At 69.0% G+C, this 57,671-nt stretch carries 40 protein-coding genes (1 of these 40 only partly in view); 29 read left to right on the top strand and 11 right to left on the bottom strand.

Annotated elements, in window-relative coordinates:
- Positions 1-138 precede the first annotated feature (138 nt).
- Positions 139-624 carry a YiiD C-terminal domain-containing protein gene (locus A5789_RS31285; RefSeq protein WP_064905159.1) on the top strand — a complete coding sequence of 162 codons (486 nt, stop codon included), beginning with the start codon at positions 139-141 and terminating at the stop codon, positions 622-624.
- 248 nt (positions 625-872) lie between these two features.
- Positions 873-2,507 carry an acyl-CoA synthetase gene (locus A5789_RS31280; protein ID WP_064905161.1) on the top strand — a complete coding sequence of 545 codons (1,635 nt, stop codon included), beginning with the start codon at positions 873-875 and terminating at the stop codon, positions 2,505-2,507.
- 44 nt (positions 2,508-2,551) lie between these two features.
- On the opposite strand, the gene A5789_RS31275 is transcribed toward A5789_RS31280, so the two are convergent.
- Positions 2,552-2,944: an SCO5389 family protein gene (locus A5789_RS31275; protein ID WP_064905163.1), complete on the bottom strand. Its 393-nt coding sequence runs from the start codon at positions 2,942-2,944 to the stop codon at positions 2,552-2,554.
- Positions 2,945-3,001: 57 nt separating this feature from the next.
- Positions 3,002-4,045 carry a nitronate monooxygenase gene (locus tag A5789_RS31270; protein ID WP_193615456.1) on the bottom strand — a complete coding sequence of 348 codons (1,044 nt, stop codon included), beginning with the start codon at positions 4,043-4,045 and terminating at the stop codon, positions 3,002-3,004.
- A gap of 202 nt (positions 4,046-4,247) precedes the next feature.
- On the opposite strand from A5789_RS31270, the gene A5789_RS31265 reads away from it, so the two are divergent.
- From A5789_RS31265 to A5789_RS31240, 6 genes are all read left to right on the top strand, one after another.
- Positions 4,248-5,117: a M23 family metallopeptidase gene (locus tag A5789_RS31265; protein WP_064905166.1), complete on the top strand. Its 870-nt coding sequence runs from the start codon at positions 4,248-4,250 to the stop codon at positions 5,115-5,117.
- Positions 5,118-5,170: 53 nt separating this feature from the next.
- Entirely contained in the window at positions 5,171-6,148 is a 978-nt protein-coding gene (locus tag A5789_RS31260; protein WP_063017860.1) for a LuxR C-terminal-related transcriptional regulator, read from the top strand.
- 215 nt (positions 6,149-6,363) lie between these two features.
- Positions 6,364-13,725, top strand: a complete 7,362-nt coding sequence (locus A5789_RS31255; RefSeq protein ID WP_064905168.1) for a non-ribosomal peptide synthetase — start codon at positions 6,364-6,366, stop codon at positions 13,723-13,725.
- Positions 13,726-13,776: 51 nt separating this feature from the next.
- A complete protein-coding gene (locus A5789_RS31250; protein ID WP_369817548.1) occupies positions 13,777-30,738 on the top strand; it encodes an amino acid adenylation domain-containing protein in 16,962 nt (5,653 codons plus the stop codon).
- Positions 30,739-30,934: 196 nt separating this feature from the next.
- Positions 30,935-31,963 (top strand): alpha/beta hydrolase family protein, encoded by a 1,029-nt coding sequence (locus A5789_RS31245; protein ID WP_063017856.1) that lies wholly within the window; start codon positions 30,935-30,937, stop codon positions 31,961-31,963.
- Between the two features lie 158 nt (positions 31,964-32,121).
- The gene (locus A5789_RS31240; RefSeq protein ID WP_219822886.1) at positions 32,122-33,324 is read left to right on the top strand and encodes an Nramp family divalent metal transporter; all 1,203 of its coding nucleotides are present in this window, start codon (positions 32,122-32,124) and stop codon (positions 33,322-33,324) included.
- Here A5789_RS31240 and A5789_RS31235 read toward each other — a convergent pair.
- Positions 33,305-34,189 carry a polysaccharide deacetylase family protein gene (locus tag A5789_RS31235; RefSeq protein WP_064905175.1) on the bottom strand — a complete coding sequence of 295 codons (885 nt, stop codon included), beginning with the start codon at positions 34,187-34,189 and terminating at the stop codon, positions 33,305-33,307. The two genes, A5789_RS31240 and A5789_RS31235, sit on opposite strands and share 20 nt — an antisense overlap.
- Before the next feature lie 65 nt (positions 34,190-34,254).
- On the opposite strand from A5789_RS31235, the gene A5789_RS31230 reads away from it, so the two are divergent.
- The 3 genes from A5789_RS31230 to A5789_RS31220 all read left to right on the top strand — a co-directional run bounded on the left by A5789_RS31230 (position 34,255) and on the right by A5789_RS31220 (position 35,312).
- A complete protein-coding gene (locus A5789_RS31230) occupies positions 34,255-34,635 on the top strand; it encodes a MerR family transcriptional regulator (RefSeq protein ID WP_063017850.1) in 381 nt (126 codons plus the stop codon).
- 78 nt (positions 34,636-34,713) lie between these two features.
- Positions 34,714-34,914, top strand: a complete 201-nt coding sequence (locus tag A5789_RS31225; protein WP_063010369.1) for a hypothetical protein — start codon at positions 34,714-34,716, stop codon at positions 34,912-34,914.
- A gap of 29 nt (positions 34,915-34,943) precedes the next feature.
- Positions 34,944-35,312, top strand: coding sequence for a type II toxin-antitoxin system death-on-curing family toxin (locus tag A5789_RS31220; RefSeq protein WP_227462709.1), 369 nt, complete (start codon positions 34,944-34,946; stop codon positions 35,310-35,312).
- A 20-nt stretch (positions 35,313-35,332) separates the two neighbouring features.
- Here A5789_RS31220 and A5789_RS31215 read toward each other — a convergent pair whose 3' ends face one another.
- The 3 genes from A5789_RS31215 to A5789_RS31205 are packed head-to-tail and all read right to left on the bottom strand — an operon-like array spanning position 35,333 to position 37,964.
- Complete coding sequence (locus tag A5789_RS31215; RefSeq protein ID WP_369817549.1) at positions 35,333-36,190, bottom strand: ABC transporter permease; 858 nt, start codon at positions 36,188-36,190, stop codon at positions 35,333-35,335.
- A 5-nt stretch (positions 36,191-36,195) separates the two neighbouring features.
- Positions 36,196-37,005, bottom strand: a complete 810-nt coding sequence (locus A5789_RS31210; RefSeq protein WP_064905179.1) for an ABC transporter permease — start codon at positions 37,003-37,005, stop codon at positions 36,196-36,198.
- Positions 37,002-37,964, bottom strand: coding sequence for a daunorubicin/doxorubicin resistance ABC transporter ATP-binding protein DrrA (locus A5789_RS31205; protein ID WP_063017848.1), 963 nt, complete (start codon positions 37,962-37,964; stop codon positions 37,002-37,004). Before A5789_RS31205 ends, A5789_RS31210 begins: the two co-directional genes overlap by 4 nt.
- Before the next feature lie 669 nt (positions 37,965-38,633).
- Between A5789_RS31205 and A5789_RS31200 the strand changes: the two genes are divergently transcribed.
- Entirely contained in the window at positions 38,634-40,097 is a 1,464-nt protein-coding gene (locus A5789_RS31200) for an aldehyde dehydrogenase family protein (RefSeq protein WP_082857374.1), read from the top strand.
- Between the two features lie 38 nt (positions 40,098-40,135).
- Here the strand turns inward: A5789_RS31200 and A5789_RS31195 are convergent, their stop codons facing one another.
- Complete coding sequence (locus A5789_RS31195; protein WP_064927415.1) at positions 40,136-41,395, bottom strand: TetR/AcrR family transcriptional regulator; 1,260 nt, start codon at positions 41,393-41,395, stop codon at positions 40,136-40,138.
- A gap of 145 nt (positions 41,396-41,540) precedes the next feature.
- On the opposite strand from A5789_RS31195, the gene A5789_RS31190 reads away from it, so the two are divergent.
- The gene (locus A5789_RS31190; protein WP_064905182.1) at positions 41,541-42,335 is read left to right on the top strand and encodes an enoyl-CoA hydratase; all 795 of its coding nucleotides are present in this window, start codon (positions 41,541-41,543) and stop codon (positions 42,333-42,335) included.
- A 146-nt stretch (positions 42,336-42,481) separates the two neighbouring features.
- Here A5789_RS31190 and A5789_RS31185 read toward each other — a convergent pair whose 3' ends face one another.
- Entirely contained in the window at positions 42,482-43,717 is a 1,236-nt protein-coding gene (locus tag A5789_RS31185) for a lycopene cyclase family protein (RefSeq protein WP_064905184.1), read from the bottom strand.
- A 227-nt stretch (positions 43,718-43,944) separates the two neighbouring features.
- Here A5789_RS31185 and A5789_RS31180 point away from each other — a divergent pair, with 227 nt between their 5' ends.
- From A5789_RS31180 to A5789_RS31170, 3 genes are all read left to right on the top strand, one after another.
- The gene (locus A5789_RS31180) at positions 43,945-44,946 is read left to right on the top strand and encodes an alpha/beta hydrolase family protein (protein ID WP_174555036.1); all 1,002 of its coding nucleotides are present in this window, start codon (positions 43,945-43,947) and stop codon (positions 44,944-44,946) included.
- A 3-nt stretch (positions 44,947-44,949) separates the two neighbouring features.
- Positions 44,950-45,891: a triacylglycerol lipase gene (locus tag A5789_RS31175; protein WP_082941085.1), complete on the top strand. Its 942-nt coding sequence runs from the start codon at positions 44,950-44,952 to the stop codon at positions 45,889-45,891.
- A gap of 75 nt (positions 45,892-45,966) precedes the next feature.
- Positions 45,967-46,899, top strand: a complete 933-nt coding sequence (locus tag A5789_RS31170; protein ID WP_064905186.1) for a triacylglycerol lipase — start codon at positions 45,967-45,969, stop codon at positions 46,897-46,899.
- A gap of 14 nt (positions 46,900-46,913) precedes the next feature.
- Here the strand turns inward: A5789_RS31170 and A5789_RS31165 are convergent, their stop codons facing one another.
- On the bottom strand, positions 46,914-47,390 hold the full coding sequence (locus A5789_RS31165) for a hotdog fold domain-containing protein (RefSeq protein ID WP_063018211.1): 477 nt from the start codon (positions 47,388-47,390) through the stop codon (positions 46,914-46,916).
- A gap of 465 nt (positions 47,391-47,855) precedes the next feature.
- Here A5789_RS31165 and rpsJ point away from each other — a divergent pair, with 465 nt between their 5' ends.
- From rpsJ to rpsQ, 11 genes are read left to right on the top strand one after another with little or no spacing between them, the layout of a single operon-like run.
- Positions 47,856-48,161 carry a 30S ribosomal protein S10 gene (rpsJ, locus tag A5789_RS31160; RefSeq protein ID WP_003938093.1) on the top strand — a complete coding sequence of 102 codons (306 nt, stop codon included), beginning with the start codon at positions 47,856-47,858 and terminating at the stop codon, positions 48,159-48,161.
- Between the two features lie 14 nt (positions 48,162-48,175).
- Entirely contained in the window at positions 48,176-48,841 is a 666-nt protein-coding gene (rplC, locus tag A5789_RS31155; RefSeq protein WP_030513358.1) for a 50S ribosomal protein L3, read from the top strand.
- Positions 48,838-49,509 carry a 50S ribosomal protein L4 gene (rplD, locus tag A5789_RS31150; protein WP_063018213.1) on the top strand — a complete coding sequence of 224 codons (672 nt, stop codon included), beginning with the start codon at positions 48,838-48,840 and terminating at the stop codon, positions 49,507-49,509. The genes rplC and rplD overlap by 4 nt, the downstream gene beginning before the upstream one ends.
- Positions 49,506-49,811: a 50S ribosomal protein L23 gene (gene rplW, locus A5789_RS31145; RefSeq protein ID WP_025347175.1), complete on the top strand. Its 306-nt coding sequence runs from the start codon at positions 49,506-49,508 to the stop codon at positions 49,809-49,811. The genes rplD and rplW overlap by 4 nt, the downstream gene beginning before the upstream one ends.
- Before the next feature lie 33 nt (positions 49,812-49,844).
- Complete coding sequence (gene rplB, locus A5789_RS31140; RefSeq protein ID WP_030513361.1) at positions 49,845-50,675, top strand: 50S ribosomal protein L2; 831 nt, start codon at positions 49,845-49,847, stop codon at positions 50,673-50,675.
- A 14-nt stretch (positions 50,676-50,689) separates the two neighbouring features.
- On the top strand, positions 50,690-50,971 hold the full coding sequence (gene rpsS, locus A5789_RS31135; RefSeq protein ID WP_030513362.1) for a 30S ribosomal protein S19: 282 nt from the start codon (positions 50,690-50,692) through the stop codon (positions 50,969-50,971).
- Positions 50,968-51,375 carry a 50S ribosomal protein L22 gene (gene rplV / locus A5789_RS31130; protein ID WP_025347178.1) on the top strand — a complete coding sequence of 136 codons (408 nt, stop codon included), beginning with the start codon at positions 50,968-50,970 and terminating at the stop codon, positions 51,373-51,375. The genes rpsS and rplV overlap by 4 nt, the downstream gene beginning before the upstream one ends.
- Positions 51,376-52,185 carry a 30S ribosomal protein S3 gene (gene rpsC, locus A5789_RS31125; RefSeq protein ID WP_063018215.1) on the top strand — a complete coding sequence of 270 codons (810 nt, stop codon included), beginning with the start codon at positions 51,376-51,378 and terminating at the stop codon, positions 52,183-52,185.
- 3 nt (positions 52,186-52,188) lie between these two features.
- On the top strand, positions 52,189-52,605 hold the full coding sequence (gene rplP / locus A5789_RS31120; protein WP_040704375.1) for a 50S ribosomal protein L16: 417 nt from the start codon (positions 52,189-52,191) through the stop codon (positions 52,603-52,605).
- Positions 52,605-52,844, top strand: a complete 240-nt coding sequence (gene rpmC / locus A5789_RS31115; RefSeq protein ID WP_025347181.1) for a 50S ribosomal protein L29 — start codon at positions 52,605-52,607, stop codon at positions 52,842-52,844. Before rplP ends, rpmC begins: the two co-directional genes overlap by 1 nt.
- Entirely contained in the window at positions 52,841-53,137 is a 297-nt protein-coding gene (gene rpsQ, locus A5789_RS31110; RefSeq protein ID WP_030513365.1) for a 30S ribosomal protein S17, read from the top strand. The genes rpmC and rpsQ overlap by 4 nt, the downstream gene beginning before the upstream one ends.
- Before the next feature lie 145 nt (positions 53,138-53,282).
- On the opposite strand, the gene A5789_RS31105 is transcribed toward rpsQ, so the two are convergent.
- Positions 53,283-55,055 carry a lipase family protein gene (locus A5789_RS31105; protein ID WP_064905188.1) on the bottom strand — a complete coding sequence of 591 codons (1,773 nt, stop codon included), beginning with the start codon at positions 55,053-55,055 and terminating at the stop codon, positions 53,283-53,285.
- Positions 55,056-55,191: 136 nt separating this feature from the next.
- On the opposite strand from A5789_RS31105, the gene A5789_RS31100 reads away from it, so the two are divergent.
- Entirely contained in the window at positions 55,192-55,863 is a 672-nt protein-coding gene (locus tag A5789_RS31100) for a YdcF family protein (protein ID WP_064905247.1), read from the top strand.
- A gap of 181 nt (positions 55,864-56,044) precedes the next feature.
- Complete coding sequence (locus A5789_RS31095; RefSeq protein WP_064905190.1) at positions 56,045-57,343, top strand: flavin-dependent oxidoreductase; 1,299 nt, start codon at positions 56,045-56,047, stop codon at positions 57,341-57,343.
- On the opposite strand, the gene A5789_RS31090 is transcribed toward A5789_RS31095, so the two are convergent.
- Positions 57,286-57,671, bottom strand: partial view of an acyltransferase gene (locus tag A5789_RS31090; RefSeq protein ID WP_193615457.1) — the final stretch only. 919 nt of this gene lie beyond the right edge of the window; the window shows 386 of its 1,305 coding nt (coding positions 920-1,305); its start codon lies beyond the right edge, outside the window; it ends in the stop codon at positions 57,286-57,288. The two genes, A5789_RS31095 and A5789_RS31090, sit on opposite strands and share 58 nt — an antisense overlap.

The following is a 57,671-nucleotide window of genomic DNA, read 5'->3' as shown; positions in this document are numbered from 1 at the left end:
GGCGTGAGCGGGGCCGGTTGTGCCCGCCCGTGCCGGTCGGCGGGGATCACCGAACCTGTTGGCGCTATGTCAACAAGGTGTCGTAGGCTGAGCACCGACGTCCGGTGGGCGTTCGATCACGTGCAGAAAGGGTTGGCGATGACCGAGACGAGCAGCGCCGAGACGAACAACGACACCCCCGCGTTCGCGGATGTCATGAACGGCGCGCTGGAGTTCACCATCCCGATCGCGCACAAGATGGGTGTCAAGGCACTCGAGGTGCGGCCCGGATTCGCGGCCACCACCGTGCCGATCGAGGGCAACGGCAACCACTTCGGCGTCATGTACGCCGGCGTGCTGTTCACCGTCGCGGAAATTCTCGGCGGTGCGATTCCGATCGCCACCTTCGACAACGCCAAGTACTACCCGCTGGTGAAGGACCTGCAGATCTTCTTCCGCAAGCCGGCGAAAACCGATGTACGCGCCGAGGCTTCGCTGTCGGAGGAGGAGATCGCGCGGGTGATCGCCGACGCCGAGGCCAACGGTAAGGCCGATTTCACCCTCGAGGCCACGGTGACCGACGCCGACGGCGTGGTCGTGGCCGAGACCCGCGGGCTCTACCAGTTGCGCGCACACGGAAAGTAGGAAGTCCGGCAGGAGCGACTCCCCCGCACGGCTGCGGTCGACCGATCGTGCGCGGCGGGGTTACGGTGAGGGCGCGTACCGTCGAAGGGGCGGTGTTGTATGCGCCCGACAGGGGAGCCCGCGTGGCCACGCAGCCGTAGCCTCCTCGCGGACCCCCGGCTCCACCGGGCGGGGACAGAGAGGTCCGGGGTCATGGGCGTGCACCGCCATCCGATGCGAGACAGTCGGCGCGGCAGGGGGATTCGAGCATGACGGTGAATCTGTTACGCACGGTGATCGCACGGGCGTGGTCCGAGCTGGATTATCTGCGGCTGGCAATCGGCAGTGGCGTGATCGGCATCGACTCGCCGTTGACGTTGCTGTCCGCGGGCGACGCGCTACTGCGTCACGGTGCCCTGCCCGCGCTGCTGCGGCTCGCCGCCGGCCGCTACGGCGATCGCGCCGCCGTGATCGACGACCTCGGCACGCTGAGCTATCGGGAACTCGACGACCGCTCCAACCGCCTGGCCAACGAATGGCGCAAGCGCGGATTGCGCACCGGCGAGGGCGTGGCGATTCTGGCCCGCAATCACCGCGGTCTGCTCGACGCGGTCTTCGCCGCGGCCAAGTGCGGGGCCCGGATCATCCTGCTGAACACCGACTTCGCCGGGCCACAACTACGCGATGTGCCCGCCCGGGAGGGGGCGGATCTGCTGGTGTACGACGAGGAGTACGAATCCATCCTCGGCGATCTGAGCCCCGAGCGAGGAGCGTATCGGGCCTGGTCGGAGACCGGGCACACCTCCAGCCTGGAATCGCTGATCACCGCCGGCTCGCCCGCCACGCCGCCGTTCTCGCGCTCCGGCGCCAAGATCATCCTGCTGACCAGCGGCACCACCGGCACACCCAAGGGCGCGCCGCGGTCGGAGCCGCGTTCGCTGGAACCGCTCGGCGCGATTCTCAGCAAGGTGCCGTTCCGGACCCGCGAGGTGACCGAATGCCCGGCGCCGCTGTTCCACACCCTCGGCTTCGCGATGTCGTTGCTGGCCATCGGTTTCGGCTCGACACTCGTGATCCGGCGGCGATTCGATCCGCAGCGAGTGATCGACAGCATGGCCGAACATCACGCGACCGCGCTGATCGTGGTGCCGGTGATGCTCGCGCGCATGGTCGAACTGGGGCCGGAGGCGGTGAGTGAGCGGGATCTGTCGGCGCTGCGCATCGTTTTCGTCGCCGGATCGCAGTTGGGCGCCGAGTTGTGCCGGCGGGTGACCGCCATCTTCGGGCCGGTCGTCTACAACCTGTACGGATCCACCGAGGTCGCTTACGCCACCGTCGCCACGCCGGAGGATCTGGCGGACGAACCTGGATGTGTGGGCTCACCCGTGGCGGGCGCGGTAGTCGAGATCCTCGACGGGCAGGGCGAGCCGGTGCCGCCGGGGACCACCGGGCGGATCTTCGTCCGCAACGCGATTCCCTTCGACGGCTATACCGGTGGCGGCGGCAAGGAGCAGATCCGCGGGCTGATGTCCACCGGCGATGTCGGTCATTTCGATTCCGCCGGAAGGCTTTTCATCGACGGCCGCGACGACGACATGATCGTCTCGGGCGGGGAGAACGTGTTCCCGGCCGAGGTCGAGGAATTGCTCGACGCGCATCCGGACGTGCGAGAGGCTGCGGTCATCGGCGTGCCCGACGACGAATACGGCGCCCGGCTGGTCGCTTTCGTCGTCCGCACCACCGAAACCCTCGGCGCGGAGGAGATCAAAGCGCATGTGAAGTCGAACCTGGCGCGTTACAAGGTGCCTCGCGAGGTGGTGTTCATCGACGAGCTGCCGCGCAACCCCACCGGAAAGGTCCTGAAGCGCCGGCTGCGGGAATGGGGAGCGGGCGGCGAAGCGTAACGCCGGTTCCGGCGCCGGACGCACCGGCGCCGGAACCGCACGGGTCAGCAGTTACGCAGTTCCGGGCTCTGATTGAGCAGTTGAGCGCGGGTGGAGATGAAGGTCGAGTAGGTGTCGCCGCCGACGGCGGACAGCGGGAAGGCCGCCACCCGATGGCAGTTCTGGAAGGCCAGCTTGATGCCGAAATGCCGCTCCAGGCTGCCGCGAATCGAATCCGACGCCATCGCGCGCAGCAGTTGGCCGCGGGCTGTCTCGTCCGGCGGGGGTACCTGGTTGTCCACGAATTCTGCTGTGCCGGAACGCAAGTCGGCGGCCACTCGGCTGACGACCTCGTAGGCGTACGGCAGGGAGGTGCGAACGCATTCGACGAATTCCTCGTCGCTGACCGGACCGCTTTCGGCGCGTTCGAGCAGTGCGGCTGGGACATCCAATGACATGACGCTCTCCTCGTGGGATGGCGGGTGATGTCCCACGAGTCTAAACGAAAAACGTTGTCAACAAGACGGGAATGGCCGCGAAAGTGCCGATTGCAGAGCGGCTTTCGCTTCTTCCGTGAGCTTGCGTACCAGGTCGGCGGCCGGAACGGCCTCCGCGAGGGTATGTGCCTGCCCGGCCCACAGATTCACCGCGTCCGGGTTGTCGGCGGCGCGGGCCTCGGCTCGCAACGGTCCGGTGGCGTAATGGATTTCGGGGTAGGCCGCAGGCGCGTCGGGGTTGTCGAGCATGAATTGATTGCGCAGGCCGCGGGCTCGGCGGCCGCTGAAGGCGCGGGTCAGCATGGTCGGGGTTTCGATCTCCAGCGCATCGCGGTGCAGTGCCGAGGTGCCCGCCTCCGGACAGCGGAGGAAGGCCGTGCCCAGCTGTGCGGCCGCGGCGCCGGCGGCGAGGACCGCGGCGATACCCGCGCCGGTGGCGATGCCGCCTGCCGCGACCACCGGCGCCTCGACCGCTGCGCGCACCAGCTGAACCAGTGTCAGGGTGGTGAGCGGATCGGCCACGTCCTCCTCGGGCCGGTCGGCGAAACCGCCCCGATGTCCGCCGCCCTCCGCGCCCTGGGCGACGAGGACGTCTGCACCCGTCTCGGCCGCGACCCGGGCCTCCGGCACCGAGGTCACCGTGACCCACACCTCGGATCCGGCGCGATGCAGGCGCTCGATCTCGGCCTCCGAGGGGCAGCCGAAGGTGCACGAGACCACCGCCACCGGCTCGGCGGTGAGCAGGTCGAGCTTCTCGTCCCAGGCGTCGGCGTCGAAACGTGCCTCGCCGAGCGGGAAGCGGCGGCTGAGCCGGTCGAGGTAGGCCGCGAAGTGTTCCGGCGGCGTGGGCGCGCCCGGAACGAACAGGTTCACGCCGAAGGGCGTCTCGGTGAGTTCGCGCAGCGTCGCGATGCGCGCGGCGGTATCGGCGGCACTCAGATATCCGGCGGCGAGGAATCCCAGGCCGCCCGCCTCGCCGACAGCGGCGGCGAGTTCCGGGGTGGACGGGCCGCCGGCCATCGGCGCCAGCACGATCGGGGTGCGCACGTTGTCGAGGATCACCTGTTCAGTCTGAACCCGGCCGTGGTCCTCGATAACGGCGCCCACGGCACCAAGATCAGCCTTCCACCTGCGAATTCCTCCGAGGAGGTTGCGAAAAGGTCACGACGGAGTACAGTTTCCGTCACAACAGATGCCGAATCGTTACCGAATGTGAGGTTTCGACCCGGCGCCGCCACCGAGTTGATCGACGCTAGGACGAGCCTTGCCGCAGCACCGTGAGACATCCAGTTCCGTATCCGTTCAGGACCTCCTCGGTGACATCTACGCCGGTGACGGCGCTGCCGAGCGTCCCACCCGCCACCGCGCCCAGCCGCGCACGGGCGACCGGATGAAGCTCGCCGCCAGCGCCGCCGTCGCGACCGGCGCGCTGATCGGCACCGCCACTCAGTTCGCGCACGCCGCGCCGCTGCTGCCCGGCGGCCACAACGACACTCCCGAGCCGGTCGCGCTGAAGTCGGCCTCCGAACCCGCGCACGAGGCCGAACAGCAGGCCGCGCCCGTCGCGGCCCCGGTCGCCGCCGAGACGCCGGCCGCGCCGCAGGCCCAGCCGGTGGCCGCGCCCGCGCCGTTCGGTCTGCAGAATCTGCCGCCGGAGGTCGCCGGTCCGCTCTCGCACGCCGAAGAGGTGCTGAAGGGTATTCAGCAGCAGCTCGCACCGGCCCAGGCCGTGCGACCGGTGGCCGGGGTCGTCAGTTCCGGCTTCGGATCCCGATGGGGCGCCATGCACTACGGTGTCGACTTCGCCGACGCGATCGGTACTCCTATTCATTCGGTGGAGAACGGCACGGTGATCGATGCCGGTCCCGCCTCGGGCTTCGGGCTGTGGGTCCGGGTGAAGCAGGACGACGGCACCACCGCGGTGTACGGCCACGTCAACGACATCCTCACCCACGTAGGCCAGCGGGTGAACGCCGGCGACGTGATCGCCACCGTCGGCAACCGTGGCAACTCCACCGGCCCGCACCTGCATCTGGAGATCTGGGATCCCAGCGACGTCAAGATCGATCCCGCTCCCTATCTGGCGAGCAAGGGCGTCGTCCTGTCCCAGCAGTCGTGGGGGGCGGGCGAATAGCGCCCGCGCTGTCGTCGGCCGCCCGGCTCGGCCGGCCGCGGGGGGTTGATGCATTGACTGGTTTGTACGAGCTGTTCGACTCCGGATCCGTGCACGGCCGCACCTATACCGCTCTGGTGCAGCATCCGCGGTCCAGCCTGTCGGAGCTGGCGCAATATCTGGAGTGTTCCCGCGAGTCCGTCGCGGCGGCCCTGGACGAACTCTGTGAGATGCAGGCCGTGGTCCGCATCGAAATCGGTGACTCCGTCCGCTGGGACGCGCATGCCCCCGAGGCCCTGTCGGAAGCCGAATCCCGCCGCCGCCAGGCCGAAACCGCGCGCATGCACGAGGCCGCGGCCCGGCTGGGCGAGACCTTCCGCTCGGTGCGCCGCACCACCCGCGGCGACGGCACCGTCGTGCCGATGTACGAGGCCCGCGAGGTGGTCGCCGAATTCGAGGATCTGCAGCGCGCCGCGCGCAGCCGGATCCGGATGATCGACCGGGGCCCGTATCTGTGCGAAGGCGAACGCGCCGCACGGCTGTTCGATCTGCGCTCGGCGCGGATGTCGGCGGGCGTTCGCTACCAGACGCTCTATCAGGACACCATCTATCAGGATCCCGATCGGCTGCGCTTCGCGCTGCAGGCCAATACCGCCGGGGCGCAGGCGCGCACGTTGCCCGATCCGCCCTTCAAGGTGATCATCGCCGACGACGACCGCGCGGCGCTGATGCTGCACCACGACGAACGCCGCGGCGATCCGATGGGGCTGCGCATCGCGGCCTGTCCGACGCTGGACGCGATCGTGCACACCTTCGAGGTGTTGTGGTCGCTGGCCGCGCCGATCTCGGTGAATCCGGACCAGCCGCTGGACGAACGCGACCGGGCCATTCTGACCCTCATGGGCCTGGGCGCGACGGACGACACCATCGCCCGGCGGCTGGGCATGTCCCGGCGCACGGTGGTGCGGCGGACCGCGAGCCTGCTGGAGCGACTGGGTGCCAGCACCCGGTTCCAGGCGGGCGTGCAGGCGATCCGCCGCGGCTGGCTGTGACAAGCTGGGGACCTACTGTGACCAGTGCCACGGAAGTCGACACGAAGCGCAACATCGAGGCACCCTGGCAGCGATGAGTACTAGGAGTACCGGCGGGTCACCAGTTCGATCCGGCGCACCACGCCGTGCTCGCCATCCTTATATGATTGCTCGGACCGCGCGAGGGGGTGTTCGACCGTGCGGACCTGCTGGACGCGAGAGGTGAAGACACTCGAATGGATACTGCCCGCCGTTCCGCTCGTGGAGGTCGTCGCCGCAGGTCGGGCAGCCCCCTTTTCGGCCAGCTGCTGACCGCTGCGGTCGAATCCGCCGCCGATGCGGTGGCGATCCGGTTCGCGCCGACCGATGATCCGGCCGACGCGCGGCAGCTGACCTATCGAGAGCTCGACGAGGGATCGTCGCGCCTGGCCCGGGAACTCATCTCCCGCGGCATCGGCGCCGGCGACGTGGTGGCTATCGGCATCGCCCGCTCGATCGAATCCGTCCTCGCGGTCTGGGCGGTCGCCAAGGCGGGCGCGGCCTACGTTCCGGTCGACCCGGCCTATCCGCCCGAGCGCATCGCGCATATCGTCGCCGACTCCGGCGCGGTACTCGGCCTGACCACCGGAGCCCATCGCCGGGCGCTGGGGACGGGTGTGTACTGGCTCGAACTCGACGATCCGGTCGTGTCGGAACGAATCGGCGCGCGCCCCGCCCATCCGATCTCCTACACCGACCGGGTCCGCCCGCTCACCGAGGATCACCCGGCCTACGTGATCTACACCTCGGGCTCCACCGGTCGTCCCAAGGGCGTCGTGGTGACCCATGCCGGACTCGGCGGTCTGGTCGCGGCCGAGCGCGAGCACTACGGCGTGACCGAGGATTCCCGAGTCCTGCACGTCTGTTCGCCGAACTTCGACGTCTCCGTTCTGGAACTGCTGTTGGCCTTCTCGTCGGGTGCGACCCTGGTGGTCTCGCCGCCGGAGGTGTTCGGCGGTTTCGAGCTGGCCGATCTGCTGCGCCGCGAACAGGTTTCGCACATGCTGATCACCCCCGGCGCGCTGGAGTCGGTCGACCCGGCCGGACTGCCCGACCTCGAGGCCGTCGTCGTGGCCGGCGACAAGTTCGGCCCGGAACTGGTGGGCCGCTGGGCGCGCGACGGGCGGCGCTTCTACAACGGCTACGGCCCGACCGAGGCGACGATCCTCGCCACCTCCAGCGCGGAAATGATTGCCGGCGAGCCGATCACGATCGGCACCCCGATCGCCGGCGTCGGCGCGTTCGTGCTGGATTCGCGGCTGCGACCGGTGCCCGCCGGGGTGGTCGGCGAGCTGTATCTGGCGGGTCCGGCGCTGGCACAGGGATATCTGGGCCGCCCGGGGCTCACCGCGGAACGGTTCGTGGCCAGTCCCTTCGGCGCCGAAACCGGCAGGCCCGGTGCCCGGCTGTATCGCACCGGCGACCTGGTGCGCCGCAACGAGTCCGACGGCACCATCGAATATCTGGGCCGCTCCGATTTCCAGGTCAAGATTCGCGGCTTCCGCATCGAACTGGGCGAGATCGACAACGCGCTGACCGCGCATCCGGATATCGATTTCGCCGCCACCATCGGCCGCACGCTGCCCTCCGGCGCGACGGCGCTGGTGTCGTACGTGTTGCCGCGTCCCGGTGCGGCGCTCGATATCGCGACCCTCGACGATTTCCTGGCGGCCTCGTTGCCCGCCTACATGATTCCCGCGGCGATCATGCCGCTGGAGGAGATTCCGCTGACCCCGGTCGGCAAACTCGACCGCGCCCGGCTGCCGGAACCGACCTTCGCCGCACGCGAATTCCGCGCTCCCGCCACCCCGGTGGAGGAGATCGTCGCCGAGGTGTTCGCGGCTCTGCTCGTTCCCGGCGAGGGCGACAATCCCGGCCGGGTCGGCGCCGACGACGACTTCTTCGAACTCGGCGGCAACTCCCTGCTGGCCGCGCAGGCGGCGGCCCGGATCGGCTCGGCCCTGGGCGCCCGGGTGCCGGTGCAGCTGTTGTTCGAGGCATCGACCGTGGCCGCACTGGCCGAACAGGTGGAACGGCACGCCGGAACCGACACCGGCGAGCGGTTGCGGCCGATGCCGCGGCCCGAACGCATCCCGCTGTCCTATGCCCAGCAGCGGATGTGGTTCCTCAACCGCTTCGATCCGGCGGGCGCGGTCAACAACATCCCGGTCGCGGTGCGGCTGAGCGGACGCCTCGACGTGGACGCGCTGCGGTCCGCGGTGCGCGATCTGGTGGAGCGCCACGAAGTGCTGCGCACCATCTATCCGGAACTCGACGGCGAGGGCTACCAGCGGGTGCTGCCCGTCTCGGATCCCCGGGCGATCCCCGAGATTCCCCTGGTCGAAGCGCGCGAGGACGAGGTGGCCGCCCTGGTCGCCGAAACCGTCTCGGGCGGCTTCGATGTGACGGCCGCGCCGCCGGTGCGCCTGCGGGGGCTGCGCGCGAGCGAGACCGAACACGTCCTGGTGTGCGTGGTGCACCACATCGCCGGTGACGGCTTCTCGATGGCCCCGCTGACCCGCGATCTGATGACCGCCTACCTCGATCGCGTGCGCGGCGGTCATCCGGAATGGACGCCGCTGGCCGTCCAGTACGCCGATTACGCCCTGTGGCAACGGGAAACGCTGGGTAGCGAGGACGATCCGGAGTCGGTGCTCGCCGCGCAGATCGACTTCTGGCGGCGCGAACTCGCCGCGCTGCCCGAACAGCTGGACCTGCCGGCCGACCGGCCGCGTCCGACGGTCGCGTCCTATCGCGGCGCCACGCTCGACTTCGAGATCGCCCCGGATGTGCACGCGGCGCTGAACCGCCTTGCGCACCAACATCATTCGACGTTGTTCATGGTGGTGCACGCCGCGCTCGCGGTGCTGCTCGCCCGGCTGTCGGGCACCCGCGACATCGCGATCGGCACCCCGGTCGCCGGGCGCGGTGAGGCGGCGCTGGACGAGCTGATCGGCATGTTCGTCAACACCCTGGTGCTGCGCACCGAGATCGACCCGGCGCGCAGTTTCGAGCAGGTACTGGCCGACGTCCGCGGCACCGACGTGGCGGCGTTCGGCCACGCCGATGTGCCGTTCGAGCGGCTGGTCGAGATCCTGGATCCGGCGCGTTCGGCCGGGCGGCATCCGCTGTTCCAGGTGATGCTGACCTTCCAGAACCTGGCCCGCACCGAATTGGAGCTGCCCGGGCTGGCGGTTTCCGGTGTCGACCTCGACATCGAGCTGGCCAAGTTCGATTTGCAGCTGGCGATGGCCGAGCGGATCGACGCACATGGTGTGCCGCAGGGGATTTCGGCCGCCTTCAGCTACGCCACCGACCTGTTCGACGAGGCGACGGTGCGCGATTTCACCGATCGGTTCACGCGCATCCTGAACGCCGTCGCCGCCGACGCCGCGGCCGTGGTGGGCGATATCGATGTGCTGGCCCCCGGGGAGCGCGAACTCGTTCTGCACGAATGGAATTCGCCCGGCGCGCCGGTGCCGCCGGTGACCCTGGTCGATCTGATCACCGCACAGGTCCGGCGCCGGCCGGGCGCGGTGGCGGTCCGCTTCGGTGACACCACCCTCACCTTCGGAGATCTGCACCAGCGCGCGAGCCAGGTGGCCCGGGCGCTGATCGCCCAGGGCGTCGGGCCGGAATCGCTGGTGGCCGTGGCGGTGCCGCGCACCGAGGAACTGCCGGTCGCGCTGCTCGGCGTGCTCCTCGCCGGTGCCGCCTATCTGCCCATCGACACCGGTTATCCGGTGCAGCGGCTGGAATTCATGCTCGGCGACGCCGCGCCGGCATGTGTGCTCACGACCGCCGAGCTGCGGGAGGCGGTGCCCGCCGCCGGCCTGGCGACGGTGCTGCTGGAGGAGACCGGCAACTTCGCCGGCGGTCCGATCACCGACGCCGAGCGGCTCGCCCCGCTGCGACCGGCCGATCTGGCCTACGTCATCTACACCTCGGGCTCCACCGGTGTGCCCAAGGGGGTCGGCGTCACCCACCGCAACGTGCTGGAACTGTTCGCCAACACCCAGCTGCTGTTCGACTTCGACGAAACCGACGTGTGGACGCTGTTCCACTCCTTCGCCTTCGACTTCTCGGTCTGGGAACTGTGGTGTTCGCTGGCCAACGGCGGTGCGGTCGTGGTGGTCGACCACCTGACCTCGCGATCGCCGGAGCTGTTCCGCGAGTTGCTGATTCGCGAGCAAGTCACCGTGCTGAACCAGACGCCCTCGGCGTTCTATCAGCTCGCCGAGGCCGACCGCGCGGCACACAGCCACACCGGTGACGCCGCGGTGACGGTCGCGGCCAAATTCGCGTTGCGCTACATCGTCTTCGGCGGTGAGGCGCTGGATCTGCGTCAGCTCGCGCGCTGGTACGAGCGGCACGGCTCCACCACCCCGCAGCTGGTGAACATGTACGGCATCACCGAGACGACCGTGCACGTGTCGTTCCTGGCGCTGGACGAGGGTCTGGCCGACCATCCGGCCAGCGTCATCGGCCGGGCGCTGCCGGGCCTCGAGACCTATGTGCTCGACGACCGGCTGCATCCGTCGCCGGTCGGCGTGGCCGGTGAGATGTACATTGCCGGACAACAACTGTCGCGCGGCTATCTCGGCCGTCCGGGCTTGACCGCGGCGCGGTTCGTGGCCAATCCGTACGGTGCGCCCGGTTCCCGGATGTATCGCTCCGGCGATATCGGCCGCTGGGCCGGTTTCGACGGCGAGGCCGCGCTGGAATACGCGGGACGCAGCGATCAGCAGGTGCAGCTGCGCGGCTTCCGCATCGAACTCGGCGAAATCGAGGCCGCGCTGCTGCGCTGCACCGGTGTCGCGCAGGCGGTGGCGATGGTCCGCACCGCAGAGCACTCCGGTGAGCGGCTGGTGGGTTACGTTGTGCCCGAGGCTGGTTCGTCGCTCGATCCGCTCGCGCTGCGCGCCGAGGTCGGCGCCTTCCTGACCGGCTACATGGTGCCCGACGTGGTGGTCGTGCTCGACGCGCTGCCGCTGACCCCGAACGGCAAACTCGATCGTCGTGCCCTGCCCGAACCGGCGGTCGTCAGCGCGGCCGCCTTCCGGGCGCCGAGTACGCCGATCGAACAGGCCGTCGCCGACGTGTTCGCCGATCTGCTCGGTGTCGCCGGTGCGGAGACGACCGGCGTCGGCCTCGACGACGACTTCTTCGCCCTCGGCGGCAATTCGCTGCTCGCGACCCGTGCGGTGGCTCGCATCAACGAGGCGCTCGACGCGAACCTCGTGGTCCGGGAGCTGTTCGAGGCCTCGAGCGTGGCAGCCCTCGCGGCGCGGATCGTGCCCGGCGCGGCCGCCGGTGCGGTGCGCCCGCGCCTCGAGCCTGCCGCGCGTGGGGAGCGGATTCCGCTGTCGCCGGCCCAGCAGCGGATGTGGGTGATCAACCAGCTCGATCCGCAATCGCCGGGCTACAACATTCCGCTGGCGATCCGGCTCACCGGCGATCTCGATGTGGACGCGTTGCGCCAGGCGGTCGCCGATGTCGTGGAGCGGCACGAGGTGCTGCGCACCCGCTACCCCGCCGGCGGTCCGGGCGGGCTGCCGTATCAAGAGATCCTCTCGGTCCGCGAGGCGCTGCCGGAGGGCCTGCCGGTCGAGGACACCGCCGAGCCGATCGACCGCATCGCCGCGCTCATGGCGACCGGATTCGATGTGACCCAAGAGGTTCCGGTGCGCGCCCTGCTGCTGCGCAGCGGGTCCGACCAGGTGCTGGCGCTGGTGATCCACCACATCGCCGGCGACGGTTCCTCGATGGCCCCGCTGGCCCGCGATCTGATGACCGCCTATGTGGCCCGCACCGGCGGCCGCGAACCGGGCTGGGCGCCACTGGAAGTCCAGTACGCCGATTTCGCGATCTGGCAGCGCCGGGCCATCGGCACCGACGACGATCCGGATTCGGTGGCGGCGAAGCAGCTCGCCTACTGGCGGGATCGGCTCGCCGGGGTGTCCGGTTCGGCGCTGCTGGCGCCCGATCATCCGCGTCCGGCCGTGCCGTCGATGCGCGGCGAATCGATCGGTTTCGCGATCCCGGCCACGGTGCACGAAGGCCTGGTCCGGATTGCGCGAGAACACAATTCGTCGCTGTTCATGGTGGTGCACGCCGCGCTCGCGGTGCTGCTGGCCCGGCAGTCCGGTACCGCCGATGTGGTGGTCGGCACGCCGATCGCGGGCCGCGGCGAGCGCGCACTCGACGATCTGGTCGGCATGTTCGTCAACACGCTGACGCTGCGCACCGGTGTCGACACCACCGACACCTTCGACGCGCTGGTGGAAACCGCCCGCGACACCGATCTGGCGGCCTTCGCGAACTCCGATATCCCGTTCGAACGGGTCGCCGAGGTGGTGGCTCCGGGACGAGGTGGTGCGCAGAGCCTGTTCACGGTGGTGCTGTCGTTCCAGAACACGCAGCAGCCGTCGCTGGAACTGCCGGGCCTGTCCATCGCCGCACTCGACACCGATGCCGTGGCGGCGAAGTTCGATCTGCAGGTCACGGTCGAGCCGCGCCACGAATCCGACGGCTCACCGGCGGAACTGGTCACGGTCTTCACCTACGCGCGGGAACTGTTCGATCCCGCGACGATGCGCACCCTGGGTGATCGATTCGAGCGCATCCTCGCGGCGGTGGCCGCCGACCCGCAGATCCTGCTCGGCGCGATCGACCTGCACGACGAGTCGGAGGTTGTGGTCGAGGCGGCCCGCACCGAACCGGCCGAGACCGGCTCCACCGTCGGCACCGCGCTGGCGCAGGCGCTGGCCGCCGCCGTCGAGGACGACCCCGAGGGGCCGGCGCTGGCCTGGGGCGAGGAGGCGGTCTCGTATCAGGAGCTCGACGCCCGCTCCTCCCGGCTGGCCCGGGCCCTCATCGGTCGCGGCTGCGGCCCGGGTAGCGGGGTCGCGGTGCGGCTCGAGCGCGGTATCGAGTCGGCGGTCGCGGCCTGGGCGGTGCTCAAGGCCGGTGCCGCACTGGTCCCGGTCGTCGACGGCGGCGAACTGCCGTCGGAGCTGGAGATCAAGACCGGCGTCACCGTGGCCGCGGCCCGCCCGAAGGCGGGGCCGAACGGTATCGACTGGCTGGTCCTCGACGATGCGGCGGTCGCCGCCGAGATCGCGGGTGAGTCGGCGCGGCCGGTGACCTACGCCAACCGCACCCGGGCGCTGCGCGGCGCCGATCCGGCCTTCGTCGGCGCGGAGGGCACCCACAGTTACGACGCGCTGGCCGCCGCGGTCGACCGGTTGCGGGCCCGCACCGAGCTGGACTTCGAATCTCGCACCTTCCGGCAGGGCCGGGCCGACGGTATCGCCGCCCTGCTCGAGGTGGTCGGCGCGGGGACGACCGGTGCGTCGATGGTGTTGCCGGCCGAGGTCGGCACCGACGGGCTCGCCGACGAATGGGTCACCCACCTGTTCACCGATCGTGCCGGTCTGGACCGGCTGGATCCGGAACCGCTGGAAGACCTGCGGGCCGTGGTGCTCGAGGACGGGCCGGCGCCGGCGGCCTTCGGTTCAGCCGGGCTGGTACTGCTGCCGGACAATGTGCTTCGCTGAGCAACCGGTGGCACGATCGCGGGAAAGTAACGCCCGCCGCGGCCGGAATCGATGGACAAGGGTGGCCTGCGTGCAGGCGCATGCGGCGACGACAGGCAGGATGAGATAGGTGGTACGGGTGGTCAGCGGACAGTACGCGCTGGAAGTGACGGCATGACGCGCCCCGCTCGGGTCCGGCCGACACGCACCCGCCGGCCACGCGTCACCACCCTGCCCCAGCTCATGGCCACCGCGGTCGAGGCGGATCCGACCGGTACGGCCCTGGTGTTCGCCGATGCCACCACCACGCTGGCCGAACTCAGCTACGCCGAGCTCGACGAGCGTTCGACCCGGCTGGCCCGGCTGCTCATCGCTCGCGGCATCGGCCCGGAGGATCTGGTCGCCGTCGGTATTCCCCGGTCGGTGGAATCGGTGGTCGCGGTGTGGGCGGTGGCCAAGACCGGCGCCGGATTCGTGCCGGTGGATCCGAACTATCCGGCCGATCGCGTCGCGCACATGGTCTCCGACTCCGGTGCGAAACTGGGTCTCACGGTGTCGCCGGTGCGGGAGGACCTGCCCGATTCGGTGGAGTGGCTGACCGTCGACACCGCTGATTTCGCCGCGCGGCTCGAGGAGTTCTCCGGCGACCCGGTCACCTATGCCGATCGGTTGCGGCCGTTGCGGGCCGAACATCCGGCCTACGTGATCTACACGTCCGGCTCGACCGGCAAGCCGAAGGGTGTCGTGGTCACCCAGGCCGGGCTGTCGAGTTTCTGTGACGAACAGCGCGAGCGGTACCGGGTCGGAAACGACTCGCGCACCCTGCATTTCGCATCGCCCTCGTTCGACGCCTCGGTGCTGGAACTGCTGCTGGCCATCGGCGGTGCGGCGGCCATGGTGGTGGCCTCGCCGTCGGTACTCGGCGGCGACGAGCTGGCGAATCTGCTGCGGCGCGAACGGGTCACCCACGCCTTCGTCACCCCCGCCGCCCTGGCTTCGGTGGATCCGGCCGGACTGGACGACCTGCGCGTCGTGGTCGCCGGTGGTGAGGCCTGCCCGCCGGAACTGGTGCGGCGCTGGGCGATCGCGATCGAGGGCGGCACCCGCGAGTTCTACAACGGGTACGGCCCGACCGAGACCACGATCATGACCAACATCAGCGCGCCGCTGGTGCCGGGGGAGACGGTCACCATCGGCGCGCCGGTGCGCAACATCACCGAATACGTGCTCGACGAACAGCTGGCGCGGGTGCCGCGCGGCGCGGTCGGCGAGTTGTACATCACCGGGGCGCAATTGGCGCGCGGCTACCACCTGCGCCCCGGCCTGACAGCGGCGCGCTTCGTCGCCAATCCCTTCGACGCCAACGGTTCGCGGCTGTACCGCACCGGTGACCTGGTGCGCTGGACGGCCGCCGGTGAACTGGAGTATCTGGGCCGCAACGACTTCCAGGTCAAGATCCGTGGCTTCCGGATCGAGCTCGGCGAGATCGACGCGGTACTGGCCGCCCACGATTCGGTCGACTTCGCCGTCACCGTCGGCCACACCCTGCACAGCGGCGCCACGATTCTCGTCTCGTACGTGCACGCCGCCGAAGGTGCGAAGGTCGACACCGACGAGCTGAGCGAGCATGCGGGACACAGTCTTCCGGCCCACATGGTGCCGACGACGATCATGGTCCTGGACGCGATTCCGCTGACCCCGGTCGGCAAACTGGACCGCGCGGCGCTGCCGGAACCGGTCCTGGCCGCCCGCGAATTCCGCGCGCCCTCGGGTGCGCTCGAGGAGATGGTGGCGGCCGTCTTCAGCGATCTGCTCGACCCGCCCGGACCGGTCGGCGCCGACGACGACTTCTTCGAACTGGGCGGAAACTCGCTGATCGCCACTCAGGTCGCGGGCCGCCTCGGCGCCCAGATCTCGGCGCGGGTACCGGCCCGGCTGCTGTTCGAGGCGGCCACGGTCGCCGAATTGGCACAGCGGCTGGAACCGCTGAAGGGTGCGGGCGGGCGCCTGGCGCTGGCGCCGATGCCGCGTCCGGAACGCATTCCGCTCTCGCTGGCCCAGCAGCGGATGTGGTTCCTCAACCAGTTCGATCCGGAATCAGCGGCCAACAACATTCCGTTCGCGATCCGGCTCACCGGCGCGCTGAACGTGGAGGCGTTGCAGGCGGCCGTCGCCGATGTCGTCGAACGCCACGAAACCCTGCGCACCGTCTACCCGTCCGCGGACGGCGCCGGACACCAGGTGATTCTGCCCGCGTCGCAATCGGTTCCGGATCTGGCGCCGAAGCCGGTGACCGAGGACGAACTGCCGCAGTGGCTGGCCGGCTATCTGCTCGCCGGATTCGATGTGGCCGCCGAGGTGCCGCTGCGCATCGCGGTGGCCGAACTGGCGCCCGAGGATCATGTCGTGGCGGTCGTGGTCCACCACATCGCTGCCGACGGCGCCTCGGTGGCGCCGTTCATGCGCGATCTGCTGGCCGCCTTCCTCGCCCGGCGCAACCGCGCCCGGCCGAGCTGGCAGCCGCTGCCGGTGCAGTACGCCGACTACGCGCTGTGGCAGCGGGCGCTGCTCGGCGACGAACACGATCCCGACTCCCTTGCGGCCCAGCAGATCGACTACTGGCGCACCACCCTGGCCGGCATCCCGGACCGGCTGGATCTGCCCGCGGATCGGCCGCGCCCGCAGATCGCCTCGGGGCGCGGCGCGGAATACACCTTCGACATCGCGCCCGAGCTGCACGCCCGGCTCGAGGAACTCGCCCAGCGCACCGGCACCTCGCTGTTCATGGTGGTGCATGCGGCGTTCGCGATCCTGCTGGCCCGCTCCAGCGGCACCGACGACATCACCATCGGCACCCCGGTGGCCGGGCGCGGTGAGGCCGAACTCGACGCGCTGGTCGGCATGTTCGTCAACACCCTGGTGCTGCGCACCCGCATCGACGCCGCGACGACGGTCGAGCAACTGCTGGCGGCGGTGAAGGACACCGATCTGGGCGCCTTCTCGCACGCCGAGCTGCCGTTCGAGCGCCTGGTCGAGGTGCTCGACCCGGTGCGGTCGCAGGCGCATCACCCGCTGTTCCAGGCCGCGCTGTTCTTCCAGAACATGCAGAAGCCGCAGCTGCGGCTGCCCGGACTGGTCGCCGAAACGGTCGAATTCGACGGTGCGGTGGCGAAATTCGATCTGCAGCTCACCGCCGTACCGCGAACGGACGCCGGTGCCCCGGCCGGCGTATCGGCCATGTTCACCTACGCGCTGGATCTGTTCGACGAGCCGACCGTCGCCACCTACGCCGACCGGCTGGTGCGGGTGCTGGAGGGCATCGTCGCCGATCCGGCGGCCGCCGTGGGCGATATCGAGCTGCTCGATCCGGCCGAGCGCCTGCGCATCCTGCAGGACTGGAACGACACCGCCCACCGGGTCGAACCGGAGCTGCTGCTCGACGGCTACCGGCGCACGGCGCTGCGCAATCCGGATGCGGTGGCGGTCACCTACGAGGGTGCGCAGCTGACCTACGCCGAATTCGACGCGCAGGTCAATCAGCTGGCGCGCCTGCTGATTTCGCGCGGTGTCGGCCCGGATGCCCTGGTCGGCCTGGCGATCCGCCGATCGCTGGATCTGGTGGTCGGCATGTACGCGATCGTGGCAGCCGGTGGTGCGTACGTGCCGCTGGACCCCGATCATCCGGCGGACCGCATCGCGCACATCCTCGATACCGCACAACCCGTCTGCGTCGTGACCACCGTCGCCGATACCGTCGCGGTGCCCGCGCGGATTCCGGTGCTGCGGCTGGACACCATGGATCTCGGCGGCTTCGATCCGAGCCCGATCCGGCCCGGCGAACTGCTCGCGCCGGTGCGGCCGGACCATCCGGCCTACGTCATCTTCACCTCCGGCTCCACCGGCCGGCCCAAGGGCGTCGCGGTCTCGCATGCCGCGATCAACAACCAGATCGAGTGGATGCTGGCCGCCTACCCGCTGGGCAGCGGCGACGTCTATCTGCAGAAGACGGCGACCACCTTCGACGTCTCGCTGTGGGGCTATTTCATGCCGCTGCGGGCGGGTGCCGAGCTGGTCGTGGCCACCCACGACGGCCATCGCGATCCGCTGTACGTCGCGGAAACCATTGCTGCGCACGGGGTTACGGTCACCGACTTCGTCCCGTCGATGCTCACCGTCTTCGCCGCGCACATCGCGGCGGGCAGCTGCCCGAGCCTGCAGGACATCTTCGTGATCGGCGAGGCGCTGCCGCCGGAGACCGCCGATGCCGTGCACGCGGTGTGCGATGCGCGCATCCACAACCTGTACGGGCCCACCGAGGCCGCGGTGTCGGTCACGTATTGGCCTGTCGGTGAGGACGACCGGCCGACCGTGCCGATCGGCCTGCCGCAGTGGAACACTCGCGTCTACGTGCTCGACGGCCGCCTGCGTCCGGTGCCGGTGGGCGTGCCCGGTGAGCTGTATCTCGCGGGTGACCAGCTGGCCCGCGGCTATGTGCGCCGCCCCGACCTGACCGCGGACCGGTTCGTGGCCAACCCGTTCGGCCACGGCGAGCGGATGTACCGCACCGGCGATCTGGTGCTGTGGCGTGACGCCGACGAGACCCGGCCCGCGCGGCTCGACTACATCGGCCGCACCGACTTCCAGGTGAAGTTCCGCGGCCAGCGCATCGAGCTGGGCGAGATCGAGACCGCACTGCTGGCGCTGCCGGGCGTGAGCCAGGCGGTCGCGCTGGTGATGGGCTCGGCACTGGGCGATCAGCTGGTCGCCTATGTCGTCGCCCAGCCGCGCACCACCCTCGATCCCGAGCGCCTGCGCAACGGCGTGAAGGATTCGCTTCCGGCCTATATGGTCCCGGCGGTCGTCGTGGTTCTCGACGCCTTCCCGCTCAATCCGAGCGGCAAACTCGACCGCAAGGCGCTGCCCGAACCCACTTTCAGCAGCCGCGAATTCCGGGCGCCGAGTACTCCGGTGGAGGAGATCGTCGCCGAGGTCTTCGGCTCCGTGCTCGGCCTGGAACGGGTCGGCGCCGACGACGACTTCTTCGCCCTCGGCGGCAATTCGCTGATCGCCACGCAGGTGGTGGCCCGGCTCGGTGCGGCGGTCGGCGGCCGCGTGCCGGTGCGGTCGCTGTTCGAGACGCCCACGGTGGCCGGACTGGCCGCCACCCTCGATTCCCAGACCCACATCCGGCGCGGCGTGGAACTGGGCTCGATCGAGCGTCCGGAACAGCTGCCGCTCTCGCTCGCGCAGCAGCGCATGTGGTTCCTCAACCGCTTCGACCAGGCCGAAACCGCCGAGGAGGCGGTGCATTCCGGTTCGGCCGCCTACAACCTGCCCTTCGCGCTGCGGCTGACCGGCAGCCTGGATGTGGAGGCGCTGGGCGCGGCCCTCGACGATGTGGTCGCGCGGCACGAGGTGTTGCGCACGGTCTACCCGGAGACTCCCGAGGGTCCCGTCCAGGTGATCCTGCCGGCCGACACCCGGCTGGGCCTGCGGCCGGAACGCACCGCCGCCGCCGCGGTCGCCGATGCGGTATATGCCCTGGCCGCAACGCCTTTCGATGTCACCTCCGAGGTTCCGCTGCGGGTGCGGCTACTGGAGATCTCCGACCTCGCCCCCGGTTCGCGACGCGAATACGTACTCGCCGTGGTGGTGCACCATATCGCCGCCGACGCGTCCTCGATGGGCCCGCTGGTGCGCGACGTGATGACCGCCTACGCCGCCCGCACCTGCGGCGCCGCGCCGGACTGGGCGTCGCTGCGCGTGCAGTACGCCGATTACGCGCTGTGGCAGCGTGCCGTCCTGGGCTCGGAGTCGCAGTCGGATTCCATTGCCGCCCAGCAGATTTCGTACTGGCAGCGCGAGCTGGCCGGCCTGCCGGACGTGCTCGAGTTGCCCACCGATCGCCCACGTCCGCCGGTGGCGACGCTGGCCGGTGCGCGCGTGGACGTGCGGATCGCGCCCGAGGTGCACGCGGGCCTGGTCGAGCTGGCCCGCGCCCACGGCGCCACGCTGTTCATGGTCGTGCATTCGGCGTTCGCGCTGCTGCTGGCCCGGTTGTCGGGCGGCGACGACATCGCCGTCGGCAGTCCGGTCGCCGGTCGCGGTGAGGCCGAACTCGACGATCTGATCGGCATGTTCGTCAACACCGTCGTCTTCCGGACCCGTGTCGAGCGCGGCGAGCCGTTCACCGAGCTGCTGGCCCGCCAGCGCGAAACCGATCTGCAGGCCTTCGCCCACGCCGACATTCCGTTCGAGCGGCTGGTCGAGGTGCTGAACCCGCCGCGTTCCACCGCGCACCACCCGCTGTTCCAGGTGGGCCTGTCGTTCCAGAACCTGGCGCGCACCGAACTGGAACTGCCCGGATTGAGCGTCGCCGGTGTGGACGCCGATCTGGACGTCTCCCAGTTCGACCTGCATCTGATCGTGGCCGATGCGTACGACGCGGACGGAAATCCGGACGGCATCGGTGGTTTCCTCACCTACGCCACGGATCTGTTCGACGCCGCGACCGCCGAATCGATCGTCGAGCGGCTGTCGCTGCTGCTCGCCGGGGTGGTCGCCGAGGCCACCACTGCGGTCGGCGATCTCGACATCCTGACCTCGGCCGAGCGGGCCGAGCTGGAGCGTGCCGCGACCGGCGCGTCGCATCCGGTCGCTGCCGCGACGCTGCCGGAACTGCTGGCGGCGACGATCGCCGCACGGCCGAACGGGGTGGCCCTGACGGCCGATGCCGACGAGCAGTTCGGCGGTACGCCCGCCGAGCTCACCTACGGCGAACTCGGCGAGCGCGTCCAACGCCTGGCCCGGCATCTGATCTCGCTCGGCGTCGGCCCCGAATCTCGGGTCGCGCTGGCCCTGCGGCGCGGCGTCGATCTGGTGGTCGCGATGTACGCCGTCTCGGTGGCCGGTGGCGCGTACGTGCCGCTCGATCCGGATCAGCCCGCCGAACGCGTCGGCTACATCCTCGATTCCGCCGACCCGGTGTGCGTGCTGACCTCCTCGGATATTCCGAACCTGCCCGGACGTACCGCACCCTCGGCAGCCGCCGCGGCGACCCGGGATTGGCGCGGTCGCTCGCAGTCCATGCCCGCGCTGGCCGATTCCGGCCGGTCCGCGGCGCGCGAGGACGTGGTGCGCCTCGACGAGCTGGATCTGTCGGGCCTGTCGGCGCGGCCGGTCACCGACGCCGACCGGATCGCACCGCTGCTGCCGCAGCACACGGCCTACGTGATCTTCACCTCCGGTTCGACCGGCCGCCCCAAGGGCGTCGCGGTGCCGCACGGCGCGATCGTCAACCAATTGGTGTGGAAGACGGCCGAATTCGATCTCCGCGCCGACGACGCGGTACTACTGAAGACCGCCGCGACCTTCGACCTGTCGGTCTGGGAGTTCTGGTCCGCGGCGGTGTCGGGCGGACGGCTGGTGATCGCCGCGCCCGACGGACATCGCGATCCGGCCTACCTGAACGATCTGATCCGGCGCACCGGCGTCACCACGCTGCATGTGGTGCCGTCGATGCTGGACGCCCTGCTCACCGAGGCCCGGACGAATACCGCACCCGAGGCGACGAGCCCGCTGCGGCGAGTCCTCGCCATCGGTGAGGCGCTGCCCGCGGCGCTGGCGCAGCGGTTCGCCGCCGCCCATCCCGAGGTCGAGCTCTACAACCTGTACGGTCCGACCGAGGCCGCGGTCTCGATCACCGCGCACCGCGTCGGCGCGGCCGACGAACTGTCGGTGCCGATCGGCGCACCCGAGTGGAACAGCAGTGTCTACGTGCTGGATTCGCGCCTGCACCCGGTGCCGGTGGGCGTCTCCGGTGAGCTGTATCTGGCCGGTGCGCAGCTGGCGCGCGGCTACTTCGGGCGGGCGGATCTGACCGCGGATCGCTTCGTGGCCGACCCGTTCGGCAGCGGTTCGCGCATGTACCGCACCGGCGACCTGGTGGCCTGGACGGCGAACGGTGAGCTGGAATATCGCGGCCGCACCGACTTCCAGGTCAAGGTGCGCGGTTTCCGCATCGAACTGGGGGAGATCGAGGCGGCGCTGCTGCGTCTGCCGCAGCTCGCCCAGGCGGTCGTGGTGGCGAAGTCCGACCCGCGCACCGGCGATCGGCTCGTCGCGTATCTGGTCTCCGCGGACCGGGAACTCGATGTGGCACAGGTGAAGTCGGCACTCGCCTCGGCGCTGCCGAACTACATGGTGCCCGCGGCCTTCGTGGTCCTCGACGCGCTGCCGCTCACCGTGAACGGCAAACTCGACCGCAAGGCCCTGCCGGAGCCGGAATTCGAGACCACCGCCTTCCGTGCGCCCTCGACTCCGGTGGAGGAGATCGTGGCCGGCACCTTCGCCGAGGTGCTGGGGATCGACCGGGTCGGCCTGGACGACGACTTCTTCGCCCTCGGCGGTAACTCGCTGCTGGCCACTCAGGTGGCCGCGCGGATCGGCGCCGCGCTCGAGGTGCGCGTGCCGGTGCGCGCGCTGTTCGAGGCGGCGACCGTGGGTGCACTGGCCGCCCGGGTGGAGCGCACCGGAACCGAACGGCCGCGGCTGCCGCTGGTCGCCGGTCCGCGTCCGGACGCCGTTCCGCTTTCCTACGCCCAGCAGCGGATGTGGTTCCTCAACCAATTCGACACCGCCGCAACGGTGTACAACATCCCGGTCGCCATCCGGCTGTCCGGTGCGCTGGATGTGGCCGCGCTGCGGCAGGCCGTCGCGGATCTGGTGGCCCGGCACGAGGTGCTGCGGACCATCTATCCGGAATCCGAGTCCGGCGGCGCGGTGCAGCAGGTGCTGGCGCCGGGCGCGGTGAGCATCGACCTGGAGCCGGTGCAGATCGGTGAGGAGCGGGTGGCCCACGAGGTGGGGCGTCAGGTCGCGAGCGGATTCGACGTGACCACCGAGATCCCGTTCCGGATCCGGTTGTTCCAGCTCTCGGCGAGCGAGTTCGTCCTCGTCTTCGTCGCCCACCACATCGCGGCCGACGGCTGGTCGATGGGCCCGCTGACCCGGGATCTGATGACCGCCTACGTGGCCCGGGCCGCCGGACAGGCGCCCTCGTGGGCGCCGCTGCCGATCCAGTACGCCGACTACGCGCTGTGGCAGCGCGCCGCACTGGGCGCCGAGGACAATCCGGAATCCCTGGTCAGCGCCCAATTGTCTTACTGGACACAGGAACTGGCCGACCTGCCGGACGAGCTGCGGTTGCCCGCGGACCGGCCGCGGCCCGCGGTGCAGAGCTTCGCCGGCGCCAAGGTCGACTTCGCCGTCGATTCGCAGGTGCACGCCGGCCTCACCGCACTGGCGCAGCGGCACAATTCCACGGTGTTCATGGTGGTGCACACCGCCCTGGCCGTCTTCCTGGCCCGCATGTCGGGTACCGAGGACATCGCCATCGGTGCGCCGATCGCGGGCCGCGGTGAAGCCGAACTCAACGATCTGATCGGCATGTTCGTCAACACACTGGTACTGCGCAGCCGGGTGGCGCCGGGCCGCAGTTTCGCCGAACTGCTGGCCGACAACCGGGAAACCGATCTGCGCGCCTTCGCCCACGCCGACGTGCCGTTCGAGCGGCTGGTCGAGGCGCTGGACCCGGAGCGCTCCACCGCCCGGCATCCGCTGTTCCAGGTGGCGCTGTCGTTCGAGAATCTGGCCGCAACCAGTTTCGAACTGCCGGGCCTGAGCTTCACCGCCCTGGATCCGGCCGCCGACACCGCGAAATTCGATCTGCTGCTGACGCTGCGCGAACAGCGCACCGGAGCCGGCGGCGAAGCCGGCATCTTCGGCGAGTTCACCTATGCCACCGATCTTTTCGACCGGGACACGGTCGTCGACTTCGGCCGGCGGCTGGGCCGGATCCTCGCCGCGGTCGCGCGCGACGCCGATATCGCGGTCGGCGATCTCGACATCCTGGTCGGATCCGAAACCGAGGATCTCGCCGCTCGCACCGGACTGCCCGCGGTGGCGCCCGCCACGCTGCCGGATCTGATGGCGGCCGCGGTCGCGGCGAATCCGGACGGTCCCGCGGTCGTCGTGGGCGGGCGCGCGTTCACCTATGCCCAGCTGGATCTGGCCTCGACCAAACTGGCCCGCCGGCTCATCGAACTGGGCGCCGGGCCGGACAAGCATGTGGCGGTGGCCATTCCGCGCTCGCTCGAGGGTGTGGTGGCGCTGTGGTCGGTCGCCAAGTCGGGTGCGGCGTTCGTGCCGATCGACCCGACCTATCCGTACGACCGCATCGCGCACATGGTCGCCGACTGCCGCGCCGACCTCGGAGTCACCGTGCGGGCCGAGGTCGCGGACCTGCCGGATACCGCCGGCGGCTGGATCGTGCTCGACGATCCCAACTTCGCCTACGAGGTCGATTCCCTGTCCGGCGCACCGGTTTCCGATGCCGAACGCCTGGTCCCGCTGCGCCCGGACAACACCGCCTATCTCATCTACACCTCGGGTTCCACCGGTCTGCCCAAGGGCGTCGTGGTCACCCATGCGGGTCTGGCGAACTTCAGCGCCGAACAGCGGGAGCGTTACCGGCTGGATCACGATTCGCGGGCGCTGGCGTTCGCCTCGCCGTCCTTCGACGCCTCGATGCTGGAGTTGCTGCTGGCCATCGGCGCGTGCGGGGCGCTGGTGATCGTGCCGCCACGCACCTTCGGCGGTGAGGAACTGGCCGAGGTGATCCGCGGTCAGCGGGTCACGCACGCCTTCCTCACTCCGTCGGTCCTGGCCTCGCTGGATTCGGATGCGCTGGCCTCGATGCAGGCCATCGTCGCCGGCGGTGAGGCCGTGCCGGCCGATCTGGTCGCGAAATGGGGTGGCGCGCCGGATGGTTCGGGCCGCCGGTTCCACAACGGGTACGGGCCCACCGAGACCACGATCATGACCAACATCAGCGATCCGCTCTCGCCCGGTGACGTGGTGACCATCGGCGGGCCGATCCGCGGCATGCGGGCGCTGATCCTCGACTCGCGGCTGCGGCTGGTGCCCGAAGGCGTCGCCGGCGAACTGTATCTGGGCGGCATCCAGCTGGCCCGCGGCTACCACGACCGGCCCGGCCTCACCGCCGCCCGGTTCGTCGCCGATCCGTACGGCCCGCCCGGGCAGCGGCTCTACCGCACCGGTGACGTGGTGCGCTGGCGTCGCGGCGAGCCGGTGGTGGAATATGTGGGCCGCAACGACTTCCAGGTCAAGATCCGCGGCCTGCGCATCGAACTGGGCGAGATCGACAGTGCGCTGATCGATCAGCCCGGTGTCGATTTCGCGGTCACCGTGGGGCATCGCACCGCCACGGGCACGACGATTCTCGTCTCCTATGTGCGTTCGGCCGCCGGTCTGCCGCTGGATACCGAGACGCTGACCGCCGAACTCGCCGCGCGGCTGCCGGAGTACATGGTTCCGACCGCGATCGTGGTCCTGGACGAGATTCCGCTGACCCCGGTCGGCAAACTCGATCGCAAGGCCCTGCCGGAACCGGTCCTGGAGGCCAAGCGCTATCGCGCACCGCAGACCGCCACCGAACAGGTGGTCGCCGAGGTGATCGGTGAGATACTGGGCGTCGATCGCGTCGGCGTGGACGACGACTTCTTCGCCCTCGGTGGCGACAGCATCGTCTCCATCCAGGTCGTGTCCCGGGCGCGGGCGCGCGGTGTGCACTTCACCCCGCGCGACGTGTTCACCGCGCGCACGGTCGAGGCGCTGGCCCGCGCGGCCACCGTCGAGGCGCCGGCCGCCGCCGAGCAGTCCGGGCCGATGCCGTTGCCGCCGGCCGCGATTCGCGCGCTGGAACTCGACCCCTCGGGTCGCGAACTCCGGGCGATCGCCCTCGATATTCCGGCCGACTGCGATCCCGAGCGGATCCGTGCGGCGGTGACCGGCGTACTCGACCGGCATGCCGTCCTGTCGGCTCGCCTGGATGTCGAGGCCGGCGCCCTGGTGATTCCGGAAACTCCCGTCCCGGCGATCCTGCGGCAGTTCGCGCCGGGCCCCGACGCCGTCGACCTGGCGGTGCGATCGCTGGCACAGGAGCTCGATCCGGCCGACGGGCGCACCATCGCCTTCGCGCTGATCGCGCCCTCCGACCCGGGGGAATCCGCGGGCGCCGCAACGAGTCTGGTCGTGGCCGCCAACGGTCTGGTGGTGGACGACACTTCGTGGCGCATCGTCGTCGACGAACTGTCGGAGTCGTGGGCGGGCGGACATTCCGCGCCCGCGGCCGTCGATGCCGGTCCGCTGGGCGTGGGTCGCGCGCTCGCGGCCAGTGCCGTCGCGGCCGAGACCGTGGCGCAGCTCGACTGGTGGCAGCGTCATCTCGCCGCCGCACCCGCCGACGCTCCGGTCGAGGGCATCGATCTGGCGGCGCGCGGCCGTGTCTCGCTGGTCATCACCGCCGAGGGCGCGGCCGCCGTCGACGCGGTCGCGCACGCCTATCACGCCACCATCGAGGATGTGCTGCTCACCGCGTTCGCGCTGGCGCAGGAGCGGGGCGCCCGTGCCGATGCCGGTGATCTGATCGGCACCGTGGTGCGGCTGGCGGCCGACGGCCGTGCGGTCGCCGGCGCCGAATCCGCCGGTACGGTCGGTGGTTTCACCTCCACCTATCCGCTGCTGGTCGGCCTCACCGATATCGATGTCGAGCAGGCGCTGCTCGGTAACCGCGCCGCGGGCGACGCCATCGCGCAGATCAAGGAACTGCGGCGCGGGGTGCCCGATTCGGGTGTCGGCTACGGTCTGCTGCGGTATCTCAACCCCGACACCGCGTCCGCGCTGGCCGCGGCACCGCAGGGCCGCACCGCGTTCCGCTACCGCGATCTGCGTCCGGCCCGGCCGTATCCGCACCTGCCCGCGGCCGACCTGCTGCTCGACATCACCGTCGACGCCACCGAGGACGGACTGCTCGCGCGATTCGATTACGCGGCAGCCGTTTTCACCGTCGACCAGGTGAAGGAGTTCGCCGGACTGTGGGTGCGTGCGCTGGGCGGCCTCGCCGAGCACGGAACCCACGCCGACGCCGGCGGTTTCACCGTGTCCGACTTCGAACTGGTCCGCCTGGAAACCGCCGATATCGCGAAGTTGTCGCAGGACTACCCGGATCTGGCCGATGTCTGGCCGGTGACGCCGCTGCAGTCGGGCATGCTGTTCCACGCCCTGCTGGCCGACACCTCGACCGACGTCTACATCACCCAGTTCACCCTGGATCTGGGCGGTGCCGTGGACGAGCGGAGGCTGCGCGCGGCCGCACAGGCCGTGCTGGACCGGCACGACAACCTACGGGTCGCCTTCGCCGCCGATGCCGCCGGGAATCCGGTGCAGGTGGTGCTCGATCACGTCGACGTCCCCTGGCGCAGTATCGATCTCACCGATCTGGCACCCGAGGCCGCCGAGGCCGAAGCGGTCCGGATGTGTGAACTCGACTACGGCCGGCGGTTCGCGATGGACCGGGCGCCGCTGCTGCGGTTCACCCTGTTCCGGCTCGGCGCCGACGCCTACCGGCTGCTCGTCACCAGCCACCACATCCTCATCGACGGCTGGTCGACGCCGCTGCTCATGCAGGATCTGCTCACGCTGTACGCGGTGGGCGCGCGGTCGCGGCAGCTGCCGCCGGCCGGATCCTACGGTGACTATCTGCGCTGGCTGATCGCGCAGGATGCGGCCGCCGCGCGGGCGCAATGGCAGCGGGCGCTGGACGGGATCACCGAGCCGACACCGCTGGCGCCGGTCGACCCGAGCCGGGAGATCTCCGCGGGTGTGGGCGAAATCGGCTTCGAGCTGTCGGTCGCCGACACCACCGAGCTGACCCGGCTCGCCGCCCGGCTCGGTGTCACGGTCAACACCGTGGTGCAGGCGGCGTGGGGTCTGCTCATCGGCCGCAGCATCGATCGCGACGACGTCGTCTTCGGCGCCACGGTATCCGGGCGCCCGCCCGCGCTGCCGGGTGTGGAGACGATGGTCGGATTGTTCCTCAACGCCATTCCGGTGCGGGTGCGTCTGGGCGCCACCGACACGCTGGCCGGACTGCTGAGCCAGTTGCAGGCCGAACAGGCGGCGCTGCTGGACTTCCACTACCTGGGCCTGAGCGATATCCAGCAGGCCGTCGGAGTGGAAGGGCTGTTCGATTCGCTGGTCGTGTTCGAATCCTTCCCGGTCGATCGCGACGGACTCGACCGGGTCGGCTCGATCGACGGTATGCACGTCACCGGCATCGGCGCGGTCAATGGCACGCACTATCCGGTGACGGTGATCGTGGTGCTGGACAACCAGCTCCGGATCAGCCTGAAGTATCTGCGCGACGTCTTCGACGAAGCGGCGGCGCACGCGCTGTCGCAGCGGCTCGCGGCGCTCATCGGTCGCTTCACCGATACACCGCAGGCTCGAGTCGCCGATGTCGACGCGCTGCTGGACGGCGAGCGCGCCGCACTGGAGGCCCGCAACGCCATCGAGGTGCCGCAGCTGCGCGATCAGGCGACCCTGCTGAGCCTGTTCGACGAGCAGGTGGCCCGCACCCCGCAGGCGCCGGCGCTGCACTTCGGCGACGTGACGCTGAGCTACCGCGAGCTGGATCTGCGGTCGCGTGCCCTCGCCGCCGAACTGCTCGGCCGCGGAGTGGAACCGAATTCGCTGGTGGCCGTGGCCATGCGGCGTTCGATCGACCTGGTGGTCGGCATCTACGCGGTGCTGCGGACGGGTGCGGGTTATGTCCCCGTCGACCCGGATCACCCGGCCGAACGCAACGAGTTCGTGCTGGCCAACGCCCGTCCGGTGTGCGTGCTGACCACGGGCCGCGACGGCTTCGCCACCGACAGCGGAGTCCCGGTCGTCGATATCTCCGGATTGGACGGCGAACCGGAATCGGTTGCGGCGCTGCGATTCCCGTACGTCCATCCGGATGCGGTGGCCTATGTCATCCACACCTCCGGCTCGACCGGCCGGCCGAAGGGCGTGGTGATCACGCACCGGCAGATGACCAACCAGTTCCGGTGGGCACAGCGGACCTATCCGCACGACACCGGCGACGTCGTCCTGCACAAGACGCCGATCACCTTCGACATCTCGACGTGGGAGTTGTTCTGGCCGTTGCAGACCGGTGCGGCGATCGTGATCGCCGAGCCGGACGGCCACCGCGATCCGGCGTATCTGTCGCAGGTGATCGAACAGCGCTCGGTCAGCACCGTGCACTTCGTGCCCTCGATGCTGGACGCGTTCCTGGACCCGGCCGCGAATGCGGCGGTGACGCGCGGTTATCCGTCGCTGCGACGGGTGTTCGCCGCCGGTGAGGCGCTGTCGGGGGAGACCGCGCAGCGATTCCGCGCCACGCTCGCGGACACGGAGCTGGTGAACTGGTACGGCCCGGCCGAGGCCACCGTGGTCACGGCCTGGCCTGCCGGCGACAGCGACGGCGTCGCGGTCCCGATCGGCACACCGGTCGCCAACACCCGGGTGTACGTGCTGGACCGGCAGCTGCGGCCGGTGCCGCCGGGCTCGCCCGGTGAGCTCTACGTGGCCGGTGTGCAGCTGGCCCGCGGATATCTCGGCGCACCGGCGCTGACCGCCGAACGGTTCGTCGCCCACGAGGGCGGGCAGCGGCTCTACCGCACCGGCGATATCGTGCGCTGGCGCGAAACCGGCGCCGGCGCGGCACTGGAATACCTGGGCCGCAGCGATTTCCAGATCAAGCTGCGTGGTCAGCGCATCGAGCTCGGGGAGATCGAGGCGGTGCTGGCCGGCTTCGCGCCGGTGCGCCACGCCGTGGTGTCGCTCGTGCGCAGCTCGTCGGGTGACCGCCTGGTCGCCTACGTGGTGCCCGACGCGGGCGCGATCGACGAGGCCGAGTTGCTGGCCTACGCGCGGGAATCGTTGCCCGCGTATATGATTCCGGCGGCCGTGGTGGTACTCGACGCGCTGCCGCTCAACGCCAGCGGCAAACTCGATCGCAAGGCGCTACCGGTGCCGCAGTTCTCCGGACGCCCCTACCGGGCGCCGTCGACATCGCTGGAGGAGGCGATCGCCTCCGTCTTCGCCGAGGTGCTGGGCGCCGACCGGGTCGGCCTGGACGACGACTTCTTCGATCTGGGCGGCAATTCCTTGGTCGCGACCCGTGCGGTGAGCCGCTTGCGCGCGCTCACCGGTGTCGAGGTCCGGGTGCAGTGGTTCTTCCTCGGATCCACCGTCGCCGCACTCGCGCAGCGCATCGTCGCGGCGATGAGCGACGAGCACGACTACGACCTGGAATCGGATGCGGCACTGGGTGTGCTGCTGCCGATCCGCGCGCAGGGCGAGGGCGACACACTGTTCTGCATCCACCCGATGTACGGATTGTCCTGGTGCTACGCGGGTCTGACCCGGTATGTCGCGGACCGGCCGATTCTGGGTGTGCAGTCGCCGGCGCTGTCGGAGGACGATTACCTGCCGGAATCGTTGCAGGAGATGGCCGATCGCTATGTTGCCGAGATTCGCGCGGTGCAGCCGCACGGCCCGTACCACCTGCTCGGCTGGTCGCTGGGCGGTGTGCTGGCCCATGCCGTCGCGACCACCCTGCAGGCGGCGGGCGAGCGGGTCGGCTCGGTGAGCATGCTCGACAGCCACGCCGAGATCGACGTCGCCGATTTCCGGACCGCGATCCGAGAAGCCCTGGCGGAGATCGGGATCGGCGCGGAGGCCCTGGTCGGCAACGGCGACATCCACGACCTCAGCGAGGAGGCGGTGGCCGCCCTGCACGCCACCATCCCGCCGGATATGGCCGTGCTGACGCCGGACCGGGTACGCCGTATCTACCGCAGCGCGGTGCGCTCGGCGGAGTTGATCGCCGAACATCGGCCGGACGTATATCGTGGCCGCCTGGACTATTTCAGCGCGGCCGGCCACGAAACGGCGGCGCAGAACTGGCGGCCCTATGTCGAGGGCGAGATCGCCGATCATCCGGTCGGCGTCTCGCACGACCAGATGACCTCGCCGCCGGCGCTGGCCGAACTCGGTCCGGTGCTGGCACAGGTACTGGCGCGCGGGGGCGGTCCTCGCCCGGACGGGTCGTCTCCGGCATGATGGGGCGGCGCATACGTAACGGACCGGTCTGGTCAGACGACTAGATAGGCCGTAGGGTCGGGCGAGTTCTCGACCGTCCGGGGTGGCGCCTCGCCGGGCGCCCCACGGAAGAGCTGAAACCGAATTCGAGCAGATAGCGAAGGTGTGAACATTGATTCGTCGACACTTCCGGCGTAGTGGCCTGAGAGCTGCTGCCGTGCTCGCGGCCACCGGGGTCCTCACAGGCGTCGTGGCCGGAGTCGGCGCAACGTCCGCCTCGGCGGACGATCCGGTCATCGCCTCGAAGTCCCTGTTGGCCGACCCGCAGTCGCCCGACGGATCGCGTATCGAGAAGGCCACCTACAAGGACGACCGCAGCATCCGGCTGTACGTCCACTCGGCGGCGATGAACCGCACCTTCCCGGTCGATGTGCAGCGCCCCGCCGACGCGTCGGTGCCGCGCCCGACCCTGTATCTGCTCAACGGCGCGGGCGGCGGCGAGGACGACGCGTCGTGGCAGAAGAAGACCGACATCGTCAACGGCTTCCTGTCCGACAAGAACGTCAACGTCGTGCAGCCCATCGGCGGTAAGTGGAGCTACTACACCGACTGGCTGAAGGACGACCCGAACCTGGGCCGCAACAAGTGGAAGACCTTCTTCACCGAGGAGCTGCCTCCGCTGATCGACGGCGCGCTGGGCACCAACGGCGTCAATGCCATTGCGGGCCTGTCAACTTCGGGCACCTCGGTGCTGAACCTGGCGATCGCCAAGCCGGGTCTGTACAAGTCGGTGGCCGCCTACTCCGGCTGCGCGGAGAGCAGCACCGACGTCGGCCGCGAAGCGGTGAAGCTCACCGTCAACACCTGGGGCGGCGGCGACGTGCGCAACATGTACGGCGACGACGACAACCCGGCCTGGCAGGACAACGACCCGCTGCTGCACGCCGATCAGCTGCGCGGCGCGAACCTGTACATCTCCTCGGGTAACGGCCTGCCCGGCCAGTGGGACACCCTCAACGGCCCCTACGCCCTGCCCGGCGCCTACGGTCTGGGCAACCAGCTCGTCATCGGCGGCGTGATCGAGGCCGCGACCAACTACTGCAGCCACAACCTGCAGACGAAGCTGGACTCGCTGAACATTCCGGCGACCTACAACTTCCGTAACTCCGGCACCCACTCGTGGGGCTACTGGCACGACGACTTCCTCGACTCGTGGCCGGTGCTGGCCCGCGGTCTGGGCATCTGACTGCCCCGAACGAACCACCGAATCCGCCTCGATCGCCGTCGCGATCGGGGCGGATTCGCCATTTTCCGGGGGCTGTCTCACTAATAAGTTCGGTTCGCCGTAAACTATTTTTCATGAATGCGATCACCGTCGAGGTCGGGCCCACGCGCCGGAATCGGCTGCGTTCGCTCGTGGTGCTGCTGGGCCCGGCTTTCGTGGCGGCGATCGCCTATGTCGATCCCGGGAATGTGGCCTCCAATATCAGCGCCGGCGCGCAGTACGGCTACCTGCTGGTGTGGGTGGTCGTCATGGCGAATGTGATGGCCGCGCTGGTGCAGTACCTGTCGGCGAAACTGGGGGTGGTGACCGGCCGCTCGCTACCGCAGATCGTGCGCGAACGAGCCGGGCGCCCGGTCCGGCTGGCCTATTGGGGTCAGGCCGAATTGACCGCGATGGCAACCGATCTCGCCGAAGTCGTCGGTGGCGCGATCGCCTTGAACCTGCTGTTCGGCCTGCCGCTGCTGCTCGGCGGCGTGATCACCGGCGTGGTGTCGATGGCCCTGCTGGCCGTGCAGAACCGCCGCGGGCAACAGCCGTTCGAGCGCGTGATCATCGGCCTGCTGGCGGTGATCGCGATCGGGTTCCTGGCCGGTGTGGTGATCTCGCCGCCCTCGCCCGCCGGGGTGGCCGGCGGGCTGGTGCCGCGTTTCGACGGGGCGCAGAGCGTCCTGCTCGCGGCCGCCATGATCGGCGCCACGGTCATGCCGCACGCCATCTATCTGCACTCCGGCCTGACCCGCGACCGGCACGGCCGCACCGAGCCGGGCCCGCGCCGCAGTCGCCTGCTGCGCGCGACCCGGATGGATGTCGGCCTGGCCATGATCATCGCCGGCGCGGTCAATCTCGCGATGCTGCTGATGGCCGCCGCCACGCTCGGCGGCCGCGATGTCGACTCGATCGAATCCGCCCACGCCGCGGTCCGGGAGGTTCTCGGCCCCTGGGCCGCGCTGCTGCTTGCCGTGGCACTGCTGGCCTCCGGGCTGGCCTCCACCTCGGTGGGCGCCTACGCCGGCGCGATGATCATGGACGGGCTGCTGCGCCGCAAGGTGCCGCTGCTGTTGCGCCGCGTGGTCACCCTGATTCCCGCTCTGCTCATCCTCGCCGCCGGCGTGGACCCGACCCGCGCGCTGATCGTCTCGCAGGTGGTGCTGTCCTTCGGCATCCCGTTCGCGCTGATCCCGCTGGTGCGGTTCACCGGTGATCGCAGCCTGATGGGCGCGGACGCCAATCGACGGGCGACCACCGTGGCCGCGTGGCTGATCGCCGCCGTGATCAGCGCGCTGAACCTGCTGCTGATCTATCTCACCGTGGCCGGTCGCTAGCGGCCGTCGTCCGCCGATAGTGCGCGGCGATCTCGTCGCTGGTGGTCACCCACACGCCCGGATGGTTCACCACGTACTCGAGCGCCTCGTCCAGATAGCGGTGCCGGAACGCCTGACCGGTGACGAACGGGTGCAGGGCCAGCGCCAGCACCCGGCCGCTGTCGGCGGAGTCGGCGTAGAGCTGGTCGAGTTGGTCGCGGACCATGCGGACGAAATCGGGGCCGGTGAGCCCCTTGCTGACGAAGATGCCGATGTCGTTCAGTTCCACCGAATACGGAACGCTCAGCATCCCCGGCACATTCAGCCGATAGGGCTGATCGTCGTTGGTCCAGTCGAGGACGTATTCCAGCCCCAGTTCGGCCAGGAGCCCGGGCGTGTGGAAGGTTTCGGTGAGCCCGGGACCCATCCAGCCCCGCGGCCGGCGGCCGGTGGTCTTCTCGATGGTCGAGACGATGTCGGTCAGAACGCGGCGCTCCTCCTCCAGCGACAGTCCGGTGTGCAGGTGGCTGTTGCTGCTGCCGTGCGCGAGCCAATCCCAGCCGCGTTCCTTCCCGGCCGCGATGATCTGCGGATACCGTTCGCCCACATCGGAATTCAGCAGCGCGCTGGCGCGGATCCCGTATTTGTCGAGCAGCTGGATCTGGCGCCAGATGCCCACCCGCGGCCCGTAGTCGCGCCAGCCGTAGTTCAGCGCGTCCGGCGTCAGTGCGGTGGTGCCCTCGTAGGTCGCGGTACCCGGCAGGTCGACGAAGAAATGTTCGATATTGAGGCCGACGTAGAACGCGACTCGCTTACCGTCGGGCCAGTGGATCGGCTCGCGCTCGGTGATCGGGGAGTAGTCGTACAGTGTGATGTCCGTGCTCATGCCGGTATCGTCGGACCTTGACATAGATGTGAAGGTCAACCGAAAGTCGTTGTGAGGTAGAGCATATGCGAATCGGTGAGTTGGCGGAGCGGACCGATACCTCCCGGCGGCTGCTGCGCTACTACGAGGAGCAGGGACTGATCCGGGTGCGCCGCTGCGATAACGGCTATCGCGACTACGACGAGCGCCTGGTCGATCAGATCCTGCACATCCGCGGACTATTGGACGCGGGCCTGCCCACGCGGATCATCAAGCAGATCCTGCCCTGCCTGGACGATCCGCGCGACATTCATTTCGCCGACGCCACACCGGAAATCATCGCGACCCTCGAACATCAGCGCGACCGCCTGACCCAGCGCATCGACCTGCTCACCCGCAACCGCGACGCCATGACCACCTACATCGGCGAACTACGCGGCTGCGCCCGCCCGGCGTCAGTCGGCTGATCCGATGCGGCCGGAGTCGGCGCCGGCTGTCAGCGTGCGCGCAGCCGGACCGTGGTACCAGACTGGTACTATTCCTGCGTGGCGATCAACGTACGGTTCACCGATGACAATGAAGCGGCAGTCAAGAGACAGGCCGAGGCAGAGGGCATCAGCATCAATACGATGATCAACAAGGCTGTGGCCGAGTATGTCGCGCGGCACGACCATCGCGATCGGGCACGTGAAATTCTTGACGTCGAAATGGGCCGCTGGGCCGAACTTCTGGATCGGCTGAAGTGACCGACCTTTCCGAGGATTCCGTGGTCTACGTGGATCTGGAGGACGTCCTGATGATCGCGGATCGGGTAACGGGCGATGTCCGGACGATGGTGCGGGACATCGGATTACTGCAGTCGGCGGTGTACCGACCACAAACTCGTGCGTTCGGGGTGGTGGTCTACCCCGGCTTGTTCGAGAAGGCGGCAGCACTGCTCCAGTCGTTGTCTCGGAATCATCCGTTCATCGACGGCAACAAGCGAACAGCATGGTTGGCGTGCATGATGTTTCTCGCGTTCAACGGCGTGCGACTTCGAGTCGACACGGACTACTGCGAAAGCTTGGTCGTGGACGTCGCCACCGGTGCAGTCGTGGAGATTCCGGCCATCGCCAAAGCGCTGGAATTTCTCGCGGTTCGTTGATCGCCCTCGCCGTCGCGGCCTTATGCGCCCGTCTCTGCGGCGCGGCGGTAGCCTCGCACGGCCGGGTAGCCGAAGACCACGATCATGCCGAGCACCCAGGCGACGGTCTTCCACAGGGGTTCGGCGACGGGGCCGTCCCAGCAGAGTCCGCGCATCGCGTCGATGGCGGTGCTCATGGGCTGGTTCTCGACGACCTTCTGCAACCACGTGGGGTAGGCGAAGACCGGGACGAAGCCGGAGTTGAAGAACATCAGCAGGGTGTTGATGATGCTGACGATGTTGACCAGCATCACGCCCTCGGAGACGGTGGCCAGGGCGGTGACCATCACCGCGAAGCCCACGCCGAACAGCACCGGGATGCCGATCATGGCCAGGGAGGCCAGCGGACCGTTCCAGAAGCGGAAGCCGATGCAGACGCCGACCGCGATCACGAACAGCGTGGTCACCAGGACGCGCAGCGCCTCGGCGAGCAGTCGCCCGGTGAGTCCCGCGGCCCGGTGGATCGGCATCGTCCAGAAGCGGCCCAGCAGGCCGGTGTACTTCTCGGTCTTGAAGCCCAGCGCGCTGACCACCGCTCCGGACATCGCCGCCACCAGGGTGATCAGGGGGACCGTGCCGTAGACGCTGGGCATGCCGGTGGCCGCGGTGATCGAATCGCCGAGCACGATCCGGAACATCAGCAGGGTCAGGGCCGGGTAGATCAGCGTCTGAATGGTGGTCGCGGGGTCGCGCGCCCACACCATCAGCAACCGTTTGCACTGGATCAGGCTGTGCCGTGCCCAGGTCGCGACCGACCGCTCCGATCGAGCCGCGACCCTCGGCAGCGGCGTCTTCCAGCCGACAGTTTCCGGAGACGCCTCGGTGGCATCGATGGTCAGACTGCTCACGATCGCCTCACACTCGCCCACACCGCCAGCGGAACGAAGGCCGCCGTCAGACTGATCAACCACACCAGCGGCACCCACAGCACATGCCAGCTCACGCCGCCCGCGGCCATATCCCGCAGGGCGAAGGAGAACTGGGAGACCGGCTGATTGCGGGCGAACGGACGAATCCACGCCGGGAATCCGGATTCCGGCACGAAGCCGCACGAGAGCATGCCGAGAATCAGCGTCGGCAGCGTCAGCGCCTGACTCAGCGCCTCCGGACTCTTGGTGAAACTGCCCAGCGCGTCCGCGCCGATCGCCAGCACGGTCCCGACGGCCAGCGAGAACGCGCAGAACAGCACGGCCTGTCCGAGTCCGGCGGTGAACCGGAAACCGATCATGTATCCGAAGATCGAGGCCGCGATCAGTGAGGTCACCGAACGCACCACGCCCGCGCAGATGCGGGAGACAAGCGGAACCATCGGCCCGATCGGCATGGTCTGCATGCGGGTGTGCAGACCGGTCATCGATTCGAAGGCCGCGATCTGCGCATTCGACATCATGGTGAACGACATGGTCTGCAGCACGATGATCGGCATCACGAACTGCGCGTAGTCGATGCCGCGGAACTGCATCACATACCGCAGCGGCAGATAGAACCCGAGGGTGAACACCAGCGGCGTGATCACCGCGACGACCAGTTCACCCTTGGTCGCCATCGTGCGCACGATCCGCCCGGTCAGCGCCCGCCACTGGGCGAAGCTGGAGATCCGCGCCTCGGGCATCTGCGCGAAGAGGCGGGCCTCGGCGGCCACCGGCGCGCTCATTGATGTCCGCCGGAATGACCGGTGATGGACAGGAACACGTCGTCGAGCGAGGGCCGCCGCAGCGCGATATCGGCCAGTTCGAGGCCCGCGGCGTCGAGGCGGCGTACCGCCTCGGCGAGGGTGCTCGCCCCGTCGGGGGCCGGAATGGAGATCCGGTCGCCGGCGAATTCGTGCCGCAGGGCCTCGGGTACCAGCTCCCCGAGGGCGGTCACCGCCTTGCGCAGCTGCGTCGGATCCAGCGGGACCACCTCGCAGTAGCTGCCGCCGGTCTTCTCCTTGAGTTCGTCGGCGGTGCCCTCGGCGATCACGGTGCCCTTGTCGATGACGATGATGTTGTCGCTGAGGACGTCGGCCTCTTCGAGATACTGCGTGGTCAGCAGCACCGTGATGCCCTGCTCCTTGAGCGCGTTGACCAGATCCCAGACGCCCTGGCGGCTGCGTGGATCGAGGCCGGTGGTCGGCTCGTCGAGGAAGACCACCTCCGGGCGCACCACGAGCCCGCAGGCGATGTCGACGCGGCGGCGCATACCGCCGGAGTAGTGCCGGACCGCGCGCTTACCGGCGCCGACCAGGTCGAACTCCTCGAGCAGGGTGTCGGCGCGGCGGCGGGCGTCCTTCTTGGGCAGACCCATCAGCCGGCCGAACAGTTCGAGGTTCTCGCGGCCGGAGAGATTCTCGTCCAGCGCCGCGTACTGCCCGGTCATCATGATCGAACGCCGCACCCCGGCCGCATCGGCGACCACGTCGTGCCCGGCCACCGAGGCGCTGCCCGAATCCGGTCGCAGCAGGGTGGACAGGATCTTGACCGTGGTGGTCTTGCCGGCGCCGTTGGGTCCGAGGATGCCCAGCACCGAGGCGCGGGCGGCGGTGAAGCTGATGCCCTGCAGGGCCTGCACCTCGCCGAAGGATTTGCGCACATCGTCGACCACGACGGCCGGATCGGCACCCGATACGCGCACCGCGGTATCGGTACCGCCGGTGGCGTCGGAACCGGCCCGCGTTGCTGCCGCGCCGCTACCTGCCCGGGACGCTGCCGCGCCGCTGTCGGCGTGGGACGCTGCCGCGTCGGTACCTGTCCGAGACGCTGCCGCGTCGGTAGCGCCCGAATCCTCACGCGGTGTGTGTGATCCTGCGTTGTCCAAACTCGGCATCAACTCTCCACTATCGGCCGGGGCGCGACCGGATTGTCCGGAACGCTGATCTTTGTCCCGGTTGATGGATACCTTCCACCGGGCGCGATGTTACTTCGTCCGGCTGCGCGGCTGTCGGTGCCGCGAGCTCGGGATGCCGCTCGCGGTCCCGAATTTTTCCATCGCGGTAGGTTCTACCGCGATCTGAAACGTGGTGAAGTCGAAATGCGGCAGCGCCCGTAATCTGTGGCGTTGGTCACACTTCCGGTGTCCAACCGGCACCGATCACCATTGTCGCTGGTCCGGACGCGGACCGGGTGGTTCGTAGGATGTTCGCGGTTGTTGTCGCCCGCCCGGAGGGCACCATAGTCTGACGACCAGGGGAGCGGTATCCGATTCGTCCGCACCCTCCTGCGGCATCGTCGCCCGCCCGCTGCTGGTGCGCACGTCGAACGACTGCCGAGGTCTCCGCCGGCGAGAGGGTGGCCAATGGCCGAGATGCTGAAGTCCCACGATCCACGCACCGGCGAGCTCATCGGGGAATATCCGATCCTGGACGCGGCCGCGGTCACCGACGTCGTGCGCGCCGCCCGGTCGGCCGAGACCTGGTGGGCGGCAATCGGATTCGCCGGGCGCAAGCGCTGGCTGCTGGAATGGAAGCGCAGTATCGCCCGCAATGCCGGCGAGCTGGCCGAATTGATCTGCACCGAGTCGGGTAAGCCGCGCGTCGATGCCGCGATCGAGATCATGCTCGCCGTGGAACATCTGAACTGGGCCGCGCGCAATGCCGAAAAGCTTTTGGGGCGAAGCAAACTCGCCTCGACCTGGCTCACCCGCAATCAGCGCGCGTCGGTGGGCTATCTGCCGCTGGGCGTGGTCGGGGTGCTCGGCTCCCCGAACAATCCGGTCTTCACGCCGATGGGCTCGATCGCCTATGCGATGGCCGCCGGCAACGCGGTGGTGTTCAAACCCAGTGAGCTCACCCCGGGTGTCGGCGTGTGGCTGGCCGACAGCTGGGCGGCACTGGCGCCGGACAAACCCGTCCTGCAGGCGATCACGGGAACCAGCGCCACCAGTGCCGAACTGTGCCGCGCTCGGGTCGACAAGATCGCCTACGCCGGCTCGGAGGCCGGTGCGCGCGAGGTGATCGAACTGTGCGCACCCACCCTGACGCCCGTCGTGGTCGAGAAGGCCGGCAAGGGCACGATGATCGTGCACGTCGACGCCAAACTCGACACCGCGGCCGAGGCGGCGGTGTTCGGTGCCATGTCCAACGCGGGGCAGAGCCCGGCCGGTATCCAGCGGGCCTACGTCGCGGACTCGGTCTACGAACCGTTCCTGGAACGGGTCGTCGCCCGGGCGCGTTCGCTGCGTCCCGGCGGCGACCGCAAGGCCTCCTACGGGCCGATGATCATGGATGCCCAGGTCGACGTGGTCCGCCGTCAGGTCAAGGACGCGATCGCGCGCGGTGGCCGGGCTGTGGTGGGCGGTCTGGAATCGATTCGCGAACCGTATATCGAGCCGATCGTGCTCACCGACGTGCCCGAGGACAGCCAGGCGATCACCGCGGAGGCGGTCGGGCCGGTGCTGATCGTGAATCGGGTGGCGAATATCGACGAGGCCATCGACCGCATCAACGCCGCCGATCAGGGACTGGCGGTCTCGGTGTTCACCCGCGACGTGCGGAGCGTCGCCGACTTCGCCGAACGCATCAGAACCGGTGTGGTGACGGTGAATTCGACCATGGCCTACGCCGCCAATCCGGCCCTGCCCTTCGGCGGTGTCGGCGAGTACGGGCAGGGACATACGCACGGCGAGGCCGGGTTGCGCGAATTCAGCCGGACGCTGGCGATCGCGGAGAAGCGCTATCGGGCGCCGGTGGATCTGTCGAGTTTCGACCGGCACCCGCGCCATCTGCGGCTGACCCGGGCGATCTTCCGGATTCGTCACAGCCGCTTCTAGCCGCGGCCGCCCCGCCTGGATCGCTAGGCCTGGAGCGGCTACGCCTGGACCGGTTCGCCCTGCGCCGTCTCGGGCGGCGAATTCCAGCCCAGCAGAACCGCTTCCATCAGCGCGCACACCCGGGCGACATGTTCCGGCCGATTCTCGAAGCGCACCCGCCGCCCGACATCGACCACCTGGGCGATGGCGGCATGGACGCGGCAGCGCGCCTCGGCCGGGTCGTCGTCGAGCAGATGCGCCCACTCGAGCACGTTCTGACGCTGCACCGAACGCAGTTTCTGCTGTTCGGCCGCGGGCAGATTCGAGAATTCGGCGAAGTAGACCGGCAGGATCTCCGGCGTCGAGAAGGTCAGCCGCGCGAACCGGGCGGCGATGCGCAGCGCGGCGTCGGAGCGGCTGGTCGCCTCCGCCAGCGCCTCGGAATTCGCGATCGCGACGCGTTCGCCGGTGCGGTGGAACGCGGCGGCCAGCAGATCGGATTTACTCGCGAAATAGCGGTAGACGCTGGACGCGTTGATCCCGACCGCGGCGCCGATCTCCTCGATACTGGCCTCGTGATAGCCCTGGCGGCCGAAGATGCGGATCGCCTCGGTGAGCAGCTGTTCGCGTTTGGAACTCAGCGGCAATCCGCGCACCGGCGCCCCGGTGGCCGCCGGATCCGGCAGCGGCGGCAGTTCGGTGTGCAGGAGCGACCAGCACATATCGAGGATCAGATCGGTGAGCCGCGCGTTGGACAGGGCGGTGCGATGGGCGGTGATACTGCCGATCACGCCCAGCATGCCGGTCGCCAGCAGTTCGACATCGGCGGGCGGCGCATCCGGTCGCAGCGCGGCGACCGCGGATTCGATCAGATCCTGCAGTTCGTCGTAGATCACCCGGATGCGGGCGCGGTCCTCCCGCTCGAGGTAGCGGCGCTCCCAGCGGTACAACCCGCCCTCGCGGCGGACATCGATGGTGTGCTCGGCCAGCGCGCGGATCAGCGCGGTGAGGCGCGATTTCGGATCGAGCCCGGGTTCGTCGGCGGCCTTGGCGGCGTCGAGCAGTTGCTGGGCGCCGGCCTCGGCGGCGGCCACCAGCAGTGCGTACTTGTTGGCGAAGTGGCGGTACAGCGCCGGTCCCGAGATGCCCACCTCGGCGGCGATCTCGGCGACGCCCACCGGGTGATAGCCACGTTCACTGAAGGCGCGGGCGGCGACCCGCACGATCTGTGCCTTGCGATTCTTCGGCCGACGCCGGGGCGTCGTGGTGGTACCCGGTCGCGCGGATGCGAGCCCGGCCTCGCTGCGATCCGCGACCATACACCTCTCCTTCTGCGTTTCGGCTCGTCGACGGCGCCGACTGGTTGACAGCGCCGGACAAGTCAACATAAGTTAACCACAATTCGCAAAGTTAACCATCATTCTCGTCTCGTCGCCGTCGGCGGCGGCCCACCTGGGAGTAACCATGAGCGATCACGACCACACCCCCGGCCTCACCATCGTGCGGGACGATCGCGTTTTGCGGGTGACCATCGACAATCCCGGTCGCAAGAACGCTCTCAGCTACGACGCGATGATCGCTCTCGGTGACACGCTGAGCAACGTGGCGCAGGATTCGTCGATCCGCGTGATCGTGCTGACCGGGGCGGGCGGCGACTTCTGCACCGGCGCCGATCTGGCCGCGGCGGCCGCCGAGAAGGAGCGGGGCATCACACCGGAGATGACCATGGACGGCGCGAACCGCATGGTCCGCTCGATCATCGACGCGCCGGTGCCGGTCATCGCGCGGGTGCGTGGCGCCGCCGCGGGAATCGGTGTGGCGCTGGCGCTTTCCGCCGATTTCACCTATGCGAGCGAGGAGGCCTATCTACTGCAGGCCTTCATCAACATCGGCCTGATGCCCGACGGTGGCGCCGCCGCGCTGGTGGCCGCGGCATCCGGGCGGGCGCTGGCGGCGGAGCTGGCGCTGCTCGGGGAGCGGCTGCCGGTCACCGAGGCGTACCGGCGCGGGCTGCTGGCCGGGGTCCTGCCCGTCGACGAACTCGATGCGAAGGTCGAAGCGGTGGCGGCGAAACTCGCCCACGGCCCGCGCCGCGCCCTCGAACTCACCAAGCGCACCCTCAACCGCGCCGCGCTGGCCTCGCTGGACGAGGCGCTCGCCGCCGAGAAGGCCGGGCAGGCCGAGTTGCTGCGCGGACCCGATTTCGCCGAGGGTGCCGCGGCGATGCTGGGCAAGCGCAAAGCGGTATTCGCGCACTAGGACGCTCGAGCCGAACCAGCGGCCGCGGAGAGCGCTGCGCCACAGCGTCTCTCGGTGGCTGAAGTAGCCGGTGGGGGAGATGTTCGGGCGGAGGCGGCCACCTACTCGGTCACGGAGCGTGTTCGATGGCGTCGCTGCCGGGGTGGCTAGCCGCCCACGCTCCCGTCCTCCGGAAGCGCCGCGTCGAGCGTCCGGTCCGACGTCGCCGCCGGATAGTCGTAGCCCACCCAGCGGTTGCGGTTCGCCCAGCCGACCAGGTCGTATCGCCAGCGGAACGGCCAGGTCCGCGACACCGTCATGAACAGCACCGCGCCCAGTGCCGCGTAGTCGTCGTGCGCAGACAGCAGCGCCCGCTGCTGGCGCGGGGAGGCGGTGAAGAAGGCCTCGAACATCGAGATCGACTGCGCGGTGGTCAACCGCCCCAAGCCGTAGAGGCCGCGCATCCGCATCCAGTACACCAGCCGGGCCTGCCACGGCCACAGCGCCGCGACCGGATCGGAACCCGTGCGCACCGCATCGACCAGCGAGTCGACCAGGGCGAACGAATCGGCGACGCTGTAGCCCGTGCACGGATGCATCATTCCGCCGCGGGAGCCGAACGGAACCGGGTCGTTTCCGCGCGCCGAACCACGCATCGGCGGCGGTGGCTGATCCAGCGGATAGTGCGCGGCCTCGGACGGCTCGTCACCGCGCAGCCGGATGCCGTGCGCGGCGAGCCGATGCAGGGTGCGCCGGCGCAGTTCGTGCTGCGGCATGCCGCCGCGCAGGCCGAGACTGGTCTCCTCGAAGATCACCGTGCCGTCGCCGAGCGGGACGGCGTACAGGAACGAGGGCGGCTCGTCCGGACCCGCGCCGTTCTCGTCGCGCCAATCCAGCAGCAGCCCTTCGCCGTCGCCGACCATCGGCGCCGCCCGTTCGGCGTCGACGAAGATGCCGTGCGCGCTGGCGGTGCGCCGCGCCCCCGGCGAGGCGAGCCCGCGGGTGTCCACCACCGTGGCGGCCGTGATCGTGCTGCCGTCCTGCAGGTCGACGCGATGAGCGTCGACAGAGGTAGCGCGACCGGCCAGCACGGTGGCATCGTCTAGAGGTAGCGCATCGCGTAGCCCGGGCTTGGAGAGTACGCAGTACGGCCTTTCGATTCGATGCGGCGTCTGCGTCCAGACGGTGGGCGCCTCGATGCGCTGGGCGATCGCGCTGTGTGGCAGCCACGCGGGAAGTTCGTCGACCCAGCAGGAGAAGGTCGGCGGCCACAGCCGCTCGGGCCGCGGGTCCACCGCCACCACGTCGAGCCCCGCCCGCATCGCGCGGTGCGCGACGGCACGGCCGGTCGGCCCGAGCCCGACCACGCACAGATCGGCTCGACGGACATGCTGCGCACTCATGGCCGCATTCTCCCAGCCCGGCCCCGCATCGCCGCGGGGGCCGTAGATGTTACGCCCCGAAAACTCGTGGCGTAGCAATTCGCGTCGTGAAATGCATTGGGGCAGTTCATAACCTGAGACCACGGGCGCCGTCGGGGGGTGCTCGCCGATTGCTGGTGGCCAGGGAGAACGATATGCGAAGGTTTCGAGACACGGGGCGGGCTCCGCGGCACAGATCCATGCCGCGGATGATGAGTACGGCGGTGGTGGCCGCCGCCGCCCTGCTGATGTGCCAGGGGAACGGTGCGGCCGATCCCGCGCCGGCGCCCGGTCCGACCGGCTCGGACTCGGCGATCGTCCGGGTCCGCACCGACGATCCGCGCCATCAGTCGTTGTTCGTGCACTCCGCGGCGATGGGGCAGGACATCGAAGTGCAGGTGCAGCGGGCCGCCGATACGAGCGCCCCGCGTCCGGTGCTGTATCTGTTGCTCGGCGCCGGCGGCGGTCTCGACGGCTCGACCTGGGCGACGAAAACCGATGCGCTGAAATTCCTCGCCGACAAGAACGTCAACGTGGTGACGCCGATCGGTGGCATGTTCAGCTATTACGCCGACTGGCAGCGCGACGATCCGCACCTGGGGCGCAACAAGTGGCGCACCTTCCTGACGCAGGAACTGCCGCCGCTTCTGAACACGTATCTGGATGCCAACGGCCGCAACGGAATTGCCGGCTATTCGATGTCGGCGACCACGACCTTGGCGCTCGCAGCGACCGCCGGGGACCTGTTCTCCGCGGTCGGCTCCTACAGCGGATGCGCGCAGACCTCCGATCCGGTCGGACAGGAATTCGTCCGGCTCACGGTCGAGACGTGGGGATGGGGCAATGCCGAGAACATGTGGGGTCCGCCCGGCGATCCGGACTGGGTCGGCAACGATCCCTACGTGCACGCGGAGGGCCTGCGCGGCAAGGCCATCTACATCGCGAACGGCAGCGGACTGCCCGGGCCCTACGACACCTTGAACGGCGAATACTCGCTGCCCGGGGAATGGGGTTACGCCAATCAGCTCGTGCTCGGCGGCATCATCGAATCGGCGACGAACTACTGCGCCCACAACATGCAGGCACGGCTGGACTCGCTGAACATCCCCGCCACCTATGACTTCCGGCCGACCGGCACGCACTCCTGGGGTTACTGGCAGGACGACCTGAAGAAATCGTGGCCGGTGCTGGCCTCGGGCCTGGGACTGTAACCGATGCGCGGCGATCGCAATCCCACTGCGCGCGCGATACTCGCGCTGGTCCTGGGGGCGTTGATCGCCTGGGCCGGCGCCCGTGCGCCCCAGGCCGCGGCCTTCCCGGCCGAAGTGCCGTATTTGCCGGGCGCCAACGATTTCGGCTGCCGGACCACCGCGGACAAGCCCTATCCGGTGATTCTGGCCCACGGCGCAGCCACCGACGCCGGGCGCAGCTTCGCCGTACTCGCACCGCAATTGCACCGGCTCGGCTTCTGTGTTTTCGCTGCCGATGTGGGACGACTGCCGTTGTCGAATCTGGGCGCGAACGGTGTGCCCGATCCGAAATGGGCGGGATTGGGTCCGGCGGCCGCGGCAGTGGAGGGCAACGGCATCTACGGCGTGGCCGATATCGCCACGCAGGCAACGGAATTGGGTGCCTTCGTCGCACGGGTCCTGGATGCGACCGGAGCGGCGAAGGTTGTCATGGTCGGCCATTCCACCGGCGGCACGGATATTCGTGAATTCGTGCGCCACCGCCCCGGGCAGGTGGCGAGCGTGGTCACCGTCGGCACGCCCTATCGCGGATCGACCTTCGCCGGCCTGCCGGTGATGTTCCCCTTCTACGGCGCGCTCGGTATGGACGGGCCGGCGGTTGCGGCGCAGGTCTTCGGACCCGCCGGAGCCGAACAGGCGCCGGGAACGCCGACCCTGAACCGGTTGAACGCCGACGGTGAGACCCATCCGGGAATCCGCTACACCGCCATCGCCAGCCGCGACGATACGGTCATCACCCCTCCGGAGACGGCCCTGTTGAGCGATCCGCAGGGCGGCAACCGAAACATCTGGCTGCAGGACGGATGCCCCACCCTCGTCGTCGCCCACGACGCGATGCTGTCGGATCCGCGCGCGCTCGCCGAAATCACCGCCGCCGTCGCGGGCACGCCGCCCCCGCCCTGCTGAGGGCGTTGATTCGTCACCGGGCGCCCAGGTGTGGCCGGACGGCGGCGAGCAATCCTTCCGCTACCCTGGGCTGCCATGAGTGCGGTGCGGTTCGCCACGATCTCCGTGCTCCTGTGCGCGCTGATCGCCGTCGCGGCCGGCCGCGCGCCGCGAGCGCACGCCTTCGCGATGGACGTTCCGCCGCTGGCCGGCGCGAACGATTTCTCCTGTCGCCCGACCCGTGACAAGCCCTATCCGGTGATCCTGGCGCACGGTGCGGCGACCGACGCCCAGCGCAGCTTCGGCGCGCTGGCCCCCGCGCTGCGCAGCCAGGGCTACTGCGTCTTCGCCGCCGATGTGGGACGGGTACCGCTGCCGACGCTCGGACTGAACGGTGTCTCCGAGGCCGGCTGGCCGGGATTGGGCCCGGTCGCCGCGGCCGTACAGGGCAACGTCGTCTACGGCGTGGCCGATATCGGCTCGCAAGCGGTGCAACTGGCCGCGTTCGTCGCCATGGTGCGCGGGGTGACCGGCGCGCCGAAGGTCGAGATGGTGGGGCATTCGACCGGCGGCACCGAGATTCGGGAGTATGTGCGCCGCCATCCGGGCGTGGTGGACAGCGTGGTCACAGTCGGCACGCCCTACCGGGGTTCGACCTTCGAAGGCCTGCCGAAGATGTTCCCGTTCTACGGGGCCATCGGGATGGACGGCGAGCAGACCGCGGCCCAGGTCTTCGGTCCCGCAGGCGCCGAGCAGGTTCCGGGCACGCCGACATTGACCCGGCTCAACGCCCACGGCGAAACCGAGCACGGGATCCGCTACACCGCGATCGCGAGCCGCACCGACGAGGTGATCACCCCGGCGGAGACCGCATTGCTGGCCGATCCGCAAGGCGACAATCGCAATATCTGGATCCAGGACGGGTGCCCGGCGCTGGCGGTCAGCCACAACGATCTGCTGTCGAATCCGCGCGCGATCGCCGAGATCACGGCCGCGGTCGCCGGCGCGCCGCCGCCTCCGCCCTGCTGAGCCGGGCCGATCGGCTACTTCGGCGTCACCCAGGTGGTGATGTCGGCGTGCACGACCTCGACGCCGTGTTTGTCGTAGATCGACACCGGGACGACCACTTCCGTCCCTTCGGTGAGGGTCGCGAAGTCCGGAATCCGGTCGAGTTTCGCGACCGCGCGCAGGCCGGATTCCGCCTTGGCCAGGTATTGCACGTTCATCGCCTTGGGGATCCAGCGGTGGGTGGTCGGAACCGTGGCCTCGCTCAGCATGCCCATCGCGACCTCGGCCAGATTGCAGGCCGCGATCGCGTGGAAGGTGCCCAGGTGATTGTGGATCCCGAACCACTTGGGCGCGGTGACCTCGCACAATCCCGGTTCCAGCCGCACGACGTTCGGCACGACGGTGCCGAAGTAGGGGACGCGGGCGATCATGCCGACCGAGAACAGGGCATGTCCGAGGCGGTTGTCGGGGAGCTTCTTCCAGCCGCGGTAGGTAGCGGTCTCTGTGGTCATGGCAACACCTTACTCTGGAGTAAGTTCGACGCGCCGCCGCGCGGTCCGGTACCGTCCGACCAGGGCCGCGGCGCGTCCGCGGGGGCGGACGACCCCCGATTTGGAGTGGGTGGGGGGCCTCGGGCATACTGTTCGGGTTGCCTGCAGCGGTGGTGTGTGTCCATCGCCGGTAGGTGAGCAGGACCCACTGAGTATCGGCGTCGAGTCCGGCGCGGGTACGTCCGGGACGAAGTTCCGAGACCCAACAGGTGAAATATGCCCGGGGTCGAAGAATGAGCGGAGAGGCGACACGCCCGACCGCGTGGACCGGAAGAACCATGACAGATGAACAGCGGCGATGGATCGGGTGCGCCCCGGTCGTGTTGGTGGCTGATGCGTCTTCGTGTGTTCGGGCTGTGCAAATGAGGGTGGTTCGGGAGCGAAAGCTCCTGGGTCACAACGTAAGCGGAGAAAAGGACACTCAGCGTGGCGGGACAGAAGATCCGCATCAGGCTCAAGGCCTACGACCATGAGGCGATCGATGCGTCTGCACGCAAGATCGTCGAGACGGTGACCCGCACCGGTGCCCGCGTCGTCGGGCCGGTGCCGTTGCCGACCGAGAAGAACGTGTATTGCGTCATCCGCTCGCCGCACAAGTACAAGGACTCGCGCGAGCACTTCGAGATGCGCACGCACAAGCGGCTGATCGACATCCTCGACCCGACGCCGAAGACGGTCGACGCGCTCATGCGCATCGATCTGCCGGCCAGCGTCGACGTCAACATTCAGTGACGGGGATTGCAGATATGACTGACAACAAGAACAGGCCGGCGGCCGGCATCCTGGGCACCAAGCTCGGCATGACTCAGGTGTTCGACGAGAAGAACCGCGTCGTTCCCGTGACCGTCGTCAAGGCCGGACCGAACGTCGTGACCCAGATCCGCACCGAGGAGCGCGACGGCTACTCCGCCGTTCAGCTCGCCTTCGGCGCGATCGACCCGCGCAAGGTGACCAAGCCCGTCGCTGGGCAGTTCAGCAAGGCCGGTGTCACCCCGCGTCGCCACGTCGCCGAGATCCGCGTCGCCGACGCCGCCTCGTTCGAGGTGGGCCAGGAACTGTCGGCCGATGTCTTCGAAGAGGGTGCCTACGTCGACGTGACCGGCACCAGCAAGGGCAAGGGCTACGCCGGTGTCATGAAGCGTCACGGCTTCAAGGGGCAGGGCGCCGCTCACGGTGCGCAGGCTGTGCACCGCCGGCCGGGCTCCATCGGTGGATGTTCGACGCCTGGCCGTGTTTTCAAAGGCATGCGGATGGCCGGCCGGATGGGTAACGACCGCGTGACCACGCAGAACCTCTCGGTCCACAAGGTGGACGCCGAGAACGGCCTGCTGCTGATCAAGGGCGCGATCCCGGGCCGCAAGGGCGGCATCGTGATCGTCAAGAGCGCTGCGAAGGGTGGTGCCCGGGCATGAGCACCGACACTAAGACCAACCTGACGCTTCCGGTGAAAGAGCCGGGCGGCAAGACCAACGGCACCGTCGAGCTCCCCGCGGAGATCTTCGACGCGACCGCCAACATCGCGCTGATGCACCAGGTCGTCGTGGCCCAGCAGGCCGCGGCTCGCCAGGGCACGCACGCCACCAAGACCCGCGGCGAGGTCCGCGGCGGTGGTAAGAAGCCGTACCGCCAGAAGGGCACCGGCCGCGCCCGCCAGGGTTCGACCCGCGCGCCGCAGTTCACCGGCGGTGGCACCGTGCACGGCCCGCAGCCGCGCGACTACTCGCAGCGTCTGCCCAAGAAGATGAAGGCCGCCGCCCTGCGTGGCGCCCTCTCGGACCGGGCCCGCAACGAGCGCATCCACGTCATCAGCGAACTGGTCGCCGGCCAGACGCCGTCCACCAAGGCCGCCAAGAACTTCCTGGCCGAGCTGTCGGACCGTAAGAAGGTGCTGGTCGTGGTGGGCCGCGAAGATGTCACCGCGTGGAAGAGCGTGGCGAACCTGCAGGGTGTGCACCCGATCGCGCCGGACCAGCTGAACACCTACGACGTGCTGCTCAGCGACGACGTCGTGTTCAGCGTCGAGGCGCTCAACGCGTTCGTGCACGGCCCGGCCGAGTCTGCACAGGAGGAAAGCAAGTGACCACCATCGCCGACCCGCGCGACATTCTGCTCGCGCCGGTGATCTCCGAGAAGTCCTACGGGCTGATCGAAGAGGGCACCTACACCTTCCTGGTGCACCCGGACTCGAACAAGACGCAGATCAAGATCGCCGTCGAGAAGGTTTTCGGCGTCACGGTCACCAGCGTCAACACTGCCAACCGTCAGGGCAAGCGCAAGCGGACCCGCTTCGGTTACGGCCAGCGCAAGAGCACCAAGCGCGCGCTCGTGACCATCTCGGCCGACAGCAAGCCCATCGAGATCTTCGGAGGCCCGGTCGCGTAAGCGGTCGGATCTTCAGAAAGCAGAGAAGAACTCATGGCAATCCGTAAGTACAAGCCGACTACGCCGGGTAGGCGCGGGTCGTCCGTTTCGGACTTCGCCGAGATCACCCGGTCCACTCCCGAGAAGTCGCTGCTGCGCCCGCTCACCAAGTCCGGTGGTCGTAACGCGCACGGCCGGATCACCACCCGTCATCGCGGTGGCGGTCACAAGCGGGCCTACCGTCTGATCGACTTCCGCCGGTTGGACAAGGACGGCATCCCGGCCAAGGTCGCTCACATCGAGTACGACCCGAACCGGACCGCCAACATCGCCCTGCTGCACTACGCGGACGGCGAGAAGCGCTACATCATCGCGCCCAAGGGCATCGCCCAGGGCACGCGGATCGAGTCCGGCGCCGGCGCCGACATCAAGCCCGGCAACAACCTGCCGCTGCGCTCGATCCCGACCGGTACCACCATCCACGCGGTGGAGCTGCGTCCGGGCGGTGGCGCCAAACTGGCTCGTGCCGCCGGTATGAGCATCCAGCTGCTGGGTAAGGAAGGCGCCTACGCCGTCCTGCGTATGCCCTCCGGCGAAATCCGCCGCGTCGACGTGCGCTGCCGCGCCACCGTCGGCGAGGTCGGCAACGCCGAGCAGTCGAACATCAACTGGGGTAAGGCCGGCCGTATGCGCTGGAAGGGTCGCCGCCCCACGGTCCGTGGTGTCGTCATGAACCCCGTCGACCACCCGCACGGTGGTGGTGAGGGCAAGACCTCCGGTGGTCGCCACCCGGTCTCGCCCTGGGGTAAGCCCGAAGGCCGTACTCGTAAGCCCAACCGTCCGAGCGACAAGCTCATCGTCCGCCGCCGCGGCAAGAAGCGTTAAGGAGGAGGTTAAAGATGCCACGCAGCCTCAAGAAGGGCCCGTTCGTCGACGAACACCTCCTCAAGAAGGTGGACGTCCAGAACGAGAAGGGCACCAAGCAGGTCATCAAGACCTGGTCGCGTCGTTCGACCATCATCCCCGATTTCATCGGCCACACGTTCTCGGTCCACGACGGCCGCAAGCACGTGCCGGTGTTCGTCTCGGAGAACATGGTCGGGCACAAGCTCGGTGAGTTCGCGCCGACCAGGACGTTCCGGAGCCACGTCAAGGAAGATCGGAAGAGCAAGCGGCGATGAGCGAACAAGACACCACGCTTCAGAACCCGACCGCGCGCGCGACCGCGAAGCACGTTCGCGTCACTCCGATGAAGGCTCGCCGCGTCGTGGACCTGGTCCGCGGCAAGCGGGTCGAGGATGCGCTGAACATCCTGCGCTTCGCACCGCAGGCCGCCAGCGAACCCGTCGCCAAGGTCGTGGCCAGCGCCGCGGCGAACGCCGAGAACAACTTCGGCCTGAACCCCGACACCCTGGTCATCTCGACGGCGTATGTCGACGAGGGCGCGACCATGAAGCGTTTCCAGCCGCGCGCCCAGGGCCGCGCGTTCCGGATCCGCAAGCGCACCAGCCACATCACGATCGAGGTCGAGAGCGTCGCCAGCGCCGCCCCGGCTCGTAGCCGCCGGAAGGGAGGGGCTAAGTAAATGGGACAGAAAATCAATCCCCACGGCTTCCGCCTCGGTATCACCACCGATTGGAAGTCCCGCTGGTACGCCGACAAGCAGTACAAGGAATACGTCAAGGAAGACGTAGCCATCCGCAAGCTGCTGAGCACGGGTATGGAGCGGGCCGGCATCTCGAAGGTCGAGATCGAGCGCACTCGTGACCGCGTCCGGGTGGACATCCACACCGCGCGTCCGGGCATCGTGATCGGCCGTCGCGGCGCCGAGGCCGACCGCATCCGCGCCGAGCTGGAGAAGCTCACCGGCAAGCAGGTTCAGCTGAACATCCTCGAGGTCAAGAACCCCGAGTCGGATGCGCAGCTGGTTGCCCAGGGTGTGGCCGAGCAGCTGTCCAACCGTGTGGCGTTCCGTCGCGCGATGCGCAAGGCCATCCAGTCGGCCATGCGTTCGCCGAACGTCAAGGGCATTCGAGTGCAGTGCTCGGGCCGCCTCGGCGGCGCCGAAATGTCGCGCTCGGAGTTCTACCGTGAGGGTCGGGTGCCGCTGCACACGCTGCGCGCCGACATCGATTACGGCTTGTACGAGGCTCGCACCACCTTCGGCCGCATCGGCGTGAAGGTGTGGATCTACAAGGGCGACATCGTCGGCGGCAAGCGTGAGGTCACGGCCAGCGCTGCCCCGTCCGGTGAGCGTCGCGAGCGTCGGGAGCGGCCGAGCCGTCCGCGGCGGTCCGGTTCGTCCGGCACCACCGCGACCAGCACTGAGGCCGGGCGCGCCGCCACCGCGGTGGCAGAGCCGGCCGAGGCTCCGTCAGTTTCTAAGGAGGGCTGACCCATGCTGATGCCCCGCAAGGTCAAGCACCGCAAGCAGCATCACCCCGGTCGTTCCGGTATGGCCAAGGGTGGCACCTCGGTCGCCTTCGGTGAGTTCGGCATCCAGGCGCTGGAGCCGGCCTACGTCACCAACCGGCAGATCGAGTCGGCGCGTATCGCGATGACCCGCCACATCAAGCGTGGCGGCAAGATCTGGATCAACATCTACCCGGATCGCCCGCTGACCAAGAAGCCGGCCGAAACCCGCATGGGTTCCGGTAAGGGTTCGCCGGAGTGGTGGGTCGCGAACGTCAAGCCGGGTCGCGTGATGTTCGAGATGTCTTACCCGAACGAGGAGACCGCTCGCGAGGCCCTGCGCCGCGCGATGCACAAGCTCCCGATGAAGTGCAGGATCGTGACCAGGGAGGAGCAGTTCTGATGGCTACCGGAACTCCGGCCGCAGACCTGCGCGAGCTCAACGAGGACGAGCTCGTCGCCCGCCTGCGTGAATCGAAGGAAGAGCTGTTCAACCTGCGCTTCCAGATGGCGACCGGCCAGTTGCAGAACAACCGGCGCCTGCGTGTGGTTCGTCACGAGATCGCGCGCATCTACACGGTCATGCGTGAGCGCGAGCTCGGCCTGGCCTCCGGTCCTGAAGGCAAGGGAGACGCGGCATGAGTGACGCCAAGGGCCCGGCCAAGACGCCGGCCAAGCAGGAGGAGCGTGGCTCGCGCAAAGTGCGCATCGGCTACGTCGTCTCCGACAAGATGAACAAGACCATCGTGGTCGAGCTGGAAGATCGTGTGAAGCACCCGCTTTACGGCAAGATCATCCGCACCACCTCGAAGGTGAAGGCGCACGACGAGAACGAGATCGCCGGTGTCGGCGACCGCGTGCAGCTGATGGAGACCCGTCCGCTGTCTGCCACCAAGCGGTGGCGGCTGGTGGAGGTCCTCGAAAAGGCGAAGTAGGAAGGCTCCTTCTTCTCCGCCTCGGCTGTGTAGTCGAATCGCGAAGGCCCGCTTCCCGGTTGGGAAGCGGGCCTTCGTGTGTTTCCGGATGATCTCGACCGGTGACCGCCGGCCATCGCATGCGGTCGACGGGTCGGGCCGCACATCAGCAGGTGTTCGCAGCCGGGCGGCGCGCGAAGCGGTCGGCCGTCCATGCGATCAGGTCCGCGATGGCCGGTGATTCGGGTTCGACCACTTGCAGGTGCCCGAGGTTCGGGTAGGTGCGATAGTCCACGGCGTAACCGGCTCGGCAGCGTTGGGCGACGTAGCCGTCCTGTGCCGACGGGACGACGAGGGTATCCGCGGTGCCCTGACCGATGAACACGGGCGCGGGGATCACGGCGGACGGGACGTTGCGCCGCAAGTTGTCGAGCAGCGGGCCGCGATCCGGATCGCCGCGCCAGATCGGCTTGTCGAGGAACAGTGAAGTGAGTACAGAGACCAGCACGCTCTTCTCGGCCAGACATCGCTGCGCCATCTCGCGCGTGATGATGCGCGCACCAGGGCGTACGTAGTCGTCGAAGCGGGTGTCGGGGTAGGTGCCGGCGTAAGCGGTGATGACGTAGGAGGCGAATACTTCGCCCGCTGTGACGCTGCCGAGGCTGTCCACCAGCGCCGGCAGGTTGCTCGCCGGTGCCAGCGCCGCGACGCCGTCGATGACGAGTTCGGGCGCGTACCGGGGTGCGCGAATTCCGGTCCACAAGGCGGCGTGTCCGCCCTGCGAGTGTCCCCATACGACGGCGTGATCGGTTAGCCGGATGTCCGGCAGTTGCCGGGCGGCGCGAATAGCGTCCAGTACCGAGCGGGCCTCACCCTCCCCGATGAGGTACGGATGAGTTCCCGCGGTGCCGAGACCGATGTAGTCGGTGGCCACTATCGTCCACCCTTGGTGAATCACTTTGTCCTGCACCATCATCGCGCCGGCGCTGAGGCCGTTCGGCAGGATCGACGGCGCGCACCCGACCGCGACGCCGGTGGTCCCGTGCGCCCAGGCGATCACAGGACTCGGTGTGGTGGTCGCACTCCCCGGGGCGATGACGAGCCCGCTGGCCACCGCGGGCTGCCCGTGATCGCGAGTGGTTGTATAGAGGATGCGCCAGGCCAGCGCGCCGGTCGGAACCTCGGGATTGTCGTATCGCTCGGTGCGCAACAGCTGCCCGGCCCGATCCGGCACGGACGCCTGCGGGGTGTAGAACTCGTCGGGAGCCGGGGAGTCGCGATGCAACGCGACGCTGACGAGAGCGAGAACCAGCGCCACTGTCGCGCCCATCACGGTGCCGGCCACCCGCCACCGTCCGCCGCACGGCGTCCGCGGCGGGGCTGTCGCACCCAGCGGTCGGTGATCGCCGCCGATCGCTGCGATGACCTGCCGCACTCCGATCACCATCAGGGCGGCGCCGAACAAGACGGCGACGACCAACACGGTCACATCCGGCCAGGCGAGCGCCAACATGCCGAATACTACTGAGGTAGCCCCGCCGACAATGCCGTCGAATCGGGTGGCACCGCGCTCGCGCCACACGAGGGGCAGACCGGTAAGACCGGCGACGATCAGCGCGACACCGACCACAACGGCCAGCACCTCTGTGGTAATCCCCGGCCACCACAGCGCCAGCAGCGCGGCGGCCAGGTAGACGGACGACTCGACCCACCTTCGGACATCTCTCCAGCGCCGGGCTCGGAGGAGTCCCGACACGGCCGAGCCGACAAGTCCGGCGATCGCGACACACCACAGCACCGCGAGCGACGAGAACGGGGCGACGGTCAAGAACGCGCCGAGCAGCACCAGCAGAACTCCTGCTACCAGGCGCAGCCACCGACGAATGCTCGCGGCCCGGGCGGTACTCGCCGCCGCGCTCTCCGGGGGTGAGCTGGTCACGGTCCGAACCTAGCGCAGCGGCCGCGAATCCTCCGCGATCCGCGCCTGCGGATCTCCGGGCTCGTATGTCGATGTAGCGGGGGTGGTGCAAGCTGGACAGCGTCGTGGCTGATTCGACCCGAACGAGGAGGTGCAGGTGTCCTCGCTGGCAGGCGTCCCCACTGACCTCCACGTCGATGTCCGCACGCTGTGGGACTACAACCGGATGGGCCACGAGGTGCGAGCGGTGGATGTGGGAATCGGGCTGGGCAGCCACGATATCGGAGTGGCGACATACGCGGCTGAACTGTTTCGCCGGGGCGTATTCCCAGCGGTCGTGTTCACCGGTGCCACCGCACCCACTACGGTGATGACCTTTCCGCGAGGCGAGGCGGTGCACTATCGGGAACATGCTGTGGCGCTGGGTGTTTCGGCGAATGACATCCTCGTCGAGCCTCGGGCCACGAATACCGCCGAGAACATCGACTTTTCGCGTGCGTTGCTGCGGGACTCGGGTCGCGCGGTGGAGTCGGTGATGTTGATCTGCCGGCCGTATCAACAGCGGCGCAGTTATGCGACCTGCCGGATGCGGTGGCCGGAGGTCGAGGTGGTGTGCGGTTCGCTGCCGGAATCGCTCGACGATTATGTGGCGCGGATCGGTGATGTGGCGCGGGTGGTCACGATGCTGGTGGGGGATACGCAACGTGTGTGGCGATACGCGGCCGAGGGCTGGGCGATCGAGCAGGACGTTCCGGAGAAGGTTTGCGCCGCATACGACCGGCTGGTGGCAGCCGGGTTCACCGGGCGTCTGCTGCCACCGCGCGGGTAGCGGCGATGCCGATATCGAATACCTCGAATGGGTCGAGGAACAGTGGTGCCGAGTGCGCGGCATTTCCACCTCCGGTGAACGACCGCTCTGCATCGCGTTCCGCGAATCGGTAGATTCGGGTCGTCGGGAGGAGCGGATTCGTGGGTGGGGCGCCGGCCGTCGATGAACCGGGGGTGCGGTGATGCGGGTTCTGATCGCAGGCGCCGGAATCGCCGGATTGACCGCAGCGGCATGCTTGCACCGGGTGGGGATCGAGGCCGTCGTGCTGGACGCGGTCGGTGAGCTTCGCCCGCTCGGCGTCGGAATCAATCTGCTCCCGCATGCGGTGCGGGAGCTGCATGAACTGGAACTCGGTGCGGCACTGGACGATTGCGCGATCGCCACCTCCACCGCGGTGCATCTCGACCGGTTCGGAAATCACATCTGGAGTGAGCCGCGCGGACTCGCCGCGGGGCACCCGTGGCCCCAATACTCGGTGCACCGCGGCGAATTGCAGGGTCTGCTCCTGGATCTGGTGCGCCGTCGACTCGGGTCCGATGCCGTGCGCGAAGGAATGGTGCTGCAATCGTTCGCCGAGGATGCCGACGGCGTGCGTTGCCGGTTCCTCGACCGCGCCTCCGGCGCCGTCGTCGTGGAGACCGCGGACGTGCTGATCGGCGCCGACGGTCTGCATTCCACGGTCCGCGCGCAGTTGCATCCGGAGGAGGGGCGGCCGTTGTGGAACGGCATTCGAATGTGGCGCGGAGTCAGCGAGATTCGTCCGTTCCTGGACGGGCGGACGATGGTGCTCGCGGGTTCCAATCGCGCCGCGAAATTCGTGATGTACCCGATCTCGGGTGGTGCGCACCGGCGTGGGCGTGCGCTGGTGAACTGGGTCGCCGAGGTGCGCGTCCACGATGCCGGGGTGCAGAACCCCGACTGGAATCGCGCCGGGCGGTTGGCGGATGTGCTGCCGCACTACGAAGGTTGGCACCTGGCCGGTGTCGATGTTCCGGCACTGCTACGCGCCAGTGCCGAAGTGCTCGAATATCCGATGGTCGACCGGAACCCTTTGTCGCGCTGGGGTTCCGGACGCGTGACGCTGATGGGTGACGCCGCGCATCCGATGTATCCGGTCGGTTCCAACGGCGGGTCGCAAGCGATTCTCGACGCCCGCGCCGTGGCGTGCGAGCTGGCCGCGGCCGCCGACCCGATCGCCGGGCTCGCCCGATACGAACAGGTCCGGCGGGAGGCGGTGAACACCATCGTGCTGGCGAACCGGGATATGCCGATGGACCGCGTCCTGCACGCCGTGGCGCAGCGGGCGCCGAACGGTTTCGATCGGATCGAGGATGTTCTCACCGCCGCCGAACTCGCCGCCCTGGCCGATGCGTACCGCCACACCAGTGGCTCTGCCCCCGCCGTCCCGGACGCCGCCGCGCGTTACGCCGCCGGCGCCTCGGCCGACGACTGCCGTCCGTACGACTCCGAGAGTGCGTGACCGGTGTCGAGGGCGGTCACACGCCGCGGCGATGCCGGGCCGATCGACCGCAATCGGCGGACGAGCGGGATCGGGCCTTCGATCCGTGCCCGGCCGGTGAGATAGATACTGCCGGGTGCGTGGCGCACCGCGCCGACGACCGCGAGGGTGACCGCCAGGACCGCGACGAACAACAGCACCGTCGCACCCGCCGCGCCGACCGCGTCGTGCAGCCGGGGATAAAGGGGGATCAGCAGTTCCAGCACGATCGGATGCATCAGGAAGACCGCGAAGGAGCGATCGGCGCCGTAGCGGGAAATACGGCCGACGATGCGGTACTTCGGACGCA

The sequence above is a fragment of the Nocardia sp. 852002-51101_SCH5132738 genome (assembly GCF_001665695.1).
Lineage (GTDB): Bacteria > Actinomycetota > Actinomycetes > Mycobacteriales > Mycobacteriaceae > Nocardia > Nocardia nova.
The sequence above is the reverse complement of the archived record's forward strand: the minus strand, read 5'-3'. Positions and strand labels throughout refer to the sequence as shown.

Bases quoted from the DNA above. Each gene is read 5' to 3' on its own strand.
- rplP (WP_040704375.1), top strand. From the start codon at position 52,189: ATGCTGATGCCCCGCAAGGTCAAGCACCGCAAGCAGCATCACCCCGGT.
- rpmC (WP_025347181.1), top strand. From the start codon at position 52,605: ATGGCTACCGGAACTCCGGCCGCAGACCTGCGCGAGCTCAACGAGGAC.
- rpsQ (WP_030513365.1), top strand. From the start codon at position 52,841: ATGAGTGACGCCAAGGGCCCGGCCAAGACGCCGGCCAAGCAGGAGGAG.
- A5789_RS31210 (WP_064905179.1), bottom strand. From the start codon at position 37,005: ATGAGCGCGCCGGTGGCCGCCGAGGCCCGCCTCTTCGCGCAGATGCCC.
- rplD (WP_063018213.1), top strand. From the start codon at position 48,838: ATGAGCACCGACACTAAGACCAACCTGACGCTTCCGGTGAAAGAGCCG.
- A5789_RS31230 (WP_063017850.1), top strand. From the start codon at position 34,255: ATGCGAATCGGTGAGTTGGCGGAGCGGACCGATACCTCCCGGCGGCTG.
- A5789_RS31235 (WP_064905175.1), bottom strand. From the start codon at position 34,189: ATGAGCACGGACATCACACTGTACGACTACTCCCCGATCACCGAGCGC.
- A5789_RS31175 (WP_082941085.1), top strand. From the start codon at position 44,950: ATGCGCGGCGATCGCAATCCCACTGCGCGCGCGATACTCGCGCTGGTC.
- A5789_RS31195 (WP_064927415.1), bottom strand. From the start codon at position 41,395: ATGGTCGCGGATCGCAGCGAGGCCGGGCTCGCATCCGCGCGACCGGGT.
- A5789_RS31200 (WP_082857374.1), top strand. From the start codon at position 38,634: ATGCTGAAGTCCCACGATCCACGCACCGGCGAGCTCATCGGGGAATAT.
- A5789_RS31280 (WP_064905161.1), top strand. From the start codon at position 873: ATGACGGTGAATCTGTTACGCACGGTGATCGCACGGGCGTGGTCCGAG.
- A5789_RS31180 (WP_174555036.1), top strand. From the start codon at position 43,945: ATGATGAGTACGGCGGTGGTGGCCGCCGCCGCCCTGCTGATGTGCCAG.
- A5789_RS31190 (WP_064905182.1), top strand. From the start codon at position 41,541: ATGAGCGATCACGACCACACCCCCGGCCTCACCATCGTGCGGGACGAT.
- A5789_RS31170 (WP_064905186.1), top strand. From the start codon at position 45,967: ATGAGTGCGGTGCGGTTCGCCACGATCTCCGTGCTCCTGTGCGCGCTG.
- rpsC (WP_063018215.1), top strand. From the start codon at position 51,376: ATGGGACAGAAAATCAATCCCCACGGCTTCCGCCTCGGTATCACCACC.
- rplB (WP_030513361.1), top strand. From the start codon at position 49,845: ATGGCAATCCGTAAGTACAAGCCGACTACGCCGGGTAGGCGCGGGTCG.
- A5789_RS31255 (WP_064905168.1), top strand. From the start codon at position 6,364: ATGGATACTGCCCGCCGTTCCGCTCGTGGAGGTCGTCGCCGCAGGTCG.
- A5789_RS31250 (WP_369817548.1), top strand. From the start codon at position 13,777: ATGGACAAGGGTGGCCTGCGTGCAGGCGCATGCGGCGACGACAGGCAG.
- rplC (WP_030513358.1), top strand. From the start codon at position 48,176: ATGACTGACAACAAGAACAGGCCGGCGGCCGGCATCCTGGGCACCAAG.
- A5789_RS31275 (WP_064905163.1), bottom strand. From the start codon at position 2,944: ATGTCATTGGATGTCCCAGCCGCACTGCTCGAACGCGCCGAAAGCGGT.
- rpsS (WP_030513362.1), top strand. From the start codon at position 50,690: ATGCCACGCAGCCTCAAGAAGGGCCCGTTCGTCGACGAACACCTCCTC.
- A5789_RS31165 (WP_063018211.1), bottom strand. From the start codon at position 47,390: ATGACCACAGAGACCGCTACCTACCGCGGCTGGAAGAAGCTCCCCGAC.
- A5789_RS31285 (WP_064905159.1), top strand. From the start codon at position 139: ATGACCGAGACGAGCAGCGCCGAGACGAACAACGACACCCCCGCGTTC.
- A5789_RS31185 (WP_064905184.1), bottom strand. From the start codon at position 43,717: ATGAGTGCGCAGCATGTCCGTCGAGCCGATCTGTGCGTGGTCGGGCTC.
- A5789_RS31095 (WP_064905190.1), top strand. From the start codon at position 56,045: ATGCGGGTTCTGATCGCAGGCGCCGGAATCGCCGGATTGACCGCAGCG.
- rplV (WP_025347178.1), top strand. From the start codon at position 50,968: ATGAGCGAACAAGACACCACGCTTCAGAACCCGACCGCGCGCGCGACC.